Annotated in this window: 40 protein-coding genes; 22 read left to right on the plus strand and 18 right to left on the minus strand. The window is 63.6% G+C overall.

Going from position 1 to position 47859, the window contains the following annotated elements:
• Positions 1 to 259 precede the first annotated feature (259 nt).
• The 4 genes from B3M58_RS08320 to B3M58_RS08335 all read left to right on the plus strand — a co-directional run bounded on the left by B3M58_RS08320 (position 260) and on the right by B3M58_RS08335 (position 6255).
• Complete coding sequence (locus B3M58_RS08320; RefSeq protein WP_414704066.1) at positions 260 to 1741, plus strand: methyl-accepting chemotaxis protein; 1482 nt, start codon at positions 260 to 262, stop codon at positions 1739 to 1741.
• 192 nt (positions 1742 to 1933) lie between these two features.
• The gene (locus B3M58_RS08325; RefSeq protein WP_296218261.1) at positions 1934 to 3010 is read left to right on the plus strand and encodes a hypothetical protein; all 1077 of its coding nucleotides are present in this window, start codon (positions 1934 to 1936) and stop codon (positions 3008 to 3010) included.
• 368 nt (positions 3011 to 3378) lie between these two features.
• Positions 3379 to 4743: a glutamine synthetase family protein gene (locus B3M58_RS08330; protein ID WP_296218262.1), complete on the plus strand. Its 1365-nt coding sequence runs from the start codon at positions 3379 to 3381 to the stop codon at positions 4741 to 4743.
• Positions 4744 to 4953: 210 nt separating this feature from the next.
• Positions 4954 to 6255 carry an NAD(P)/FAD-dependent oxidoreductase gene (locus B3M58_RS08335; protein WP_296218320.1) on the plus strand — a complete coding sequence of 434 codons (1302 nt, stop codon included), beginning with the start codon at positions 4954 to 4956 and terminating at the stop codon, positions 6253 to 6255.
• Positions 6256 to 6394: 139 nt separating this feature from the next.
• Here the strand turns inward: B3M58_RS08335 and B3M58_RS08340 are convergent, their stop codons facing one another.
• Together B3M58_RS08340 and B3M58_RS08345 are read right to left on the minus strand one after the other, a co-directional pair.
• Entirely contained in the window at positions 6395 to 8389 is a 1995-nt protein-coding gene (locus B3M58_RS08340) for an alkaline phosphatase D family protein (RefSeq protein WP_296218263.1), read from the minus strand.
• 138 nt (positions 8390 to 8527) lie between these two features.
• Positions 8528 to 9211, minus strand: a complete 684-nt coding sequence (locus tag B3M58_RS08345; RefSeq protein WP_296218265.1) for a Crp/Fnr family transcriptional regulator — start codon at positions 9209 to 9211, stop codon at positions 8528 to 8530.
• Positions 9212 to 9302: 91 nt separating this feature from the next.
• On the opposite strand from B3M58_RS08345, the gene B3M58_RS08350 reads away from it, so the two are divergent.
• Positions 9303 to 9827, plus strand: a complete 525-nt coding sequence (locus B3M58_RS08350) for a DUF962 domain-containing protein (RefSeq protein WP_296218266.1) — start codon at positions 9303 to 9305, stop codon at positions 9825 to 9827.
• A gap of 96 nt (positions 9828 to 9923) precedes the next feature.
• Here the strand turns inward: B3M58_RS08350 and B3M58_RS08355 are convergent, their stop codons facing one another.
• The 6 genes from B3M58_RS08355 to oscA all read right to left on the minus strand — a co-directional run bounded on the left by B3M58_RS08355 (position 9924) and on the right by oscA (position 15114).
• On the minus strand, positions 9924 to 10667 hold the full coding sequence (locus tag B3M58_RS08355) for a hypothetical protein (RefSeq protein ID WP_296218268.1): 744 nt from the start codon (positions 10665 to 10667) through the stop codon (positions 9924 to 9926).
• A gap of 196 nt (positions 10668 to 10863) precedes the next feature.
• Positions 10864 to 11853 carry a sulfate/molybdate ABC transporter ATP-binding protein gene (locus B3M58_RS08360; protein ID WP_296218270.1) on the minus strand — a complete coding sequence of 330 codons (990 nt, stop codon included), beginning with the start codon at positions 11851 to 11853 and terminating at the stop codon, positions 10864 to 10866.
• Between the two features lie 3 nt (positions 11854 to 11856).
• Positions 11857 to 12729 carry a sulfate ABC transporter permease subunit CysW gene (gene cysW / locus B3M58_RS08365; protein ID WP_296218271.1) on the minus strand — a complete coding sequence of 291 codons (873 nt, stop codon included), beginning with the start codon at positions 12727 to 12729 and terminating at the stop codon, positions 11857 to 11859.
• 10 nt (positions 12730 to 12739) lie between these two features.
• Positions 12740 to 13558, minus strand: coding sequence for a sulfate ABC transporter permease subunit CysT (gene cysT / locus B3M58_RS08370; RefSeq protein ID WP_296218272.1), 819 nt, complete (start codon positions 13556 to 13558; stop codon positions 12740 to 12742).
• A 203-nt stretch (positions 13559 to 13761) separates the two neighbouring features.
• On the minus strand, positions 13762 to 14769 hold the full coding sequence (locus B3M58_RS08375; RefSeq protein WP_296218273.1) for a sulfate ABC transporter substrate-binding protein: 1008 nt from the start codon (positions 14767 to 14769) through the stop codon (positions 13762 to 13764).
• A gap of 168 nt (positions 14770 to 14937) precedes the next feature.
• Positions 14938 to 15114: a sulfur starvation response protein OscA gene (oscA, locus tag B3M58_RS08380; RefSeq protein WP_296218275.1), complete on the minus strand. Its 177-nt coding sequence runs from the start codon at positions 15112 to 15114 to the stop codon at positions 14938 to 14940.
• A gap of 260 nt (positions 15115 to 15374) precedes the next feature.
• Here oscA and B3M58_RS08385 point away from each other — a divergent pair, with 260 nt between their 5' ends.
• A complete protein-coding gene (locus B3M58_RS08385; protein ID WP_296218276.1) occupies positions 15375 to 15953 on the plus strand; it encodes an alpha/beta hydrolase in 579 nt (192 codons plus the stop codon).
• Positions 15954 to 16222: 269 nt separating this feature from the next.
• Positions 16223 to 17041, plus strand: a complete 819-nt coding sequence (locus B3M58_RS08390; protein WP_296218278.1) for a sigma 54-interacting transcriptional regulator — start codon at positions 16223 to 16225, stop codon at positions 17039 to 17041.
• Between the two features lie 108 nt (positions 17042 to 17149).
• On the opposite strand, the gene modC is transcribed toward B3M58_RS08390, so the two are convergent.
• From modC to B3M58_RS08410, 4 genes are all read right to left on the minus strand, one after another.
• Complete coding sequence (gene modC / locus B3M58_RS08395) at positions 17150 to 18283, minus strand: molybdenum ABC transporter ATP-binding protein (RefSeq protein ID WP_296218279.1); 1134 nt, start codon at positions 18281 to 18283, stop codon at positions 17150 to 17152.
• Positions 18280 to 18960, minus strand: a complete 681-nt coding sequence (gene modB, locus B3M58_RS08400) for a molybdate ABC transporter permease subunit (RefSeq protein ID WP_296218282.1) — start codon at positions 18958 to 18960, stop codon at positions 18280 to 18282. The genes modC and modB overlap by 4 nt, the downstream gene beginning before the upstream one ends.
• 9 nt (positions 18961 to 18969) lie before the next feature.
• Positions 18970 to 19722, minus strand: a complete 753-nt coding sequence (gene modA, locus B3M58_RS08405; protein ID WP_296218283.1) for a molybdate ABC transporter substrate-binding protein — start codon at positions 19720 to 19722, stop codon at positions 18970 to 18972.
• Positions 19723 to 19861: 139 nt separating this feature from the next.
• Positions 19862 to 20488 (minus strand): class I SAM-dependent methyltransferase, encoded by a 627-nt coding sequence (locus tag B3M58_RS08410; protein ID WP_296218285.1) that lies wholly within the window; start codon positions 20486 to 20488, stop codon positions 19862 to 19864.
• A 275-nt stretch (positions 20489 to 20763) separates the two neighbouring features.
• On the opposite strand from B3M58_RS08410, the gene chrA reads away from it, so the two are divergent.
• Both chrA and B3M58_RS08420 read left to right on the plus strand, forming a co-directional pair.
• Positions 20764 to 22113 (plus strand): chromate efflux transporter, encoded by a 1350-nt coding sequence (gene chrA, locus B3M58_RS08415; RefSeq protein WP_296218287.1) that lies wholly within the window; start codon positions 20764 to 20766, stop codon positions 22111 to 22113.
• A 10-nt stretch (positions 22114 to 22123) separates the two neighbouring features.
• Positions 22124 to 22453 (plus strand): rhodanese-like domain-containing protein, encoded by a 330-nt coding sequence (locus B3M58_RS08420; RefSeq protein ID WP_296218288.1) that lies wholly within the window; start codon positions 22124 to 22126, stop codon positions 22451 to 22453.
• Between the two features lie 73 nt (positions 22454 to 22526).
• Here the strand turns inward: B3M58_RS08420 and dibA are convergent, their stop codons facing one another.
• A complete protein-coding gene (dibA, locus tag B3M58_RS08425; RefSeq protein ID WP_296218290.1) occupies positions 22527 to 24806 on the minus strand; it encodes a phosphodiesterase DibA in 2280 nt (759 codons plus the stop codon).
• Positions 24807 to 24976: 170 nt separating this feature from the next.
• On the opposite strand from dibA, the gene desA reads away from it, so the two are divergent.
• The 3 genes from desA (at position 24977) to B3M58_RS08440 (ending at position 29059) form a co-directional block, all read left to right on the plus strand.
• Positions 24977 to 26164: a delta-9 fatty acid desaturase DesA gene (desA, locus tag B3M58_RS08430; RefSeq protein WP_296218292.1), complete on the plus strand. Its 1188-nt coding sequence runs from the start codon at positions 24977 to 24979 to the stop codon at positions 26162 to 26164.
• 165 nt (positions 26165 to 26329) lie between these two features.
• Positions 26330 to 27301, plus strand: a complete 972-nt coding sequence (locus tag B3M58_RS08435; RefSeq protein ID WP_296218293.1) for a GGDEF domain-containing protein — start codon at positions 26330 to 26332, stop codon at positions 27299 to 27301.
• Between the two features lie 489 nt (positions 27302 to 27790).
• Positions 27791 to 29059 (plus strand): OprD family porin, encoded by a 1269-nt coding sequence (locus B3M58_RS08440; protein WP_296218295.1) that lies wholly within the window; start codon positions 27791 to 27793, stop codon positions 29057 to 29059.
• 382 nt (positions 29060 to 29441) lie between these two features.
• Here the strand turns inward: B3M58_RS08440 and aguA are convergent, their stop codons facing one another.
• The 5 genes from aguA to B3M58_RS08465 all read right to left on the minus strand — a co-directional run bounded on the left by aguA (position 29442) and on the right by B3M58_RS08465 (position 35343).
• Entirely contained in the window at positions 29442 to 30548 is a 1107-nt protein-coding gene (gene aguA, locus B3M58_RS08445; RefSeq protein WP_296218296.1) for an agmatine deiminase, read from the minus strand.
• Positions 30549 to 30677: 129 nt separating this feature from the next.
• The gene (aguB, locus tag B3M58_RS08450) at positions 30678 to 31556 is read right to left on the minus strand and encodes an N-carbamoylputrescine amidase (protein WP_296218298.1); all 879 of its coding nucleotides are present in this window, start codon (positions 31554 to 31556) and stop codon (positions 30678 to 30680) included.
• Positions 31557 to 31877: 321 nt separating this feature from the next.
• Complete coding sequence (locus tag B3M58_RS08455; RefSeq protein WP_296218300.1) at positions 31878 to 32519, minus strand: TetR/AcrR family transcriptional regulator; 642 nt, start codon at positions 32517 to 32519, stop codon at positions 31878 to 31880.
• Between the two features lie 178 nt (positions 32520 to 32697).
• A complete protein-coding gene (locus tag B3M58_RS08460) occupies positions 32698 to 33765 on the minus strand; it encodes an extracellular solute-binding protein (RefSeq protein ID WP_296218302.1) in 1068 nt (355 codons plus the stop codon).
• A 201-nt stretch (positions 33766 to 33966) separates the two neighbouring features.
• The gene (locus tag B3M58_RS08465; protein WP_296218304.1) at positions 33967 to 35343 is read right to left on the minus strand and encodes a glutamine synthetase family protein; all 1377 of its coding nucleotides are present in this window, start codon (positions 35341 to 35343) and stop codon (positions 33967 to 33969) included.
• A gap of 276 nt (positions 35344 to 35619) precedes the next feature.
• Between B3M58_RS08465 and B3M58_RS08470 the strand changes: the two genes are divergently transcribed.
• The 10 genes from B3M58_RS08470 to B3M58_RS08515 form a co-directional block, all read left to right on the plus strand.
• Entirely contained in the window at positions 35620 to 36372 is a 753-nt protein-coding gene (locus tag B3M58_RS08470; protein WP_296218305.1) for a gamma-glutamyl-gamma-aminobutyrate hydrolase family protein, read from the plus strand.
• Between the two features lie 44 nt (positions 36373 to 36416).
• The gene (locus tag B3M58_RS08475) at positions 36417 to 37775 is read left to right on the plus strand and encodes a glutamine synthetase family protein (RefSeq protein WP_296218307.1); all 1359 of its coding nucleotides are present in this window, start codon (positions 36417 to 36419) and stop codon (positions 37773 to 37775) included.
• 64 nt (positions 37776 to 37839) lie between these two features.
• Entirely contained in the window at positions 37840 to 39213 is a 1374-nt protein-coding gene (locus B3M58_RS08480) for an aspartate aminotransferase family protein (RefSeq protein ID WP_296218308.1), read from the plus strand.
• A gap of 161 nt (positions 39214 to 39374) precedes the next feature.
• Positions 39375 to 40469, plus strand: a complete 1095-nt coding sequence (locus B3M58_RS08485; protein ID WP_296218310.1) for a polyamine ABC transporter substrate-binding protein — start codon at positions 39375 to 39377, stop codon at positions 40467 to 40469.
• A 264-nt stretch (positions 40470 to 40733) separates the two neighbouring features.
• The gene (locus B3M58_RS08490) at positions 40734 to 41828 is read left to right on the plus strand and encodes a polyamine ABC transporter substrate-binding protein (RefSeq protein WP_296218312.1); all 1095 of its coding nucleotides are present in this window, start codon (positions 40734 to 40736) and stop codon (positions 41826 to 41828) included.
• Positions 41829 to 41881: 53 nt separating this feature from the next.
• Positions 41882 to 43024 (plus strand): ABC transporter ATP-binding protein, encoded by a 1143-nt coding sequence (locus B3M58_RS08495; RefSeq protein WP_296218314.1) that lies wholly within the window; start codon positions 41882 to 41884, stop codon positions 43022 to 43024.
• A complete protein-coding gene (locus tag B3M58_RS08500; protein WP_296218315.1) occupies positions 43021 to 43932 on the plus strand; it encodes an ABC transporter permease subunit in 912 nt (303 codons plus the stop codon). Before B3M58_RS08495 ends, B3M58_RS08500 begins: the two co-directional genes overlap by 4 nt.
• Complete coding sequence (locus B3M58_RS08505; RefSeq protein WP_296218317.1) at positions 43929 to 44828, plus strand: ABC transporter permease subunit; 900 nt, start codon at positions 43929 to 43931, stop codon at positions 44826 to 44828. Before B3M58_RS08500 ends, B3M58_RS08505 begins: the two co-directional genes overlap by 4 nt.
• A 343-nt stretch (positions 44829 to 45171) precedes the next feature.
• Positions 45172 to 47109: a DNA topoisomerase III gene (locus B3M58_RS08510; RefSeq protein WP_296218321.1), complete on the plus strand. Its 1938-nt coding sequence runs from the start codon at positions 45172 to 45174 to the stop codon at positions 47107 to 47109.
• A 507-nt stretch (positions 47110 to 47616) separates the two neighbouring features.
• On the plus strand, positions 47617 to 47859 hold a 243-nt coding region (locus B3M58_RS08515; protein WP_296218318.1), incomplete at its 3' end, for a hypothetical protein.

A 47859-nucleotide genomic window follows, 5' to 3' on the forward strand; every position in this document is an offset into this window, starting at 1 on the left:
GCTCTGTACCCGTTAACTGTTGATGCAGACCGCCGTCACGTGGGAGCGGCTTTAGCCGCGAAAGATCTTCAGGTTTCAAAGATTTTCGCGGATAAATCCGCTCCCACAAAAGCGCGGTTTCTCCTGCAACACGTAACTGGGACATAGCCAAATAAAAACCATGAGGTTGGCCATGAGTTCTGCATTTATCCGCTACCCCAAGGCGTGCCTGCTGCATGCGCTGGGTCTGGCTGCCTTGATGGCGGTTTACCAACAGGTGATGCTGCCGTGGTATGTGAGTATTCCGTCCTTCCTGTTGCTGGCGCTGTGGCCCTGGCTCGGTCCCTGGCAGCGCCAACACGAGCCTGCAGTCGAGGCCGGCGCGGCGGCCGTGCAGTTCGCCGAGCTCAGCCGAAGTTTGTCCCAGCACACCTGCCATAACGCGCTGTCCGCGGCCCAGGTGGCGCATGCGGTGCAGCAGTTGGCCGGCAAGCTGCAATCGCAGCTGAGCGCGGTCGAGCAGATCAGCCAGGGCGCCGACGCCATTACCCATACCGAGCAGGACAACGCGCAGCGCGCGCAGCAGACCCTGGCCGCCGCGCAGACCGTGCGCCAGAGCAGCGCCAACGGTCAGCAGGAGTTGCAGCAGGCGATCGGCGCGATGCAGCAGCTCAGCGCGCAGACCGCCGCCAGTCGCGAATTGATCGACGGCCTGAGCACGCGCACCGAACAGATCGAACAGGTCACCCAGGTGATCCAGTCCATCGCCAGCCAGACCAACCTGCTGGCGCTCAACGCGGCCATCGAAGCCGCCCGTGCCGGCGAGCAGGGGCGCGGTTTCGCCGTGGTCGCCGACGAGGTGCGCAACCTCGCCGCACGCACCGCCAGCGCCACCGAGGAAGTCGGCCAGATGGTGGCCGATATTCGCCAACAGAGTGCCGCCGTGGTCGCGCACATCCAGCGCCAGGCCGATCAGCTGGACCAGGCGGCCAGCCAGATCGAGCACACCGGCGAGCAGTTGCAGGGCATCGCGGCCCTGGCGGTGGACGTGGAAGGCCAGGTGGCGCAGATCAGCTCCGGCACCGTGAATAACCACGAGCGCCTGGCCAATCTGTTCGTCGCCGTGGAACAGCTGCGCGGCGACGCGCTGGCCAGCGAAGGCCAGACCCGCCAACTGGGCCTCGCCGCCGAACAACTGGTCGGTCAGGCGGAAACGGTCAGCGAACAGCTCGCCGAAGTCGGCCTGGACGACTACCACCAGCGCATCTACGACCTCGCCCGCGAAGGCGCGGCGGCGATTGCCGCGCAGTTCGAGAGCGATATCCAGGCCGGGCGCATCGCCCTGGCCGACTTGTTCGACCGCCAGTACCAGGCGATCCAGGGGAGCTTCCCGGCCAAGTACAAGACCCGCTTCGACAGTTACGCCGACCGGGTTTTACCGACCGTGCAGGAACCCTTGCTGGCGCGCCACGAAGGCCTGGTATTCGCCATCGCCAGCACCCCGGAAGGTTACGTGCCGACCCACAACAACGCCTTCAACCACCCCGCCACCGGCGACCACGTGGCGGACACCGCGAAGAGCCGCAGCAAGCGCCTGTTCAACGACCGCACCGGTATCCGCTGCGGCAGCCACCAGCAGCCCCTGCTGCTGCAAACCTACATGCGCGACACCGGCGAGCTGATGCACGACCTGTCCGTGCCGATCCACGTGCAGGGCCGCCATTGGGGCGGTTTGCGCCTGGGCTACAAGCCCGAGCCTTGATGAGCGCCGGCACCGCCAGTGGCCCGACTGACGTTGCACACCCCGTCGTTTCCGGCACCTATACTCCATAGCACCCGGCGCGGCTGTGCCGGCCGCTCCGTTGCAGCTGGGGTTGGCAACGCTGTAGACGCGCGATAGGCCGCTTGTCGGCGCAAGACAGCGACCCAGCGCGGGCTGCGGGGCAGTACACCGATGAACAGTGCAAGAGGCGCGGCCGAAGCGCTGGCGCTGCATCACCGCCGGCGGCCGCCGCTGTCGACTGTGCGGGTCCTGGTCGTCGCCTGGCTGGTGGCGCTGACGGGGTGCGCCAGCGATCCGCCAGTACCGATTGCCGCGAGCACCTGGCGACAGATTGACAGTGACATCGCCGCCGCCTCGCGGGCGGCCTCGGCGCAAGCCAGAACACAGGCCTTGGCGGCCATGCAGCGCTGGATGGACCTGGTCTACCGGCAGACCGACGAGGAATTTATCCCGTGGTTTTCCAGCTACTGGACCCAGCAATGGCTGAGCATGAAGGTGTCCTGGTACACCCTGAGCGCCGAGGGCGAGAAGGACTCGACCGTCAACCGCTTGGCCCTCTACCTACAAGAACAGTATCAGGCGCTTGTGCTGGAACCGATCGCCGAGGAGACCGCTCCAGAGCAGATCATGCAGCACGCCACCGCGCTCTACGTGCGGCAGCTCGACCAGCGGCTGCAAGGCATTGGGCAGCGCCATGGCGTCCCGGCGGAACAGTTCGACCAGCGGCTTAGGGAGATTCCGGCGATCACCCTGGCCCCCGGTGCTTCGCTCTACCAACTGCTGCACGCCGACCCGCTCGACCGGTTGCCGGCCTATGCCGCCTTGATCGAGCGCATCGGCGCCACCCCCGCAGGCGCGGGCGACTGGTCGGCGAACCCCGGCATCGCCTCGGTGGCGAAACGCACCAGCGAAAGGCTGGTGGGCGAGCTCACCACCAGCGGCGCCGCCAGCGCGGTCTCGGCGATGGTCGGCCGAGTGGCCGGGATGACGATCTCCTTGGGCGTAGCCGTTTTCACCGCCATCGCCCGCGCCGACGAGCAGCCGGAAACCGAAACGCAGCTGCGCAACAACCTCAAGGCCGCGTTTGACGAGGAGTGGCTCGAGCTAATGCGCAGTCCCGAGCGCGGCGTGCTGGCCGGGGTGCATCACCTGTCCGGACAGATCGAAGGCGGCCTGCTCTGGTCGGCGCCGGTCAAGTTCGAGCCCATCCGCTCTGGGCAGCCGCCCTGGGACACCGGCGGCAAGTAAGGCCGTCACGCCGATTGTTTAGTTGTGACATAACTGAATATGTGAAGAGTCCTATTTAATCGCGGTTTCCGGCATGCGAGTCTCAGCCCATGAGTCCGTCCCTGCCGTTGTTTCCCGTCCCTGTGTGTGCTGCGCGTCTGCGTCAGCGGCGCTGTCTCGGTGCGGATCGGGCGAATTCGTTACTGCCGGAAATTCTCACCTTCTGGGCGTTGTGGCACTGCCGCCATGCGCGCCCACCGGATGCTCCTCTCGTGCTCAACTGAGTCCATCGGCTGCCGCTGCCGCAGCCTTTCTGTTGATTGTGTTCCACTGTGCCGCGCGTTTTGCGGGCCGGTGGACGTGCGCCGCGAGGCGCTAACGAGAGTCCCATGCACTTTGCTTCCGTAACGCAGGCCCAGGATTTTCTGGCGCAGAACCCCGATATCGAGTTGTTCGAGCTGTTTATTCTCGACGCCAACGGCGTGCCGCGCGGCAAGCTGTTGCACCGCGACGAACTGCTCGCCGTCTATCAGAGCGGCCGCCCGCTGCCGAGCACCATCCTCGGCCTGACCCTGGGGGGCGACGATGTGGAAAACAGCGGGCTGGTCTGGGAGGTCGGCGATATCGACTGCCGCGCCTTCCCGCTGGCGGGCAGTCTGACGCGCATGCCCTGGCGGCAGATTCCCACGGCGGCGGTGCAGGTCAGCATGCACCCCGAGTCCGGCATGCCGGCTGCCATCGCCGATCCGCGGCATGTGCTGATCCAGGTGATCGAGCAGCTCAAGGCCGAGGGCTACCACCCGGTGATGGCCTGCGAGCTGGAGTTCTACCTGCTCGATCAGAAACGCGATGCCGCCGGCCGCCCGCAACCGGCGCTGGACGCCGATGGCCAGCGGCCACGGCAGACCCAGGTGTATGGCCTGCGCGAGCTGGAGCAGATCGAACCGTTCCTCGCCGACCTTTATGCGGCCTGCAAGGCCCAAGGCATTCCGGCGCGCACGGCGATTTCCGAATACGCCCCGGGCCAGGTGGAAATCACCCTGGAGCACGGCGACGCCCTCGCAGCCATGGACCAGGCCGTGCGCTACAAGCGCCTGGTCAAGGGCGTGGCGCACCAGCACGGCATGCAGGCCTGCTTCATGGCCAAGCCGTTCGATCACCTGGCCGGCACTGGCATGCACATGCACGTCAGCCTGGCCGATGCGCAGGGCCACAACCTGTTCGCCTCAGAAGATCTGGCCGGCACGCCGCTGCTGCGTCTGGCCGTCGGCGGCATGTTGCAATCCCTGCTCGATTCGCTGCTGCTGTTCTGCCCCAACGCCAACTCCTACCGGCGCTTCCAGGCCAACAGCTACGCGCCGCTGGCTCCGACCTGGGGCGTGGATAACCGCACCGTGTCGCTGCGTGTGCCCGGTGGCCCGGCCTCCACCCGGCATATCGAGCACCGCATCTGTGGCGCCGACGCCAACCCCTACCTGGCGGCGGCGGCGATTCTCGCCGGCATCCACCGCGGCATCCGCGAGAACATCGATCCGGGCGAGCCGGTCGAGGGCAACGGTTATGCCCAGGCCAAGGAGCTGCTGCCGACCGACTGGCTGACCTCGCTGCAAGCCCTGGAGCGTTCCAGCTGGGCGCGCGACGCCCTCGGCAGCGCCTTCCTCGGGGTGTTCCTGGCGGTCAAGCGCGCCGAGTACCGTCAGTTCATGGCCGAGGTCGGCGAACAGGATTGGCGCTGGTACCTGACCCAGGCCTGAGAGGCGATGAAAAAACTCCCGCCTGCTGCGACCGCCGCCAAACGCCTTGCCGCGAACGCCAGGAGACGGTCATTAACCAAGCTTCGCGGCTAAAGCCCCTCCCACAGGAACACTAGGGCCCGTGGGAGGGGCTTCAGCCGCGAACAAGCCGATCAACAGCCGCCACCCAGAGGGTGGCGCAGAACAAAGGATTCGCCCATGACCGCCGCTATCAATGCCGCCATCCCCGCTGCCGAGCGCTGCCCGTCGTATTACAGCGCGACCCTTAATCAGGAAACCGACTACCCGACCCTGCGCGGCGAGCTCAACGTCGATGTGGTGATCATTGGCGGCGGCTTCACCGGCGTGGCGTCCGCCGTGGAGCTGGCCGAGCGCGGCCTCAAGGTGGCCATCGTCGAAGCGCACAAGATCGGCTGGGGCGCCACCGGGCGCAACGGCGGCCAGGTCACCGGCAGCCTGTCGGGCGATGCGGCAATGACCAAGCAGATGCGCAACACCCTCGGCGAGGAAGTCGACGACTTTATCTGGCACCTGCGCTGGCGCGGCCACCAGATCATCAAGCAGCGCGTGGAAAAATACGCCATCCAGTGCGATCTCAAGCACGGCCACCTGCACGCGGCGATGAAGCCGGCGCACATGGCCGAACTGGAAGCCGCCTATGCCGAAGCCGTGCGCCGTGGCATGGCCGCTGACGTGACCCTGCTCGATCGCGACGGCGTGCGCGGCCACCTGGCCAGCGACCTTTACAGCGGTGCGCTGAAGAACACCCGCAATATGCACCTGCACCCGCTGAACCTGTGCATCGGCGAAGCCAAGGCCGCGGCTAGCCTGGGCGCGCTGATCTTCGAACATTCGCCGGTTTTAGACATCACCCACGGCGCCAAGCCGGCGGTGGTCACCGCAGAAGGGCGGATCAACGCCCAGCAGGTGCTGCTGGCCGGCGACGTGTATCACAAGCTGGAAGCGAAAAAGCTCAAGGGCCTGATCTTCCCGGCCATGGGCGGCATCGTCACCACCGCGCCGCTGGGTGAGCTGGCCAAGCAGATCAACCCGCAGGACCTGGCGGTGTACGACTGCCGCTTCGTCCTCGACTACTACCGCCTGACCGCCGACGGCCGTTTGCTGTTCGGCGGCGGCTGCAACTACTCCGGGCGCGATTCGCGGGATATCGCCGCCGAGCTGCGCCCCGGCATCGAGCAGACCTTCCCGCAGCTCAAGGGCGTCGCCATTGATTTTCAGTGGAGCTGCGCCATGGGCATCGTGATCAACCGCATCCCGCAGCTGGGCAAGCTCTCGGACCACGTCTGGTACTGCCAGGGCTACTCCGGCCACGGCATCGCCACCAGCCATATCATGGGCGAGATCATGGCCAACGCCCTGACCGGCACCCTGGGCCACTACGACACCTTCGCCGCCTGCAAACAGATCAAGGTGCCGCTGGGCGACGTATTCGGCAACCCGATGCTGGCCGCCGGCATGTGGTACTACCAGATGCTCGAGAAGCTGCGTTAAGCCGGCGGTTGTGGTGGACAAGGCGGCGCCATGTCCACCCTATGGTGCGCGTGTGCTGCGCCTTCGTGGCTGCGCGCTGTTGGCGTACCAGGGGTTTGCTGGTGTAGGGCGGACATGCCGCAGGCTTGTCCGCCGTGGTTCAGCCGCGCAGCTGGTTGGCGGCGATTCGCCCCTTGGCCTGGGCGTCATCCGCGTCAGCGCGCTCATCGACAAAGGCCACCGGTGCCGAGCCATCGGCGTTGTGCTGGATGATTTCGCTGGGCTGGCCCTGTTCGTTGAAGAACACCTGGCCGATACCGGCGCCGTTCCACAGGCGTTCGCCGGCTTTGCTGCGCGCCGGGATGCGCGGCACCACCTGCATGCGCCGGCGCTTGGTCAGCCAGTTGAGCGGCGACCAGGGCGCGTACAGCCAGCGGTTGAGGCGGTCGAACCAGTCGAGCAGGCGCGGCGGGAATTCGTTTTTCAGGCCGCTGCTGGTGATCTGCCAGATTTTCGGCCCGCTTTTGCGTTGGCGGATCAGCACTTCGTAGACGAACGAGTAGTGCACGTCGCCGGAGAGAACCACATAGTTACCCGGGGTGCGCGAGTGGCGGAAGATGTTGAGGATGACCTTGGCCGCGCCGCGGTGGGCCATCCAGTTTTCCGCATCGACCATCAGCGGGTGGCCGGCCCAGCTGAAGACCTTCTGAATGGTCTCGATCAGTTTGACCCCGAAGATCGGCGCCGGCGAGACGATGATCGCCGACTGGTGGTCGATCAGCGCCTGTTGCAACTCGCACAGCGCTTCCCAATCCATCAGCCCGGACGGCCGCTTGAGGTTGCGCTCGCTGCGCCAGCGCCGCGTGCGGGTGTCGAGCACCACCAGCGCCGGGGTGCTCGGCAGCACGTATTGCCACTGGTGGAAGTGCAGCAGTTGCTCGATCAACGCGTCCTGGGTGGCGCTGTCCAGGTGATTCTTGGCGTCGCGCCCGGCGCTCATCGCCTGGATCGCTTGCAGCGGCTCGGCGAACACGTCCGGGTTGTTGCCCCAGCCCTGGCACAGTAAGTAGGCGATCAGCGCATTGCCGATGATGCGCTTGGAGAACGGGTGGCCGTAGGCGGTCTGCTCCCACTGCGCGGAGAGGTTCCAGTCATCGGTGATGTCATGGTCGTCGAAGATCATCAGCGTCGGCAGGTGGGCGAGGGCGCGGGCGACCTGGCCGAGGCCCCCGCGAAAGTCCTCGATACGCCCGCGCTCGGCCTGGTAGCGCTCGGCTTCTGCGGCGCTGAGCGCGGGCATTTCGGCGTCGAGCAGGGTCCAGGGCGTCGGCGACCAGACCAGCAGGTACATGGCCATGACCTCGGCGAAGGTCACCAGGTGGTTGTCGGCGCTGCTGCTGGTGAAGATCGGTTTTTCCACCCCGCCGAAGAATTTCTCGCGCAGGGTGTCGTTGCTTTCCAGCGCGGGCAGCAAGTCGGCGCGCTGGTAGTAGCTGGCCGGGTGCACATACAGCGCGTCGCTGTCGTCGACCACCGCGCCTTCCAGGCGTTCGCCGAACAGGCCCAGGGCCTCGATGACCTGATGAATGGCGCGCAGCAGCGGGCCGCTGACATCGTCGGCATACACCTGGTCGCCGCTCATCAGCAGCAATGCCGGGCGCTGCTCGGGGGCGTGCGCGGTGGCGAGCAGGCGGTCGACGCAGAGCAGGCCGTCCGTCGCGGCGTGGTGCGGTTTGCGGCAGGAGCCGTGGAGCAACTGGTCGATGCGCGCACGCAGGACGAAGTTCGCTCGTTGCGCGCCGGCGTACAGCAGGTGTGGCGCCCAGGCGGCGATGCCCTGGGCCGGCTGGTCGGCAGTGGCGAGCAACAGGTCGTAGTCGATCTGCACATCGTAGGGCAGCGGCGTGTCGAGGTGCAGGTCGATCAGGTGCAGGAAGGCCTGCTCGCCGATTTGCAAGACCTGACACTGTGCCTCGTCCAGCGGGTAATCCTCAGGGGCGCTGTCGCCCACCGCCAGTTGCAGAGTCAGCGGCAGCGCTTGCGAGCCGACCAGCCACAGCACCAGGCGCTGCGGTTGCAGGCGCCGCAGCAGCGGCCCAGCCAGGACCAGGGGCAGGTGGGCGGGCGGGGTGGACAGTGGCGTGGCGGCTGGCATCGGGACATCGTGCTCTGGCTGGCGGAAGACGGCGCGCTAGGCGCGGGGAGTAGACCCTGACGCCTGGCCATTAGTTCGCCAGCGCGCGGCGCAGACGCGATTATTGCCCTGTAGGGGGCCGGCTGAACAGCGTAGCGCTTACTGAGCGGCTGCGCGCAGGTGCGCCAGGTCGAGGATTTCGATCTCCCCGTAGGTCAGGCGCAGGATGCCCTGGGCCGCCAGCTCCTTGAGGATCTGGTTGGTGGTCTGCCGGGAAATCGCCAGCATCAAGGCCAGTTGCTCCTGGGCCAGGTGAATGACCCGGCGCGGCTCGCCTTCGCCGTAGTTTTCCGCGATCAGCAACAGGCGTCGCGCCAGACGCGGCGCGGCGGGCAGCAGGCTCATCTCTTCCAGGGCGATAAACGCCAGACGCAGTTTCTGGCTCATCAACAGGGCGAAGTCGCGCCAGTACTGCGGCTGGCGTTCGAGCAGGACGAGCAGGCTGGCCTGTGGCACCAGCAGCAGGGTGCTGGCGCAGTCGGCGAAGGCGTCGTGGGTGCGCGGCTGGCCGTCGAACAGGGAAATCTCACCGAACCAGTACGGTGGCTCGACCAGCGTCAGCAGCGCTTCCTTGCCGCTCTTGCTCACCGCGCCCACGCGCATGGCGCCGTCCACCACCGCATACAGCCCGCTGGGTGGGTCGCCCCGGCGAAACAGGCGCTGGCCGGCGTCGAGGTGTTGCACCTGGGCGGCGTCGAGCAGGGTTTCCTGCAAGGCGTTGGGCAGGGCGCTGAACCAGTGACCGCCCTGCAAACGGGCACGGTAGCGGCGGGGGTCGGGCATCGGGACTCCAGGGTTTGTCGGCTAGCTGACAGAGCGGCGCGGCGCAGCGGGTGCATTATCGTCGGGCCTGCCACGCACAAGGACAATAACCATGAAAACCCTGATCGATCACCTGGCCCAATATGCGGCTTACCATCGCGACCGCCGCAATATCGCCAGCCATTTCATCGGTATTCCGCTGATCGTCCTGGCGGTGGCCGTGCTGCTGTCGCGCCCTGGCGTCGAATTGGCCGGCCTGTGGTGGTCGCCCGCGAGCCTCACCGCCCTGGCCGCCGGGCTGTTCTACCTGCGCCTGGACCTGCGTTTCGGCCTGCTTATGGCGGTGCTGCTGGGCTTGTGCCTGTGGGCCGGCGCGGCCCTGGCCGGGCAAACCACCGCCGTCTGGCTGAGCAGCGGTCTGGCGCTGTTCGTGATCGGCTGGATCATCCAATTCGTCGGTCACCATTACGAAGGACGCAAGCCGGCCTTCGTCGACGATGTCATGGGATTGGTGATCGGCCCGCTGTTCGTCGCGGCGGAGGCGGCCTTTCTGCTCGGCCTGCGTCATGAGGTGGAGCAGGCGATCGTGCAGCGTGCAGGGCCAACCTGCATCCGCGAGAAAAAGGCGGCGGCTTGACCGCGCTCATCTCCGCGCGCTCATACGAGCGGCGCGAACGACAACTCTAGGGTCTGGTCAGTCACGGGCTTGCTCGCGATGTATCGCGGGCATGGCCTAGTACATCGCCATCCACTGCTTGGTCAGGGCGCGGCTGTGGCGGTCCACGGTGATCGGCGCGAACGGTCGGCCGGAGACGCTTTCCAGGGTATTGCTCTTGCTGTTCATGTCGCTCAGCGCGGCTTTCAGGTATTCCCAGCGCACTTTCAACTTGCCGATGCTCGGGTCGGCCTTGTTGTCCAGTGTCGCCAGCTCTTGGTCGATGGCCGGCACCAGCAGGCGTTCGTCCTGGCCGAGGTAGGTGTCCGGTTGTTCGCGGGCGATTTCGAAACTGCCCATGTAGGAACGGCTGAGGTATTGCACCGCGAGGTATTCGACCTTGGCCGACAACTCGCTGCTGCCCGCGCGCGGTTGTTGCCGGGCGGCGTGGAGAAAATCGCGCAGCGCCTTGCTCAGTTCCTGTGCGTAGCCCCAGGGCAGATCTTCTTCATTGGGGCCAAAGGAAACACCGCGGCGCAGTTGGGTAACAAGCTCAAGGTGTGTGCTGCGCAGCCCATCGCTGGGCTGCGGAAGGCTCTGCATCGCGGCTGCCAGGGTTTGGATGTCGCTGTCCAGGCGGGCCTGGTGGCTCTTCTGGAAACCCTCGCCGCGTAACAACATCAGGCTACTGGTGGCGCGGCTGGCGTAGACCTGAACCTGTTCCTGGGGGGTGACCGCTTCGGCGAAGGCCATCGGCGAGAGGCTCGCGAGGAGGCCGAGGGTTGAGATAAACAGATGACGAAACAACGACTTAAAACGCATTCCGGGGTGCTCCTTATTATTGTTGTGAGCAGTGCGGAGGGAGAATCAGCGCATGCATACGCCTGGTAATAGGTTACTGCGCACGCTTACGCAAGAAATTACTCGAAAGAGTGATTTCGTCGGAAATCGGCCCTTACTTGTGGCTGGCCCACCTCACCCGAGCAGGCCACTGCGCTGTATCGGCGTTCAGCCCAGCCTACGCCGGGTGGCGCGGCTGGCCGGCCTTGGGTTTGAAGTACAGGGTTTCACCGCGGCTTAGATTGGCCAGGCTGGCGTGATCCTTGGCCACTTCGGCCTCGATCGGTTCGGCCTGGCCTGGAACCTTGAGAGTCACCCGGGTGATTGCGCCGAGCGGCCGGATATCGCGCACTTCACCGGCCTGGTGGCCTGCTTCGGCCTGACGCGAGAGGTGAATCTCGTGCGGGCGGAACAGCACGTGGGTGTCGTTGCCAACGTACAGACGGTTGGCATCGCCGAGGAAGTGGTAAACGAAATCGCTGGCCGGTTGCTCATAGACCTCGCCCGGCGAGCCGATCTGTTCGATCACGCCCTTGTTCATCACCACGATGCGATCCGCCACTTCCATGGCTTCTTCCTGATCGTGAGTGACGAATACCGAGGTCAGGTGCACCTCCTCGTGCAGGCGTGCCAGCCAGCGGCGCAGTTCTTTGCGCACCTTGGCATCCAGCGCGCCGAAGGGCTCGTCGAGCAACAGCACTTTCGGCTCCACCGCCAGGGCGCGGGCCAGGGCAATGCGCTGACGCTGGCCGCCAGACAACTGCTCCGGGTAGCGGTCGGCCAGCCAGTCGAGCTGCACCAGGTCGAGCAAATCGTGAACCTTTTTCTTGATCACGTTCTCGTTCGGCCGCTCGCCCTTGGGCTTCATGCGCAGGCCGAAGGCGACGTTGTCGAACACTGTCATATGGCGGAACAGCGCGTAATGCTGAAAGACGAAACCGACGTTGCGGTCGCGCACGTCATGCCGCGACACGTCTTCACCATGGAACTGGATGCTGCCGCTGTCCGGGGTTTCCAGGCCGGCGATGATCCGCAGCAAGGTGGTCTTGCCGCAGCCCGATGGGCCGAGCAAGGCCACCAACTCGCCGCTCTGGATATTCAGGTTGATGTCGTTCAGCGCCTTGAACGCATTGAAGTTCTTGCTGACGTTGCTGATCTCGATACTCATGACTTATTCCTCGCCCGCACTGGCTTTCAGGCGGTTGATCCGTGATTCGCTCCACTGCTTGAGCAGCAGGATAAACAGCGCCAGCAACAGCAGCAGGCTGGCGACGCTGAAAGCGGCGACGTGGTTGTACTCGTTGTAGAGAATCTCGACGTGCAGCGGCAGCGTGTTGGTGTAGCCACGGATATGCCCGGACACCACCGACACCGCGCCGAATTCACCCATGGCCCGAGCCGTACACAGCACCACGCCGTAGATCAGGCCCCATTTGATGTTCGGCAGGGTCACGTGCCAGAACATCTGCCAGCCGTTGGCCCCAAGCAGACGCGCGGCCTCCTCTTCCTGGGTGCCCTGCTCCTGCATCAGCGGAATCAGCTCGCGGGCGACAAAGGGCACGGTGACAAACACCGTGGCCAGCACGATGCCCGGCAGGGCAAAGATGATCTGGATATCGCGGTCCTGTAGCCATTCGCCGAAGAAGCCTTGCGCGCCGAACAACAGCACGTAGACCAGGCCGGCGATCACCGGCGACACCGAAAACGGCAGGTCGATCAGGGTCACCAGGATGCTCTTGCCGCGGAACTCGTACTTGCTCACGCACCAAGCAGCCGCTACGCCAAACACCAGATTCAGCGGCACCGAAATGCCCACGGCGAGCAGCGTCAGCTTCAGCGCGGAGAGGGCGTCCGCTTCGAAGATCGCGCCGAAGAAGGTGCCGAAGCCGTGCTTCAGCGCCTCACTCAGCACCACCAGCAAGGGCAGCAGCAGAAACAGCACAAACACTAGCCAGGCGCTGCCGATCAGCAGCCGGCGACCCAGCACGTTGCCGCGCCGAGCGGCGTTGGCAGAGGCTGAAGCGGTCAGGGTTACAGAAGACATGGTGACCTCCTCAGGATTTGCCGATCTGCCGCTGCAGCAGATTGATCAGCAGCAGCAGAATGAAAGACACCACCAGCATCAGCACGCCAATCGCGGTGGCACCGGTGTAGTCGTACTGGTCGAGCTTGACCATGATCAGCAGCGGCAGGATCTCGGTCTTCATCGGCATATTGCCGGCAATAAAGATCACCGAGCCGTACTCGCCCACACCGCGGGCGAAAGCCAGGGAAAACCCGGTCAACCAGGCCGGCAGCAAGGCCGGCAGCAACACATAGCGGAACACCTGCAACGGCTTGGCACCCAGGCAGGCGGCCGCTTCTTCGACCTCGCGGGGGATATCGGCCAGCACCGGTTGCAGGGTGCGCACCACGAACGGCAGGGTGACGAAGGTCAGCGCCAGGGTGATACCGAGCGGCGTGTAGGCGATCTTGAAGCCCAGGTCGGTGGCGAACTGGCCGACCAATCCGCTGGGGGCATACAAGGCGGTCAGGGCAATACCGGCAACGGCAGTGGGCAGGGCGAAGGGCAGGTCGATCATCGCTTCGATGACCTTACGTCCTGGGAAGGTGTAACGCACCAATGCCCAGGCCAGCAATGTGCCGATAATGCCGTTGATGATGGCGGCGGCGAAGGCGGTGGCGAAGCTCAGTTTGAGCGCAGCCAGTACCCGCGGCGCGGAAATGATGGCCCAGAACTCACTCCAGGTGAGCTGAGCGGCGTGGACAAACATGGCACCCAGAGGAATCAGCACCAACAGACTGAGGTACACCAGGGTGTAGCCCAGCGTCAGCCCGAAGCCGGGTATGACGGGGGAAGTACGACGAGACATTGTCTGTCCTTTCTCTGCGTTGGAACGCGGTAAGCGCGTAGGGTGGACATGCCGCAGGCTTGTCCACCGGATTGGTTGGCTGAGGCGTAGGGTGGGTTGAAGAACCGTAGGATGGGTTGAGCCTGCGATACCCATCGCGGCGTATCGGTCGGAATCCGATGGGTATCGCTTCGCTCAACCCATCCTACGTTCGCTCTTCGAGCTCATTGCGCCTGGTAGATCTGGTCGAACACTCCGCCATCGTTGAAGAACTTCGGCTGTGCGGTTTTCCAGCCGTTGAAGTCCTTGTCGATGGTCACCAGCTTGAGCTCGGGGAACTGCTGGCTGAACTCGCTGGCCACTGCCTGGTTGCGTGGGCGGTAGAAGTGTTTGGCGGCAATGCGCTGGCCTTCATCGCTGTACAGGTAGTTGAGGTAGGCCTCGGCGACTTTACGCGTGCCTTTGCGCTCGACGTTCTTGTCGACCACCGCCACCGGCGGCTCGGCGAGGATCGACAGCGACGGCGCGACGATCTCGAAGTTCGCCCCCCCTTCTTCCTTCAGCGCCAGGAAGGCTTCGTTTTCCCAGGCCAGCAGCACGTCGCCGATGTTGTTGTTGACGAAGGTGATGGTCGAGCCGCGCGCGCCGGTGTCCAGGACCGGAACGTTCTTGTAGAGCTTCTCGACGAATTCCTGAGCCTTGGCTTCGCTGCCGTATTTCTGCTGGGCGAAAGCCCAGGCGGCGAGGAAGTTCCAGCGTGCGCCGCCGGAGGTTTTCGGGTTCGGGGTGATCACTTCCACGCCCGGCTTGACCAGGTCGTCCCAATCCTTGATGCCTTGCGGGTTGCCCTTGCGCACCAGGAACACGATGGTCGAGGTGTACGGCGTGCTCGATTCGGGCAGGCGGCTCTGCCAGTCCGCCGGGATCAGCTTGCCGAGCTTGTGCAGCTCGTCGATATCGCCGGCCAGGGCCAGGGTCACCACGTCGGCACGCAGGCCGTCGATCACCGCACGGGCCTGCTTGCCCGAACCGCCATGGGATTGCTGAATGGTCAGGGCTTCATGGCCCTGGGCTTGCCAGTGCTGGTTGAACGCGGCGTTGTACTCGCTGTACAGCTCGCGGGTCGGATCGTAAGAAACGTTGAGCAGGGTTTCGGCGGCTACCGGACCGGCGACCCCCGTAATAGCCAGTGCGCTGGCAAGGGCGGCGAAAGCAAAGCGGCGAATGGACATGGTGCAGCTCCTAAGCATTCAAACGTGTTGTGTGGGGGTAGCGGGCGTTGCATCGATCAGCGGCGCATTCGCGGGCGACAGCTGCAGTACCGGTGGTGTGCGTGCATGGCGATGGGTCTCTCATGGTCACGCCCTCCGGTTGTCCAGTCGGGCTTGCGGTGTGGCGGGTCAGGCGTGCTTGCTGGCAGGCGGTTGCCGGCGGAATTTTTCCTTGCGCTCGATCTGCACCACCTGGCCGTTGTGCACGGTGATTTCCACCGAGCCGAATTTCAGGCCATGCAGGGCACTCTGGATCTCGCGCAGGATGCTGGCGTCGTCCTGGCCGTCGAGGAGGGTTGCGGTCATTGCGTATGCTCCTTGGAATCCCCTGTTTGCAGCACTCATGTGCCGTCGTCGGCGGGTGTGGAGCGGATACTAGATGTGTCTAAATATTCTTAAAAATACTGTTTAAGAACATTTATATTCCTTGAGGATATATAGAGGCGGTCGATTCAGGCTATGTCGTGATGTGTGTTTATGGAATAAGCAAATAAATTCTTATTCTTTTTGTTGTTGATTCATCCTGCCTACACTGCCGACCAAGCACCGTTATGGAGACGTCGCAGATGCGCAATCAATCGATCCGTTACCTGATCGTGCCGGGCTGGCAAGGCTCGCCCGACGCGCATTGGCAAAGCCATTGGCAGCGCAGCCTGCCGAACAGCGCGCGGGTGCAGCAGGCCGACTGGCTGAGCCCGCGTCGCGAGGATTGGGTGGCCGAGTTGCAGCGCAGCATCGCCAGCGATCCGCGTCCGGTGATGCTGATTGCCCACAGCCTGGGCTGTATCACTGTGGCGCATTGGGCGGCGCAGGCACCCGCTGAGTTGCTGCGCCGGGTGCGCGGCGCCTTGCTGGTGGCGCCGGCGGATGTGCAGCGCGACAACTGCCCGCAAGCCTTGCGCAACTTTGCGCCGATCCCCGGTGATCTGCTGCCGTTTGCCAGCCAAGTGATCGGTTCGGACAACGATGCCGCCGCCAGTGCCGCGCGCGCCATTGAACTGGCCCGCGACTGGGGTAGCGACGTGACGATTCTCCGTGGCGCCGGGCATATCAACGTTAAGTCCGGGCATCGGCGCTGGGAGCAGGGCTTCGCCTACCTCTACCGCTTGCAGAGTCGGATCGAGCAGCCGCGCTTGCGCGCCTAATCAGCGCTATCGCCAGCCAGCTGGCGCCTAGAAAAGCACTGCATGGAGAGCCGGCGGCAGTGGCTAAATCAAGGCGCTGTACCCGTTAAATGTTGATGTAGACCGCCGCTCCCACAAAAGCGTGGCTTCTCCTGCAACACGTAACTTGGACATAGCCTAAATCAACGGCATTCGCCGATTCGCCGGCCTTTGCCGCGGGGGCTTGGTGCAGGCAGCCGCCCCGCAAGTAAGCCGCGTCCCTGTGGGGCGCGGTTCTGGAGTCGTAGGTCATGTCGTTTGCGCAGAACAGTCCACCACCCCTGACCTTCGCCGAGGCCGACAAGAGTCCGCTGAGCATCCGCGCCAAGGCGCTGGTGTTTATCGACCCGTTGTCGCGTCAGTTGCGCGAGCACGCCGAGGCCCTGGCGCCGGGCGTGCAGCCGCTGCTGATCCGTGGCGAAACCGGCACCGGCAAAGAGCTGCTGGCGCGGCATATCCACCGGCTAAGCGAGCGCGGTGGCCTGTTCGTCTCGCTCAGCTGCGCGGCCATCAGCCCACAGTGGGGCGAAGCCGAGCTGTTCGGCCATACGCCGGGTACGCAGCGTGGGGCGGTCAGCAGCCGCGCCGGCTGGTTCGGTTCGGCCAACGGCGGGACCCTGTACCTGGACGAGATCGCCGACCTGACCCCGGCCTTGCAGGTGAAACTGCTGGCGGCCCTGGAAACCCGCGAGGTCTACCGCGTCGGCGCGGCGCAGGCGATTCCCGTGGATGTGCGGCTGATGGCCGCGAGCAGCATCGATCTCAGCCGGGCGGTGGCGGCCGGCACCTTCAACGAGCGCCTGTACACCTACCTGGGCGACGGCCAGTTGCGCTTCCCGGCGTTGCGCGAGCGGGTCGGCGATATTTTGCCGTTGGCCGAGTATTTTCTCGGCAGCCATGCCCAGCGTTTGGGCATGGCCATTCCCGTCATCAGCCTGGAGGCGCAGCGGCTGCTGGAGACGCACAACTGGCCGGGTAACAGCCGCGAGCTGGAGAACGTTATCCATTTCGCCCTGCTGCTGGCCGGGAACGCGGAGATTGGTCCGGCGCATCTGGAGTTGCCGGGGTAGCGGGGTGCGGTATGACCTCAGGGGGCTGCGGTTGGCTGGTGGACAAGGCTTCGCCATGTCCACCCTACGGCGCTGGGATTGTCGACACGACGGGTGTAGGTCGGGGCGCTATGACCCTAGCAACGACACCGATTTGACCTGCGCCCACAGCCGTTGGCCGTTGTGGATCGCCAACTGGTCGAACGAGTAGCGGGTGATCCGCGCCAGCAGGCATTGCTCGCCCAGTCGAAGGGTCAGCAGCACCTGGGCGTCCAGCCGTTGCCAGGCGGCGACCTCCACCGGCAACAGGTTGAGCAGACTGCTGCCTTCGGCGCGGTGCAGGCTGAGGCTGATGTCGCGGGCCTTGATCTTCACCCGCACGGCATGCCCGCTGGGCAGTGCGGTATGCGGCAGGCGCAGCTGCGCCGGGCTGCCGGCCAGGCTCAGGTGCAGCAGTTGGTAGGCGGCATCGTGGCCGCAGACCTGGCCGTCGATCACCGCTTCGGCGTCGTCGTCGCCAGCGAACGGCAGGTCGGCGCGCAGCAGGGTTTCCTTCAGCGGCCCGCTGGCGCGCACCTGGCCGTTTTCCAGCAGCACCAGGTGATCGGCCAGGCGCGCCACTTCGTCCGGCGCATGGCTGACATACAGCACGGGAATCTCCAGCTCCTGGTGCAGGCGTTCCAGGTAGGGCAGCACCTCCTGCTTGCGCTTGAGGTCGAGCGAGGCCAGCGGCTCGTCCATCAGCAGTAGCCGCGGGCTGGTCAGCAGCGCGCGGGCGATGGCCACCCGCTGCCGCTCGCCGCCGGACAGGCTGGCCGGCATGCGCTGCAACAGGTGCTCGATGCCGAGCAGTTCCAGCGCCTGCTCCAGGGCCACTCGGCGACTGGCGGCGGCGATGCGTTGTTGGCCGAACGCCAGGTTGCGCCGCACGCTGAGGTGCGGGAACAGGTTGGCGTCCTGGAATACATAGCCGATCGGGCGCTGGTGCGGCGCGAGGAACTGGCCGCTGGCGCTGTCTTGCCACAGCTCGCCATTGACCCGCAGGTAGCCGTCGCGCGGCCGGTCAAGGCCGGCGAAGCAGCGCAGGCAACTGGTCTTGCCCGAGCCCGAGTGGCCGAACAGCGCGGTGACGCCACGTCCGGGCAGGTGTAGGTCGAGCGCCAGGGCAAAGCCGGGGTGCTCGATACGAAAGCGCGCCTGGATCAGGCCATCGCTCAGCGCAGTGGGCGGCGCGGCGCGGCGCCTGAACAGCTTGCCGATCATCGCCAGGCCTGCTGGCGGCTGCGCCCGGAATACAGGGCCAGCAGCACCACGAAGGAGAAGACCAGCATGCCGCCGGCTAGCCAATGGGCCTGGGCGTATTGCAGGCTTTCCACATGGTTGTAGATTTGCACCGAGGCGACCTGGGTCTTTCCGGGGATGTTGCCGCCGATCATCAGCACCACGCCGAATTCGCCGACGGTGTGGGCGAAGCCGAGTACCGTGGCGGTGAGAAAGCCCGGCCTGGCCAGCGGCAGAACCACCGTGAAAAACGTATCCCAAGGGCCGGCGCGCAGGGTCGCGGCGGCCTCCAGAGGCGCGCGGCCGATGGCCTCGAAAGCGTTCTGCAAGGGCTGCACGACAAACGGCAATGAATAGAACACCGAGCCGATCACCAGGCCGCTGAAGGTGAACGTCAGGGTGCCCAGGCCGAGGCGCTCGGTCAGTTGGCCGACCGCGCCGTGCGGGCCCATGCTTACCAGCAGGTAGAAGCCGATCACCGTCGGCGGCAACACCAGCGGCAGGGCGACGATGGCGGCCAGCGGCCGTTTCAGCCAGGACTCGGTGCGCGCCAGCCACCAGGCGATGGGCGTGCCGACCAGCAGCAACACCACGGTGGTCAGCGAGGCCAGCCTGAGGGTCAGCAGAATGGCGTCTATATCGGCTTGGGTGAGTGGCATCGCGGGGGGCTACCTGTCGAGGGTGTAACCGTAGGCGGTGATGATCGCCGCCGCTTGCGGGCCTTTCAGGTACTCGAGCAGGGCACGCGCCGCGGGATTGCCCATGCCTTTTTCGAGAAGCAGGGCGTCCTGGCGGATCGGCTCGTACAGGGCCTCTGGCACCACCCAGGCGGAGCCGCTGCTGATCTGGCCATCCTGGTACACCTGGGACAAGGCGACGAACCCCAATTCGGCATTGCCGGTGGAGACGAATTGCAGGGCCTGGGTGATGCTTTGCCCCTCGACCAGCTTGCCGGCCAGGGCCTGGCGCAAGCCGAGCTTGTCCAGGGTCTGCAGCGCCGCACGACCGTATGGCGCGGCTTGCGGGTTGGCCAGGGCCAGGTGCTTGAAGGGGTTGCGCTGGAGCACCTCGCCCTGGGCGTCGACATAGCCCGCTTGCGCCGACCACAACACCAGCTTGCCGATGGCATAGGTGAAGCGCGAGCCAGCCACGCCGTTGCCTGCCTGCTCCAGCGTGGCCGGCGTGCTGGCGTCGGCGGCGAGCAGCACTTCGAACGGCGCGCCGTTGCGAATTTGCGCATACAACTGGCCGGTGGCGCCGAACGCGGTGATCAGCGTATGCCCGCTGTCGCGCTTGAACGCGCGGGCAATCGCCTGCATCGGTGCGGTGAAGTTGGCGGCGACGGCCACCTGCACCTCCTCGGCCAGCGCGGAGGTGGCGGTGCAGGCGAGCAGCAGGGCGAGCAGTGAGTGGCGGCGCATGGGGTCTCCGAGGGTGCGTTATTTACTTTTCTATATAGCGCTTGGCCAAGGTTAGCGCATGGAGGCGTCCAGGTGCGATGCGGCCTGAGGAATGTCGGCATCTTGGTAATAGCTGACTGCTAAGTCAAGTGGCTTCGCTTCAGCCTTTGCGCCACACGCTGGCCAGCCACGGCTGCTGTTCGCGGGGTAAGCCGGCCGGGCGGTAGTAGTGTTCCAACTCGACGAAGCCGGCGGCCAGCAGCAGCGCTCGCCAATTGCTCAGGTCGTAGTAAGTGCCATAGCGTTCGCCGTGCCAGCCTTCCTGATTTTCGCCGCGCGGGTTGGAGCTGAACAGCACGCCGCCGGCTTGCAGGGTGGCGTGCAACTGACGCAGCACCCGTGGCAATTCCTGGCTGGGGATATGGAACAGCACGGCGTTGGCGAAGATGCCATCGAAGCGCGCCGGCGGCAGGTCGAGGGCGAGAAAGTCTTGCTGCCACACCTCGCAGCCGCTGTCTTCGCGGGCCATATCGACGAAGCGCGGACAGCCGTCGAGGCCGACGGCCGTGTGGCCGAGGGCGCTGAAGGTGCGCAAGTCGCGGCCTGGGCCACAGCCGAAATCGAGAATCTGCAACGGCGCCGCCTTGTCGAGGGCGCGCAGCAACGCGGCGATATTCTGGCTGACATCGTGGTCGCGGGTGCCTTCGCGAAAGTCCTCGGCGCAGCCCTGGTAATGGGCCAGGGTCAGGGCGCTGATCTGCGCGAGGTCGTCGGGGCTGAGCGTCATCTGGGCGGGCCTTGAGTGAAAGCAGGCGACTATTAAAACCCATCCGCACGTTCGTCGGCTCAATCCAGTTGCAAGCGCCGCGTTACGGTGCATCGAGCCATGCTGCATGGCTGTCCCAGTGTTTAATCAATACCGTTTCGTGGGCTGGGCTTCAGCCCAGCAGAAACTGGCATCGCCGTTTTGCGACAAGTACGCGCGAAGCGGCCTACCATCAGCGGTTAATCGGCGCGGGGTATAGTGCGCCGGCCCTTGCAACCCAACTGGATGCGCTTTCGATGCCTGCAACGCCAGCCGAGCACGACCTGCCCAAACCCGTCAGCCTGTTCGAGGCCTTTTGCTTCTGGCTCAAACTCGGCCTGATCAGCTTCGGCGGCCCGGCCGGGCAGATTGCGATCATGCACCAGGAGTTGGTGGAGAAGCGCCGCTGGCTGTCGGAGCGGCGCTTTCTGCATGCGCTGAACTACTGCATGTTGCTGCCGGGACCGGAGGCGCAGCAGTTGGCCACCTACATCGGCTGGCTGATGCACCGCACCTGGGGCGGGGTGATCGCCGGGGTGCTGTTCGTGTTGCCGTCGCTGTTCATCCTGATCGGCCTGTCCTGGGTGTATATCGCCTTTGGCGACGTGCCGCTGGTGGCGGGGATCTTCTACGGGATCAAGCCGGCGGTCACCGCCATTGTCGTCCAGGCGGCCTACCGGATTGGCTCGCGGGCACTGAAAAACAACTGGCTGTGGGGCATCGCGGCGGCATCCTTTGTAGCGATCTTCGCACTCAACGTGCCGTTCCCGCTGATCGTCCTCGCCGCCGCCGTGCTCGGTTACCTCGGCGGGCGCCTGCTGCCGCAGCATTTCACGCCCGGTGGCGGGCATGGCGCGACGGATAAAACCTTCGGCCCGGCGCTGATCGACGACCACACGCCAACGCCCGCGCACGCGCGTTTTAGTGGCTCGCGCCTGGCCCTGCTGCTGTTGGTCGGCGCCTGGCTGTGGCTGCTGCCGATGGGCTTGCTGATCTGGTTGTTCGGCTGGGACGGCACGTTGACGCAGATGAGCTGGTTCTTCACCAAAGCCGCATTGCTGACCTTCGGCGGCGCCTACGCGGTGCTGCCCTACGTGTACCAGGGCGCCATCGGCCACTACGGCTGGCTGACGCCGACACAGATGATCGACGGCCTGGCTCTTGGCGAAACCACGCCGGGGCCGCTGATCATGGTGGTGGCCTTCGTCGCCTTCGTCGGCGCCTACGTGCAGCAAGTGTTCGGCGCCGATCAGGCGTTTGTCGCCGGTGCGCTGGCCGCGGCCCTGGTCACTTGGTTCACCTTCCTGCCGTCGTTCCTGTTCATCCTCGCCGGCGGCCCGCTGGTGGAGTCGACCCACGGCGAGCTGAAATTCACCGCGCCGCTGACCGGCATCACCGCCGCGGTGGTCGGGGTGATCCTCAACCTGGCGCTGTTCTTCGGCTACCACGTGCTCTGGCCGCAAGGCTTCGCCGGCAGCTTCGACTGGCCCTCGGCATTGATCGCGTTGGCCGCCGCCGTGGCGCTGTTCAGGTTCAAGCGTGGGGTCATGGAGGTGATTGGCGCTTGCGCGGTGGCGGGGGTGCTGGTGCGTTTACTGCTCAACTGAGAGGTGTGCGATGAGCCGTATCTCGATCTGTGAATTGGCCGAGTGGCAGGCCGCGAGCCGGCAGTTCAGCTTGCTGGATGTGCGGCGGGCAGCTGTTCGGCAGGCGGATGCCGCCGCCATTCCTGGCGCCCAATGGCGCGACCCCGAGGGCCTTTTCACCTGGAAGGATCAGGTACCACGGGACAGGCCGGTCATTCTCTATTGCGCCCAAGGACATGAGATCAGCCAGGGCATCGCCGCCACGCTGATGGTCATGGGGCTCGATGCGCGCTACCTGATCGATGGCTTCACCGGTTGGCGAGCGGCCGGTCAGGCAACTGAACCGCTGGCGACTGGCTAACCCATAGGCTTGCGCCACGCTCGGGTCAGGCCGACTGGCTGTGGTGGGCTTGCAGCTCAACCTAGGCAAACCGCTAGCGCTTATGCGTGCACGGCCCCAGGTTGAGCAGTTCCGCCGGTTGCGGGCGGCCGAAGTGGTAGCCCTGTGCGTAGTCGCAGCCGAGTTGACGGAGAAAGTCGACTTGCTCCGGCTGTTCGATGCCTTCGGCGAGGATTTTCAGTTCCAGGCTGTGGCCGAGGGCAATGACCGCGCGGGTGATCGCCACGTCGTCCTTGTCATGCGGCAGACCGCAGACGAAGCTCTGGTCGAGTTTCAGCTTGTGCACCGGCAGGCGTTTGAGGCGCGCCAGGGAACTGTAGCCGGTGCCAAAGTCGTCGATGGCCAGGCGGATGCCCAGGTCGCGCAGGCGTTCGAGCAAGGCTTGCGCGGCGTCGGGGTCGTCCATCACCGCGCTCTCGGTGACTTCCAGCTCCAGGCAGGCCGGGTCGAGGCCGGTGTCGGCCAGTACCTGGGCCACGCGCTTGTCCAGTTCGCCACGGCTGAACAGCCGGCTGGAGACGTTCACCGCGACGAACAGCAGGGCATAGCCGGCGGTTTTCCAGGCCACCATCTGCTGGCAGGCCTGCGCCAACACCCAGGCATCGATGGCGCCGATCAGCCCGCTGTCTTCGGCGATCGGGATGAATTCGCCAGGCGGCACCAGGCCGCGTTGCGGGTGTTGCCAGCGCACCAACGCTTCGACGCCAATCAGCCGGCCGCTGCTCAGGCAATGCAGTGGCTGGTAATGCACGCGCAGTTCGTTGCCTTCCAGGGCATGGCGCAGGGCGCTGACCAATTCGACCCGCTGGCGCGCGTACTCGGTGAGTTCCAGGGCATAAAAGGCGAAGCCTTCGCGGCCACTGCTCTTGGCCTTGAACAGCGCGGAGTCGACATTGCGCAGCACTTGCTCGACGTTCTGCGCATCGCCGGGAAACAGGCTGATGCCGATGCTGGCGGCGATAAACAGCTCCTGGCCGATCAGTTGGAACGGCGTGCTCAGGCAGTCGAGCAACTGTTGGGCGAGGTCGGCGGCCTGCTCGGCGTTGCTGCAGTCTTCGCAGAGCAGGCCGAATTCGTCGCCGCCCAGGCGCGCCAGGGTCATGCCTTTACCGAGGTGCTCCTTGAGCCGCTCGCCGACGGCTTTGAGCAGCAGGTCGCCGACGTTGTGGCCCAGGCTTTCGTTGATGTGCTTGAAGTGATCCAGGTCGATCAGCAGCACGGCGCCGTGGTGCTGCTCGCGTTGCGCGCGCTCCAGGGCGTGTTCGACTCGCTCGGTGAACAGCAGGCGGTTGGGCAGGTTGCTCAGCGGGTCGTGGTGCGCCAGGTAATCCAACTCGCGTTGCGAGCGTTTCAGCGCGCTGATATCGGAGAACACCGCGACGTAATGACTGATCGCGCCCTTCTCGTCGTGGATCACCCGGATGCATTGCCACTGCGGGTAGATCTCGCCGTTCTTGCGCCGGTTCCAGATTTCCCCGCTCCAGGCGCCGCGGCTTTGCAGGGCGTGCCACATCGTTCGGTAGAAGGTGTCGTCATGCCGACCGGACTTCAGCAGGTTGGGTTGCTGGCCGAGAATCTCCGTTGCGCTGTAGCCGGTGATGCGGCTGAAGGCTGGGTTGATATGCACGATCCGTTGCGCGGCATCGCTGACCAGCACGCCTTCCTGGGTGGCATCGAACACCGCCGCGGCCTGGCGCAGGCTGTCTTCGTCGGCGCGGCGCTGGGTGATGTCGCTGGCGGTGCCGATAAAGCGCTCGGGGCGGCCCTTGGCATCGAGCAGCAGGCGGCCGCGCGACTGAATCCAACGGTAGTTACCATCGCGGTGGCGCAGCCGGTAGGTGTTTTCGTAAGGCTCCTGGCTGGCGCTGCGCAACAACTCGGCAATGGTTTGTCGGTAGTGGGCGTGGTCGTCGGGGTGCAGGTGCTGCAACCAGGCCTCGCGCGTGCCGCCCAGTTCTTCGGGTTGCAGGCCGAGCAGGGCGCTGTAGCGGGGCGAGAAAAATAACTCGCGGGTGCGCAGGTCCCAATCCCACAGGCCGTCTTCGGCGGCGTCCAGCGCCAGGCTCAGGCGCTCCTCACTGGCGCCCAGGGCACGGCGGATACGGCGTTGCAAACGCCAGTGGGAATGCAGAATCCCATACAGCAATACGCTGGTGAGCAGGACGAAGCACAAGCCCTTGAGCAGCTGCGCGCGTTCCATCTGCTGCGCGGACAGGCCGAGGGCCACCAGCAGTCCGTCGCTGAAGAAAATCCACACGCCAGCAGCCAGCATGTACATGAGGGTCAGGCGCAGGGCGTCGTGGCGTATGCTCATAAGGTGAGGGTCAGCTCTTTTCGTGTACGGCGCAGTATAGAGGTCGGCGGGGTCGTAACATTCTTATCCAAAAGACCAACTGGTTTTCTGATCCGGGTTGGCGATAATGCAATGCGGCTCGATTCTGTCGGACTGGGTCGCGTCTTCCTTTTCAAGAGGCACTCGACCCCATGTGGTACAACGGTTCTCTCGACTTGTCGATCTGGCAACTGATCGCAGTCACTCTGGTGATGACGCACGTGACGATTGTCGGTGTCACGGTATACCTGCACCGTTACTCTGCGCACCGCGCATTGGAGCTGCACCCCGCGCTCAAGCACTTCTTCCGCTTCTGGCTGTGGTTGACCACGGCGCAGAACACCCGCGAATGGACCGCCATTCACCGCAAGCACCATGCCAAATGCGAAACCGTCGATGACCCGCACAGCCCGGTGATCAAAGGCCTGGGTACGGTACTGCGCAAAGGCGCCGAACTGTATGCCGAAGAAGCGAAAAACCAGGACACCCTGCGCATCTACGGTAAGAACTGCCCGGACGATTGGGTCGAGCGTAACGTCTATTCGCGCTTTCCAATTGGCGGCGTGACCCTGATGGCAATCATCGACCTGGCGCTGTTCGGCGCCGCCGGTATCACCATTTGGGCGGTGCAGATGATGTGGATTCCGGTGTGGGCGGCCGGGGTGATCAACGGCCTGGGCCATGCGGTTGGCTATCGCAACTTCGAGTGCCGCGATGCGGCGACCAACCTGGTGCCGTGGGGCATTCTGGTCGGCGGCGAAGAGCTGCACAACAACCACCACACCTATCCCAACTCGGCCAAGCTGTCGGTGCGCAAGTGGGAGTTCGACATGGGCTGGGCGTGGATTCAGCTGTTCAGCTTCTTCGGTCTGGCCAAGGTGCAGCGCGTCGCGCCCATCGCCCATCGCGTCGAAGGCAAGCGCCAGTTGGACATGGACACCGCCATGGCGATCCTCAACAACCGCTTCCAGATCATGGCGCAATACCGCAAGTTGGTGATTGGCCCGCTGGTCAAGCAGGAGCTGGCCAAGGCCGATGCCTCGGTACGCCACCAGTTCCACCGGGCCAAGCGTCTGCTGGCCCGCGAACCGAGCCTGTTGCACGATCAGCAGCAACTGCGCATCGATGCCATGTTGGCGCAGAGCCACTCGCTCAAGGTGATTTACGAGAAACGCCTGGCGTTGCAGCAGATTTGGGCCAAGACCAGCTCCAATGGCCACGAAATGCTCGACGCCATCAAGCAGTGGGTGCACGAGGCCGAGGCCAGCGGCATCCAGTCGCTGCGCGATTTCGCCGAGCAACTGAAAACCTATTCGCTACGCCCCGCCGGGGCCGCATAAGAAAACCGCTGCTGCCGACGGATGGTTGAACCCATCGGCAGCAGACAGGTCTTTAAGTCTGCGATTGCACGTAAAAGCCCGCCGTTCGGCGGGCTTTTTGTTTTCCGTAACTACGACGCACTATGCTGCGTTTATCGCCCATGTATTCAGCAGGATGGCGGTTTTATGGACGAATTCACGCGTCTCCCTCTCGAACTGGAAGAGCTGACCCTGGCGTTGCTGCACAGCCGCGCAGAAGTCACTCGGTTGCGTGAGCGCGAGCAACTGATCAGCACGCTGCTGGGCAGTGTCAACGCGGTGCTGTGGGCGTTCGACTGGCAGACCCAGCAGGTGATTTACGTCAGCCCGGCCTACGAGCGAATCTTCGGTCGCTCCGCCGCCTTGCTGCTGGCCGATTACGGCGAGTGGCGTAACAGCATCTACCCGGATGACATGGAATACGCCGCCGAGAGCCTCGCCAAGGTGCTGGAAACCGGCGCCGTAGAGGCCCGCGAGTACCGCATCATTCGCAGTGACGGGCAACTGCGCTGGCTCAGCGACAAGTGTTTTATCAGCCGCCAGAATGAAGCGGGACAGGCGCAGATCGTCGTTGGCATCGCCGAGGACATCACCGAGAAGAAGCAGCTGGAAGGCGAACTGCATCGCCTGGCCACCATCGATGTGCTGACCCAGAGCAGCAACCGCCGCTACTTCTTCGAGTGCGCCCAGCGCGAATTCGAGCATGCCCGACAGTTCGGCAGCCCGCTGGCCTTTCTCCTGCTCGACCTCGACGACTTCAAGCAGATCAACGACAAGTACGGTCACCAGATGGGCGACCAGGTGTTGCAGCGCCTGGCCTACAGTGGCGCCTCGGTGCTGCGTCGCGGCGACCTGTTCGGGCGTATCGGCGGCGAAGAGTTCGCGGCGGTGTTTCCCGGTTGCGAGCCGGCCTTGGCCGAGCAGATTGCCGAGCGCTTGCAGCGCGAGGTGCAGCGCCTGAGCTTCAGCTACGAAAGCCAGCAATTCGGCATCACCGCCAGCCAGGGTCTGACCAGCCTGCGCGGCGACGATCAGAGCCTGGATGCGCTGTTTGCCCGTGCCGACAGCGCGATGTATCAAGCCAAGCGTCAAGGCAAGAACCAGATCGTCCTCGGTTGAGGGCAGCGCTATTAGGCGGTGGCTTGGCGATAACCCGCCGTTCAGGCGCGTATCCTCGGCAAAAATCCGCTTATTAATGTTCGATGTGGGGGCGCTGATACCTGCGCTTGCCCGGTAAATCCTTGAGCTAGAGCGGCTGGCCGACAAAGCGCGGCGGCTGGCACAGTATCTGCGTAGGGCTGTGCAGACCCAAGATCAGCCGCATAGGGCTGACAGACAATAAAAATGAAGAGACCTGCGCCGATGACCCTCACCTGCTTCCCGCCGAAAATCCCTGTGTCCCTGTTGCCGAGCGTCGGCCACCACGCCGCTGTGCAGCGCTAATTCCTGTTCGCCTATTCGTGATTCGCCGGTCTTGGCGCCCATGCGGCTGCCTGTTGCGCGAGTGCGTTGGGCGTGCGAACGAATTCGGCCTGCGCCTGCCTCTTCGTCACTGAAGCCAGAGCCCGTGCCGATGTGTCACCCATAAAAACACTGGAGAGCATCACCATGACAAAGACCTCCCTGGCGCTGGCCGTAGCTGCCAGCACCCTGGGCCTGTCCCTGAGCCAAGTCGCCAACGCGGCTTTTATTGAAGACAGCAAAGCCAGCGTTGAAGCGCGTAACTTCTACTTCAACCGTGACTTCCGTCAGGAAGGCGGGAACTCGTCAAATGGTCAGTCCAAGGCCGAAGAATGGGCGCAGGGCTTCATTCTGCGCGCCGAGTCGGGGTACACCGAAGGCACCGTGGGCTTCGGTCTGGATGCCATCGGCATGTTGGGTTTCAAGCTGGACTCCGGTGACGGCACCGCCGGCACCGGCCTGCTGACCCCGGATCGCTCAGGTGGCTCGCAGGACTATTCCTCTGACCTGGCCGTAGCTGCCAAGGCAAAAATTTCCAAGAGTGTGCTGAAAGTCGGCAGCATGCAGTACAAAAACATGGCCATTGCTTCCAGCGACAGCCGCCTGACCCCGCAGGTATTTTCAGGTGGGCAACTGGTCTCCCAAGAGATTGAAGGTCTGACTCTGGATGCCGCGCGTATTCGCGAGGTCAACAACCGCGATTCCGGCGACTACGAGGACATCAGCATCGCCAGCGGCGGTCGTCGTGGCATCACCACCCCCGGCGGTGCAACCACCGACAAGTTCAGCTATCTGGGTGGTACCTACAAGGTCACCAAGGACCTGACTGCGGCTTACTACTATTCCGAGTTGGAAGAGCTGTACAAGCAAAACTCCTTCAACCTGGTGCATGTGCTGCCGCTGGCCGACAAGCAGACCCTGAAGACCGACGTGCGTTACGCGCGCTCCACCGACGACGGACGTAGCAACGTCGACAACAAGGCCTTCGGTGCCATGGTTACCTACGGCCTCTCCGGTCATGCCTTCGGCCTGGGCTACCAGAAGATGAGCGGTGATACCGGCGCTGCCTACATCAACGGTACCGATCCATTCCTGGTCAACTATGTACAGATCGGTGATTTCGCCAACAAGGACGAAACCTCCTGGCAGGCGCGTTACGACTTCAACTTCGCCTCCATCGGCATTCCGGGTCTGACCTTCATGACCCGTTACCTGACCGGTGACAATGTGGATCGTGGTGCTGCTGCCTCTGACGGTCAGGAGTGGGAGCGCAACACCGAGCTGATGTATGTCTTCCAGGACGGGGCGCTGAAGAACCTCGGCGTGCGCTGGCGTAATGCGTCGGTGCGTTCCAACTTCGCGAACGATATCGACGAAAACCGTCTGATCGTCAGCTACACCCTGCCGCTGTTCTGATCGCCGCCCCGTCCTTGACGGGGTGTCTGTCGCGCCTGGGTAGTTGCATCCTGCCCAGGCGCGTTGCCGCATGAAAAAGCCCCGCCTGTGCGGGGCTTTTTCATGGCTCTGTACCCGTTAACGGTTGATGCAGACCGCCGTCACGCGGGAGCGGCTTTAGCCGCGAGAGATCTTCAGCGTTCAAAGATTTTCGCGGATAAATCCACTCCCACAACAGCGCGGCTTCTCCTGCAACACGTAACGGGGACATAGCCTTTTTCATGCGGCAACCGTTAACTGAACGCCGCGTAGGAGGGGCCTTGGCCGCGAGCTCTTTGGCCTGTCTTGAAGACATTGCCGGAACTGCTCGCGGTCGAGATTGCCCGCACAACAGCCTGGTGCCTTAGCGCCGTTGTGGCGCCGGTTGCTGCTGGGTGATGCAGTGGATATTGCCGCCGCCGAGGAGGATCTCGCGGCCTGGCACCATGACCACGCGGTGCTCGGGGAACACGCGCTGGAGAATGGCGCGGGCTGCCTCGTCCAGCGGGTCGTCGAAGCTCGGCGCGACGATGCCGCCGTTGACGATCAGGAAGTTGACGTAGGAGCCGGCCAGGCGCACCTCGGGGCTGCGCTCCTGGGTGCCGGCGACCAGATCGACGCCGGCGCACTCTTCCTCGCTGGCATAAAGCGGGCCGGGAATCGGCATCTTGTGCACGACCAGCTGGCGACCCCGGGCATCGCGCGCGTTTTCCAGCACGCGCATGGCGGCCTGGCAGCGCGGGTAGTTGGGGTTCTGCGCATCGTCGGTCCAGGCCAGCAGCACTTCGCCAGGACGCACGTAGCAACAGAAGTTGTCGACGTGGCCGTCGGTCTCGTCGTTGAACAGGCCGTCCGGCAGCCAGATCACCGTGTCGATGGCCAGGTGCTCGGCCAGCAGCGTTTCGATTGCCTCGCGGTTCAGGTGCGGGTTGCGGTTACGGTTGAGCAGGCACTCCTCGGTGGTGATCAGCGTGCCTTCGCCGTCGACATGGATCGAGCCGCCTTCCAGCACGAAGCCCTCGGTGCGGTAGCGCTGGCAGCGCTCGATTTCGAGGATCTTGCTGGCCACCTGATCGTCGCGTTGCCACGGGAAGTACAGGCCGCCGTCGAAGCCGCCCCAGGCATTGAAGCCCCAGTCGACGCCGCGCACTTCGCCGCTGGCGTTGCTGACAAAGGTTGGCCCGGTGTCGCGCACCCAGGCATCGTCGGTGCTGATCTCGACCACGCGGATGTTGCGATGATCGAGGCGCGCGCGGGCGTTTTCGTATTGCCCGGCCGAGACGCACACGGTCACCGGCTCGAACTCGGCGATGGCCTTGGCCACGGCAGTGAAAGCGGCTTGCGCCGGCTTGCCGCCCAGGCGCCAGTTGTCCGGGCGCTCGGGCCAGACCATCCAGGTCTGGCTATGGGCTTCCCACTCGGCCGGCATGCGGAAGCCATCGGCGCGGGGTGTGCTGGTCAGGGTGGTCATAACGGTCACCAAAACGAAGAGCTGGCTAGGATGGGTCGGGCCGCGCAGGTTGAGCGTAGCGATACCCATCGTGGGGGCGATGGGTATCGGCGCTTCGCGCCTCAACCCATCCTACAGATCACACGAAGCTCAGGACTCCAATGCGCCGTCCAGGGTCTTGAGCGGCCCATACAGGTTCGGCCGGCGGTCACGGAAACTGCCCCAGGCGCTGCGGATGTGTTCCAGCTGGTCAAGGTCGAAGCTGTGGACCAGCACGCCTTCTTCGGTTTCGTTGAGCTCTTCGACTTTCTCGCCGAACTGGTTGGCGATGAACGAGGAGCCGTAGAAGGTGATGTCGTAGCCGTCCTGGGCTTCGTTACCGATGCGGTTGGAGGCGATCAGCGGCATCAGGTTGGCGCCCGCGTGGCCTTGCTGCACGCGCTGCCAGTGGTCGCGCGAACTGATGGTCTTGTCGTGCGGTTCACTGCCGATGGCGGTCGGGTAGAAGAGAATTTCCGCACCGAGCAGCGCCATGCTGCGCGCGCACTCGGGGAACCACTGATCCCAGCAGATGCCCACGCCGATCTTGGCGTAACGGGTGTTCCACACCTTGAAGCCGGTGTCGCCCGGGTTGAAGTAATACTTCTCGTGGTAGCCGGGGCCGTCCGGGATGTGGCTTTTCCGATAAATCCCGAGGTTCGAACCGTCGGCGTCGATGATCACTATGCTGTTGAAGCGTGCGCGCCCAGCCAGCTCGAAGAAGCTGATCGGCAGCACCACTTGCAGTTCCTTGGCGATTTTTTGGAAGTGCGCGATGGCTTCGTTGGCCTCGACCGAGGTAGCCAGTTGCAGGTAGTCCGGGTTGGGCTTCTGGCAGAAGTACGGGGTCTCGAACAGTTCCTGGATCAGGATGATCTGCGCGCCTTGGGCGGCCGCTTGGCGCACCAGCTTCTCGGCGTTGGCGATATTGGCGGCGCGATCCCAGGAACAAGCCATCTGGGTAGCGGCGACGGTGACGATGCGGGACATGGAACACCTCTTAGGAACAGTCAGCGGTGACGGTAAAACTAGCAGACGAGCGATGACGACGGCGTGTCGGCGGATCTGGATCTGCCAGGGGGTTGTATGACTTTTATAGTCGATAAAAATCTGCTTTAGAAGCATAAATTTTCTATCGGGAAGTTTTAATCGATTAAAAGACGGATAAGTATCGATAAATTTATCTGCGGATTGTGCAATCAAACGACCATCGGCTGGCGTGGGGGTTCCGTCGGAGTGCTTGTCGTCCCGCTCGTCAGCGGTGGACAAGGCTTCGCCATGTCCACCCTACGCGGCCCGGCCCGGCCCAGCCTACGGCAGTGGCGCGGCGCGCTTGGGCAGATGAGGCGGCAGGTACAGGCCCAGGTAGGCATCGAACACGCGCATGCCTTCTTCGGCCAGGCGCGGGGTGATGTGGTCGTGCAGTTGCACCGAGCGGGCGTAGACGCGGTCGCCGAGTTCCATGGCCAGGGCGAACACGTCGATCTCGTCCGGCAGGGGCGGCAGGGGGAAATGCCGCTCGAACAGCGCCTGCATCAGCCGGCCCAGTTCGATGTCGTGCTGGCGGTCGGCCTGGGTCACTTCGGCGAGGCCGTGCTGGGCGAGGATCAGCTGGCGCGCGGCGGCATCGGCACTGTAGATCGCCAGCATGCGTAACTCGACGATGCGCGACAGGTCGCGCCAGGTGTGCAGGTCGGCGTGGACGACGGGCGCTTGCAGGCAGTCGCGGAAGGCGCGGTGGATGTCGGCGGTCAGCGCTTCGAGCAAGGCCGGTACGCTGGCGAAGAAGTGATAGACCGAGGAGGGCGGAATGGCCGCACGCTCGGCCACGCTGTAGATCGACAGGCTGGCCACGCCCTGTTCGGCGAGCAGTTCGCGGGCGGCGGCCAGGATCACGGCAATGCGCGCCTGGCTGCTGGCGCGGGGTTTGCGAACGGTGGCAGGGCGCGGCATGGCGATCATCTCGGCGAAGGACGCGCTATTGGACGCCAGCCGGTGCGCTGGAGGCAAGTCGGCTGGCGGCGGGCCGCGTCACGCGCAGCGATGGGCGTGTGCGGGGCGTAGGGCGCCGCGTCGCTGCTTGCTGGCGGACAAGCTGCGCATGTCCACCCTACGTCTTGATCGCCTGAGTTCAGCTGCCGTCGCGGAAGCGCGCCCATACGCTGTCGCGGGTTTGTAGGTGTTTTTCCGGCAGCGCTTCCAGGGCATACAGGCGGCGTTTGGTGTCGCGGTCCGGGTAGAGGCCGGGTTGCGCGCGCAGCGCCTCGTCGAGGAACACCTTGGAATCGGCGTTGCCATTGGGGTAGAGGGTTTCCGTGGTGATCAGCGCGGCGACCTTGGGCTGCATCAGGTAGTCGATGAAGCGATGGGCGAGATCGGCGCGGCGCGCGCTGCTGGGAATCACCAGGTTGTCGATGAACAGCACCGAGCCTTCTGCCGGCACCAGGAAGCGCACCGGCTGCCCGGCGTCGGCGGCGGCCAGCGCATCGCCGACCCAGGCCATGGCCACGCACAGGCGGCCGTTGTTGAGGTCGTCGATGTAGCGTTCGCTGTCGACGTAGCGCAGGTTCGCGCGCAGGCCATCGAGCACCTTGCCGGCGCGCTCGATGCGGCTCGGCGCGCTGCGGGTCAGGCTGCGGCCCTGGTAGTTGAGCAACAGCGACAGGGTTTCGTCCGGCGCATCGAGCACGCTGATGCCGCAGCTGGCCAGGCGTGCGCTTTGCTCGGCGTCGAACAACAGGCTCCAGCTGTCGGGCAGTGGCCCGCCGAATGCCGCTTCGGCTTGCGGCGTGTTGATCGCCAGGCCGACCGCGCCCCACAGGTAAGGCACGGCGTGGCGGTTGCTCGGGTCGACGGCGGCGAGCTTGCTCAGCAGCTGTTTGTCCAGGTGTTTGCGGTTGGGCAGGCGGCTGAAGTCCAGCGGTTGCAGGCCGCCGGCCTTGATCAGTGCCGGCAGGGCGTCGTGCGAGGGCACGGCGATGTCGATGGATTCGCCGCTGGCCAAGGCGTTGCTCAGCTCTTCGGCGGTACTGAAGGTGCGGTATTCGACGTGGATACCGGTCTCGGCCTCGAAGTCCTTGAGCACTTGCGGGGCGATGTAGTCGTTCCAGTTGTAGACGCGGATGCTGTCCGTGGCCTGTTCGGCGCTGGCCAGCAGCGGTGTGAGTACGAGCAGCAGCAAAGCGAACAAACGCGGCATGGGGCTCTCCCTGATAGCATCGTGAGTCGTTTATCCACGCCACCCGGCGCGGCCTAGGTTCGGGTGCAGCAGGTGCTGGCCGGCTGAATGCGGCGCAGCACTGTCCCGCCGCAGGTGTGAGCGCGCGGCCAGGGTAGTGACTGATTCGGCAGGTCCCGCTGGATAAAACGACGCCGGCTCAAGGCCGGCGTCGGGTGTTACTTACACGGTGTGTAGATACCAGTTGTACTCGAGGTCGGAGATCGAGTTCTCGAACTCGGCCAGCTCGCTTTCCTTACAGGCGACGAAGATGTCGATGTATTTAGGATCGATATAGCGCGCCAGAATCTCGCTGTCGTCCAACTCGCGCAGGGCATCGCGCAGGTTGTTCGGCAGGCTCTGCTCGTTCTGTTCGTACGAGTTGCCTTCCACCGGCGCATTCGGCTCGACCTTGTTGGTCAGGCCGTGGTGCACCCCTGCCAAGACGGCAGACAGCAGCAGGTAAGGGTTGGCGTCGGCACCGGCCACACGGTGTTCGATGCGTACGGCATCGGCACTGTCGTTCGGCACGCGCAGGGCAACGGTACGGTTGTCGATACCCCAGCACGGCGAGTTCGGTACGTAATACTGCGCACCGAAACGGCGGTAGGAGTTGACGTTCGGGCAGAGGAAAGCCATCGAGGCCGGCATGGTTTCCAGCACGCCGCCAATCGCATGGCGCAGCGCATCGTTCTGTTCCGGGTCTTCGCAGGCAAAGATGTTGTTGCCCTGCTTGTCCAGAATCGAAATATGCACATGCAGACCATTACCCGCTTGGTTCGGGTACGGCTTGGCCATGAAGGTGGTATCCATCTCATGGTCGTAGGCGATGTTCTTCACCAGACGCTTGAGCAGCAAGGCGTAGTCGCAGGCCTTGATCGGGTCCGCCACGTGGTGCAGGTTGACCTCGAATTGCGCCGGGGCGCTTTCCTTGACGATGGCGTCGGCCGGGATGCCTTGTTCTTTGGCGCCTTCCAGAATGTCTTGCAGGCATTCGGCGTATTCGTCCAGGTCGTCGATCAGGTAAACCTGGGTCGAATGTGGACGTTTGCCCGACAGCGGCGACAGCGGCGGCTGCGGTCGGCCGTTCACGTTGGCCTGGTCGATCAGGTAAAACTCAAGTTCGAAAGCGGCACAAATGGTAAGGCCCAGTTCGTCGAACTTCGCGACCACTTGGCGCAACACCTCCCGTGGATCGGCAAAAAACGGCTCGCCTTCCAGTTCGTGCATGGTCATCAACAGTTGCGCGGTGGGGCGCTTCTGCCAAGGCTCGTAGCACAGGGTGTTGGGGATGGGGTAGCAGATACGGTCGGCATCGCCGATATCCAGACCCAGGCCAGTGCTTTCCACTGTCGAGCCGTTGATATCGAGGGCGAATAGAGAAGCCGGGAGATTGATGCCGCGTTCGTAGACCTTATGCAGGCTCGCACGCTCGATGCGCTTGCCGCGCACCACTCCATTCATATCTGCAATGAGAAGGTCGACGAACAGGACCTCAGGATGTTCCTTAAGGAACGCGTTCGCTTCATTAAGCTGAACGGCACGCGGGGGTACCGACATGATGCAACACCTTTTTTGTTAAAAATATCAATCATGCAATTGCACAGGTATGAGTCAATCTTAAACACCTGAGCCTGTCAAGCGAGGCGTATTTTGCCCTAAAAAAGAGCCTTGTGGCCAATTTTAGGGCGTTTCAGGGCATTGCTAGCTGTGGCGCGGCCTGTGCCACTGCGGTGCTCAGTGGGGTGTGTTCAATTTTTTACATGACTATTGTGTAAAAAAATGAACAAGGCTAAGCTCGCCTGAAACCCATAACAGCAATAAAACGGGTGTCCCATGTCGCGCCTGCCGTTAATCGGCGTTACCGCCTGCACCAAGCAGATCGGTCTGCATCCCTACCATATAACCGGCGATAAATACGTTCGCGCGGTGGCTGTCGGAGCCGGTGGCCTGCCACTGATCATTCCGTCGCTGGGCGAACTGATCGATCAACCGACCCTGCTCGATAACCTCGACGGCCTGCTGTTCACCGGCTCGCCCTCCAATGTCGAGCCGCACCATTACCACGGCCCGGCCAGTGCGCCGGGTACCCAGCATGACCCCGCCCGTGACCAGACCACCTTGCCGTTGATCCGCCGCGCGCTCGCCGCCGGCATTCCCGTGCTCGGTATTTGCCGCGGCTTTCAGGAAATGAACGTGGCGTTCGGTGGCAGCCTGCATCAGAAGGTGCACGAGGTCGACGGCATGATGGACCACCGCGAGCCGGACAGTGAGTCGCTCGAGGTGCAATACGCCCCCAGTCATCCGCTGCTGGTGCAGCCGGGTGGCGTTCTCGCCGGCCTCGGCTTGCCGAGCGAGATTGTTGTTAATTCTATTCATGGCCAGGGCGTTCAGCGTCTGGCGCCGGGCCTTCGAGTTGAAGCGCTGGCGCCTGACGGGTTGATCGAAGCCTTCTCCGTCGAAGGTGCGCAAAGCTTCGCGCTGGGGGTGCAATGGCACCCCGAGTGGCAGGTACGATCCAACCCGAATTATCTCGCCATCTTCCAGGCCTTTGGTGAGGCTTGCAGGAAGAGGGCGGGGCAACGCTGAGCCGACTATAAAGAAGTCGGTTTCTCTAAAACCCTGAGGTCTCTATGAGTACCAAACTAGACCAGCTTTCGAGCTGGCTGAAAGAACGCAAAATCACCGAAGTTGAATGCCTGGTCAGCGATCTTACCGGCATTGCCCGCGGCAAGATTTCACCGACCAACAAGTTCCTCGACGAGAAGGGCATGCGCCTTCCCGAGAGTGTGCTGCTGCAAACCGTCACCGGCGACTACGTCGAGGATGACATCTATTACGAGCTGCTCGACCCGGCCGATATCGACATGATCTGCCGCCCGGACGAAAACGCCGTGTTCCTGGTGCCGTGGGCCATCGAGCCGACCGCGCAGGTGATCCACGACACCTATGACAAGCAAGGCAATCCGATCGAGTTGTCGCCGCGCAACCTGCTGAAAAAGGTTTTGAAACTCTATGCCGACAAAGGCTGGCAGCCGATTGTCGCGCCGGAAATGGAGTTCTACCTGACCAAGCGTTGCGAAGACCCGGATTTCCCGCTGCAAGCGCCGATGGGCCGCTCCGGCCGCCCGGAAACCGGTCGCCAGTCGTTCTCCATCGACGCGGCCAACGAATTCGACCCGCTGTTCGAAGACATGTACGACTGGTGCGAAATCCAGGGCCTGGACCTCGATACGCTGATCCACGAAGAAGGTCCGGCGCAGATGGAAATCAACTTCCGTCACGGCGACCCGCTGTCGCTGGCCGATCAGGTGCTGGTGTTCAAGCGCACCATGCGCGAAGCCGCGCTCAAGCACGATGTCGCCGCCACCTTTATGGCCAAGCCGATCACCGATCAGCCGGGCAGCGCGATGCACCTGCACCAGAGCATCATCGACAAGCACACCGGCAAGAACATCTTCTCCAATGACGACGGCTCGATGAGCGAGCTGTTCCTCCACCACATCGGCGGTTTGCAGAAGTTCATCCCCGAAATCCTGCCGCTGTTCGCGCCGAACGTGAACTCGTTCCGCCGCTTCCTGCCGGACACCTCGGCGCCGGTGAACGTCGAGTGGGGCGAGGAAAACCGCACGGTCGGCCTGCGCGTACCGGATGCCACGCCGCAGAACCGGCGGGTGGAAAACCGCCTGGCCGGTGCCGATGCCAACCCCTACCTGGCCCTGGCCGCCAGCCTGCTGTGCGGTTACATCGGCATGGTCGAGGGCATCGCGCCCAGCGCGCCGGTGGTTGGCCGTGGTTACGAGCGACGCAACCTGCGTCTGCCGCTGACCCTGGAAGCCGCGCTGGAACGCATGGAAACCTGCGCCACCGTGGAGCAGTACCTGGGCCGCAAGTTCGTCAGCGGCTATGTCGCGGTGAAGCGTGCCGAGCATGAAAACTACAAGCGAGTGATCAGCTCCTGGGAACGCGAGTTCCTGCTGTTGTCGGTCTGATCGACTGGGTGCCGGCGCGCGATCCGCCCGGCACCCAGCCATTGCGTACATTGTTGAGGTGGATATGACTAACCCAGTGACCAACCCGAAAACCCGCGAATGGCAGGCCATGAGCCGTGCGCATCACCTGGCGCCGTTCAGCGATTACAAACAGCTGGCGCAAGTGGGTCCGCGGATCATCACCAAGGCCGATGGCGTGTACCTGTGGGACAGCGAGGGCAACAAGATCCTCGATGGCATGGCCGGCCTGTGGTGCATGGCCGTGGGCTATGGCCGCGAGGAGTTGGTCGAGGCGGCGAGCAAGCAGATGCGCGAGCTGCCGTTTTACAACACCTTCTTTATGACCGCCCACCCGCCGGTGCTGGAGCTGGCCAAAGCCATCGCCGACATCGCCCCCGCGGGCATGAACCACGTGTTCTTCACCGGCTCCGGCTCGGAAGGCAACGACACCATGCTGCGCATGGTGCGCCACTACTGGGCGATCAAGGGGCAGCCGAACAAGAAAGTCATCATCAGCCGGCACAACGGCTACCACGGCTCCACCGTCGCCGGCGCCAGCCTGGGCGGCATGACCTACATGCACGAACAGGGCGACCTGCCGATTCCGGGCATCGTGCACATTGCTCAGCCTTACTGGTTCGGCGAGGGCGGCGAGATGAGCCCGGACGAATTCGGCATCTGGGCCGCCGACCAGCTGGAGCAGAAGATTCTCGAAGTCGGCGAAGACAACGTCGCCGCCTTTATTGCCGAGCCGATCCAGGGCGCGGGCGGGGTGATCATTCCGCCGGAGAGCTACTGGCCGCGCATCCGCGAAATCCTCGACAAATACGACATTTTGTTTGTGGCCGACGAAGTGATCTGCGGCTTTGGCCGCACCGGCGAATGGTTCGGCAGCGACTATTTCGGCAACGCGCCGGACCTGATGACCATCGCCAAGGGCCTGACCTCCGGTTACATCCCCATGGGCGGCCTGATCGTGCGCGACGAGATCGTCGAGGTGCTCAACCAGGGCGGCGACTTCAACCACGGCTTCACCTACTCCGGGCACCCGGTGGCGGCGGCGGTGGCGCTGGAAAACATCCGCATCCTGCGCGACGAAAAGATCGTCGAGCGGGTCAAGGCAGAAACGGCACCGTATTTGCAGAAACGTCTACGCGAGCTGGCCGACCATCCGTTGGTGGGCGAAGTGCGTGGCGTGGGCCTGCTCGGCGCGATCGAGCTGGTGAAGAACAAGGCCACCCGTGCGCGTTACCCGAGCGAGGTGGGCGTCGGCATGATTTGTCGCGGTCACTGCTTTAATAACGGTCTGATCATGCGCGCGGTGGGCGACACCATGATCATTTCGCCACCGTTGGTGATCAGCAAGGCCGAGATCGACGAGCTGGTCGACAAGGCGCGGCGCTGCCTCGACCTCACCGCCCAGGCGGTACTGGGGTAAAGCCGAGGCTTTACAGGGTTTCGGGCGGTTACGTCTGAAAGTTGTAAAGAGTGCCGCGACCTTGCCAGACTGCGCCAGTGCGTTGGCCAGGCTCACCGGAAGGTGTTGCAGATAGGCTGCGCACCTTCTGGAAAACTTTTACAACAACAGGAGCTGTACGCATGAAAACATTCGGCAAAACCCTTCTCGCGTTGTCCCTGGCGGGCGCCATCGTAGGCGTCGCACAGGCCGAGGATAAAGTGCTGCACGTGTACAACTGGTCGGACTACATCGCTGAAGACACCATTGCCAACTTCGAGAAAGAAACCGGCATCAAAGTGGTCTACGACGTCTTCGACAGCAACGAAACCCTGGAAGCCAAGCTGCTATCCGGCGGCTCGGGCTACGACATCGTGGTGCCGTCCAACCAGTTCCTTGCCAAACAGATCAAGGCCGGCGTGTTCCAGAAACTCGACATGAGCAAGCTGCCGAACTGGAAGAACCTCAACCCGGACCTGATGAAAGCCCTGGAGACCGCCGATCCGGGTAACCAGTACGCCTTCCCCTACCTGTGGGGCACCACCGGCATCGGTTACAACCCGGAGAAGGTCAAGGCCGCACTGGGCGTCGACACCATCGACTCCTGGGACGTGATCTTCAAGCCGGAAAACATGGAGAAGCTGAAAGCCTGTGGCGTTTCCATGCTCGATGCCCCGGATGAAGTGTACGCCGCCGCGCTGCACTACCAGGGCCTGAACCCGAATCCGACCAGCGTCGACGACGTGAAGAAGGCCGAAGAGCTGCTGATGCAGGTGCGTCCGTACGTCACCTACTTCCACTCGTCCAAATACATCTCCGACCTGGCCAACGGCAACATCTGCGTGGCGCTGGGCTGGTCCGGCGACATCTTCCAGGCGCAAGCGCGTGCCGAAGAAGCGAAGAACAACGTACCGGTCGCCTACACCATTCCGAAAGAAGGCGCCGCCTCGTTCTTCGACATGATGGCCATTCCGGCCGATTCCAAGAACGTCGAAGCCGCGCATATCTTCCTCAACTACATCCTCACCCCGGAAGTGATCGCGCCGATCTCCGACTACGTCGCCTACCCGAACGGCAACAGCGCCGCGACGCCGTTGGTGGCCGAGGAAATCCGCAACAACCCGGGTATCTACCCGACCGAAGCCGCCTCGAAGAAGCTCTACACCTTCGCCGAGCTGAGCCCAGCGGTGCAGCGCGCCGTTACCCGCAGCTGGACCAAGGTGAAATCGGGCCGCTAAGTCACACGAAGCCACCCCAGTTTCTGGCGGGTCAGCCCGCCAGAAACCCTAACAATAAAAAGGAAGCTTGCATGCGTTGTTCAACTCTTCTGGCCGGCCACGTGGCCGTGCCATTCGCTGTCCCGTGGTCGACCGTCAGCTCGCGCGGCGTAGGGCGCTGCCCTGGCGTCGCCGTTGACGGGCGCTAAGCCACTGAACAACAAAGGTCTTTTCCGATAAAGTGCCGGCCCTTTTGCGGGCGGCCCGATAAAAGAGGACACACGTGTGCGAATTTCCTTCGGCAAAACCCTGAGCGCCAGTGCGTTGGCGTTTGGCCTGGCGGCTACGGCCCAGGCAGCAGGGACCGTGCATATTTACAACTGGAGCGACTACATCGGCGAAACCACCCTCGCCGAGTTCCAGAAAACCACCGGCATCAAGCCGATCTATGACGTCTTCGATTCCAACGAAACCCTGGAAGGCAAACTGCTCGCGGGCCGCAGCGGTTACGACGTGGTGGTGCCGTCCAACCATTTCCTCGGCAAGCAGATCAAGGCGGGCGCGTTTCAGAAGCTCGACCGCAGTCAGCTGTCGAACTGGCAGAACCTTGACCCGGTATTGCTCAAGCAACTGGAAGTCAACGATCCCGGTAACCAGTATGCGGTGCCGTACCTGTGGGGCACCAACGGCATCGGCTACAACGTCGAAAAGGTCAAAGAAGTGTTGGGTGTCGATAAAATCGACTCCTGGGCGGTGCTGTTCGAGCCGGAAAACATGCAGAAGCTCGCCAGCTGTGGCGTCAGCTTCCTCGATTCGGCCGACGAGATGATTCCCGCGGTACTCCAGTACCTGGGCCTCGATCCGAACAGCAGCAATCCCGAGGATTACGCCAAGGCCGAAGCCAAGTTGCAGGCCGTGCGTCCTTACGTCACCTACTTCCATTCCTCCAAGTACATCGGCGATCTGGCCAACGGCAACATCTGCGTGGCCGCCGGTTTTTCCGGCGACATCCTGCAAGCGGCCGACCGTGCCGAGGAAGCCGGCAAGGGCGTGGACATCGCTTATGCGATCCCGCAAGAAGGCGCCAACTTGTGGTTCGACATGCTCGCCATTCCGGCGGATGCGCAGAACGCCAAAGAGGCCCATGCCTTTATCAATTATCTGCTTGAGCCTGCGGTCATCGCCGGGGTCAGCGATTACGTTGGCTACGCTAATCCTATTCCCACAGCGGGCGAGCTGATGGATCAGGACGTGCGCAACGATGCGGCGGTGTACCCGCCGCAAGCGGTTTTGGACAAGTTGTTTATCTCGGCGGAGCTGCCGATCAAGGTGCAAAGGCTGATGACTCGTAGCTGGACCAGGGTCAAGTCAGGCCAGTAATTTCAAACGTCCGGCCGCCGGGGCTGGACGCTACTTTTGCGGGAGTTTTGGTAATGGCAGTTGCTTCCAGTGCCTATAAAAAGGTTCTTGAGGGTGATCAGCAACCGAAAGAGGTGTTGGTCAAGATCGAACGTGTGACCAAGAAATTCGATGAAACGGTCGCCGTCGACGATGTCTCTCTAACCATCAACAAAGGCGAGATCTTCGCCCTGCTGGGCGGCTCGGGGTCGGGTAAATCGACCCTGCTGCGCATGCTCGCGGGTTTCGAGCGACCGACCGAGGGGCGCATCTTCCTCGACGGTGAAGACATCACCGACCTGCCGCCCTACGAGCGGCCGATCAACATGATGTTCCAGTCCTACGCGCTGTTCCCGCACATGACCGTGGCCGAGAACATCGCCTTCGGCCTCAAGCAGGACAAAATGTCCAAGGCCGATATCGATGCCCGCGTGGCCGAGATGCTCAAGCTGGTGCAGATGAGCCAGTACGCCAGACGCAAGCCGCACCAACTGTCCGGTGGCCAGCGTCAGCGCGTGGCCCTGGCCCGTTCGCTGGCCAAGAGCCCGAAGCTGCTGCTGCTCGACGAGCCGATGGGCGCGCTGGACAAGAAACTGCGTTCGCAGATGCAGCTTGAGCTGGTCGAGATCATCGAGCGCGTCGGCGTGACCTGCGTCATGGTGACCCACGACCAGGAAGAGGCCATGACCATGGCCCAGCGCATCGCCATCATGCACCTGGGCTGGATTGCCCAGATCGGTAGCCCGATCGACATCTACGAAACCCCGACCAGCCGCCTGGTCTGCGAATTTATCGGCAACGTCAACCTGTTCGACGGCCAAGTGGTGGACGACGCCGAAGGCCACGCGCTGATCGACAGCCCGGACCTGGAGCGCAACATCTTCGTCGGCCACGGCGTCAGCACCTCGGTGCAGGACAAGAGCATCACCTACGCGATTCGCCCGGAGAAGCTGCTGGTCACCACCGAGCAGCCAAGCTGCGAATACAACTGGTCGCGTGGCACCGTGCACGACATCGCCTACCTGGGTGGTCACTCGGTGTTCTACGTCGAACTGCCGAGCGGCAAGATCGTCCAGTCCTTCGTCGCCAACGCCGAACGGCGTGGCGCGCGGCCGACCTGGGACGATCAAGTGTTCGTCTGGTGGGAGGACGATAGCGGGGTGGCATTGCGCTCATGAACATTTCCCGAAGCCTCCGTCGCCTGACTCCGTCTGGCCGGCACGTCGTCATCGGTGTGCCATTCATCTGGTTGTTCCTGTTCTTCCTGCTGCCCTTCATCATCGTCCTGAAGATCAGCTTTGCCGAAGCCGATGTGGCCATCCCGCCGTACACCGACGTGTACAGCTGGGCGGAAAACAAGCTGTCGGTGGTGCTCAACCTGGGCAACTACATCTTCCTCAGCGAAGACGACCTGTACCTGGCCGCCTACCTCGGCTCGTTGAAGATGGCCTTCTTCAGCACCCTCATCTGTTTGCTGCTCGGCTACCCGATGGCCTACGCCATTGCCCGCGCCGACAAGGAAATGCAGACGGTGCTGCTGCTGCTGATCATGATGCCGACCTGGACGGCGATCCTGATCCGCGTGTACGCCTGGATGGGCATCCTCAGCAACAACGGCCTGCTCAACGGCTTTCTGCAGAGCATTGGCCTGATCGACGAACCGTTGCAGATCCTCAACACCAACATCGCGGTCTATATAGGGGTTGTGTACTCGTATTTGCCGTTTATGATCCTGCCGCTCTACGCGAACCTGGTGAAGCACGACCAGAGCCTGCTGGAGGCCGCAGCCGATCTGGGCTCCAGCACCTTCAACAGCTTCTGGAAAATCACCGTGCCGCTGTCGAAGAACGGCATCATCGCCGGCTGCATGCTGGTGTTCATCCCGGTGGTCGGCGAGTTCGTCATCCCTGAGCTGCTCGGTGGCCCGGAGACGCTGATGATCGGCAAGGTGCTCTGGCAAGAGTTCTTCAACAACCGCGACTGGCCGGTGGCGTCTGCCCTGGCGGTGGTCATGCTGGCGATTCTGATCATTCCGATCATTCTGTTTAACCGTAACCAAGCCAAAGAGATGGAGGGCCGCGCATGAGACGTTTCCGTTTCTCCAGCATCATGCTGTGGGTCGGTCTGCTGTTCATCTACCTGCCGATGCTGATCCTGGTGATCTACTCGTTCAACGCCTCGCGGCTGGTCACGGTGTGGGGTGGCTGGTCGGTGAAGTGGTACGTCGGCCTGCTCGACAACACGCAACTGATGAACTCAGTGATGCGCTCACTGGAAATCGCCTGCTACACCGCGATTGCCGCCGTGGCGCTGGGCACCCTGGCCGCCTTCGTGCTGACCCGGGTGACCCGCTTCAAGGGCCGCACGCTGTTCGGTGGCCTGGTCACCGCGCCGCTGGTGATGCCCGAAGTGATCACCGGTCTGTCGTTGCTGCTGCTGTTCGTGGCCATGGCCCAACTGATCGGCTGGCCGGCCGAGCGCGGCATCCTGACCATCTGGATCGCCCACACCACGTTCTGCTCCGCCTACGTGGCGGTGGTGGTGTCGGCGCGCCTGCGTGAGCTGGACCTGTCCATCGAGGAGGCGGCCATGGACCTGGGCGCCAAGCCGTGGAAGGTGTTCTTCCTGATCACCATCCCGATGATCGCGCCGTCGCTCGCGGCTGGCGGCATGATGTCCTTCGCCCTGTCGCTGGACGACCTGGTGCTGGCCAGCTTCGTCTCCGGTCCTGGCTCCACAACCCTGCCGATGGAGGTGTTCTCCGCCGTGCGCCTGGGCGTGAAGCCGGAGATCAACGCGATCGCCAGCTTGATCCTGCTGTCGGTCTCGCTGATGACCTTCATCATCTGGTTCTTCGCCCACCGCGCCGAAGAAAAGCGCAAGAAGGCGATTCAGCAGGCCATGGACGAAACCACTGGCGCCAGCCAGCAGACCGGCCAGGACAGCCGCCGCGACCCGTCGCAGGTCCACGCAACCGCGTAGGCCGTTGTATGAGTAGACAGAAAAGGGTCACTGCGGTGGCCCTTTTTTGTGGCTCTGGCCCCGTTATGTGGTGCCGGGGCGGGTAACCTGAGGCGCAGCGCGACGACGCCCGACGAGCCTGATGTACCGCGGTATGCGCCAGAGCATCGGACGGCCGCCGCGCCAAGTCGCCCGACCTATCGACCTGCAACCGCTAACGCGTAGATCGCCGTTGCCCGCGCACGCAGCATTGGCTCGGATTCGTTGCGTAAAAAACTGTATATCCATACAGATTAAGATTGCCTGATCGAGCGCTACTGCGCATGCTGTGCGGCATCGCGACCAGGAATCAGTGATGACGGCCATGCGGCTCTTCCTCTGTGAAAAACCTTCCCAGGCCAAAGACATCGCCCAGGTGCTCGGCGCCACCCGGCGTGGCGACGGCTGCTGGCTGGGCGCGAACCTGACGGTAACCTGGTGCATCGGTCACCTGCTGGAAACCGCCCCGCCGGACGCCTACGACGCCCGCTACAAGCGCTGGGTGCTGAGTGACCTGCCGATCATCCCCGAGCGCTGGAAGATGCTGGTCAAGCCCAAGACCGCCGGCCAGTTCAAGGCGGTCAAACGCCTGCTCGGCGAAGCCGACGAACTGGTCATCGCCACCGACGCCGACCGCGAGGGCGAAATGATCGCCCGCGAGCTGGTCGAGCATTGCCGCTATCGCGGGCCGATCCAGCGCCTCTGGCTGTCGGCCCTGGACGATGCCTCGATCCGCAAGGCCCTGGCCGCGCTCAAGCCCGGCAGCGACACCTTCAGCCTCTACCATTCGGCGCTGGGCCGCTCGCGCGCCGACTGGCTGATTGGCATGAACATGAGCCGGCTGTTCACCCTGCTCGGCCAGCAGTCCGGTTACCAGGGCGTGCTGCCGGTGGGCCGGGTGCAGACGCCGACCCTGCGCCTGGTGGTGGATCGCGATCGCAGCATCGCCGCGTTCGTGCCGCTGCCGTACTGGGCCATCGACGTGCCGCTGCTGGCCGACGGCACCGCGTTCAGCGCCCAGTGGCGCGCCGCGCCGCAGGTCTGCGACGAGCAGGGTCGTTGCCTCAATCAGGCCCTGGCCGAGGCGGCGGCGACGGCCATGCGCAACGCCGCCAGCGCGCAGGTGGTAAAGCTGCGCACCGAGCGCATGCGCGAGGCACCGCCGCTGCCGTTCGATCTCGGCACCTTGCAGGAAGTTTGTTCCAAGAAGCTCGGCCTCGGCGCGCAAGAAACCCTGGATATTGCCCAGGCGCTCTACGAAAGCCACAAGCTCATCACCTACCCGCGCAGCGATTGCGGCTACCTGCCGCTCAGCCAGCACACCGAGGCAGCGGCCATCCTCGCCGCCCTCGGCCGCGCCGATCCTGCGCTGGCCGGCCTGCTCCCGCATCTCGACGCGCAGCGCCGCTCGCGCGCCTGGAACGACGGCAAGGTCAGCGCCCACCACGGCATCATCCCCACCGCCGCCGCGCAGAACCTGGAGCGCCTGGTCGGCAAGCAGCGGGCGGTCTACAGCCTGATCCGTGCGCGCTACCTGGCGCAGTTCCTGCCCAGCCATGAATACGACCGCACCCAGGCCGATTTCGCCTGCGCCGGCCAAGCCCTGCGCGCAGTGGGCAAGGTGATCGTCGAACCGGGCTGGCGGCGTGCCCTGCCCGAAGCCCTGACACCCGCCAACGGCCGAGAAGCGGCCCCCGCGCAAGCCCTGCCGGCCCTGCGCGAAGGGCAGGATTGCAGAGTGATGGGCGTGACCCTCAAGGATCTCTGGACCCAACCGCCGAAACCCTTCACCGAAGGCGACCTGATCAAAGCGATGAAGAACGTCGCCAAACTGGTCGACGATCCGCGCCTCAAACAGAAACTCAAGGACACCACCGGCATCGGCACCGAAGCAACCCGCGCCGGCATCATCCAGGGCCTGCTCGACCGCGGCTATCTGCTCAAACAAGGCAAGGCCCTGAGCGCCACCCCCGCCGCGTGCAGCCTGATCGACGCCGTCCCCCGCGCCATCGCCGACCCCGGCACCACGGCGATCTGGGAACAGGCACTGGACATGGTGCAGAGCGGCGAGATGAGCCTGGATGAATTCGTCGCCAAACAATCGGCCTGGATGAGCAAACAAGTGCAACGCTGCGCCAGCCTACGGCTGACCATCAACGGCCCGGCGAGCCCGGCCGCCGCACCCTGGAAAGGCAAACGCAAAAGCACTAAACGCAAGGCGGCGGGTGGGCGCAAGCGGGTTGGCAAACCGCCCGGCCAGTAAGGGCCGGTCAGGCACGGCAAGTAGCCACCTGCCAGAAGCGGCTAAGGAAAATTCCAACACGGTAGGCTGGGTTAAGCGCAGCGATACCTATCATCGGTCAATAGACAGAACAAACATGCTGCCAATAACACATGGATGTTTTGTTTTAGGGGCGCAACAGGATCACGGTGAATAGCCGCCATCCAATGTGGCTAGCATGATCGAAAGCATGATGGGTAGCGCTATGCTCAACCCATCCTACGAGCTCACAACGGCGCCATGCGCAGCCTCCCAAAAATACCAAGCGCGGAGTAACTGCCAGTTGCTATCACCCACAGCCCTTGGTGTATAACACTCTTATCCCGCCACCAACGCGCTGTAATCCCCGAGCCAGATAGGGGTAGCCGAAGGACAAGGAATGTTATCCACCACGCCCGTAAACGCGTTATCACACCATTTGGTGTCTAATTATAGTTAGGCGGCAAAGCAAAGCAGGTGGAATATGGAAGTTCTGCAACCAAATAACATATGGCGCATTCAACCTGGTACTTCGCGGCGGCCGCACAAATCCGTACCGAAATACGCGCATTCGTTAACCACATTATTCACATCACCACCTGCCAAAGCGGCACGTGGCTGTCGCATCTTCAAGCTCTTTTTCCTGACAATCCGCACGCGTATGCTTCAAGCCAAATGTCCAACAACGTCGAGCACTCAGGTTCAGTGCTCGTCACAAATCCGCGGCGCGGCCTAACAAGTGGTATATGGACT

The organism is Pseudomonas sp. UBA2684, from assembly GCA_002354655.1.
Classification (GTDB): domain Bacteria; phylum Pseudomonadota; class Gammaproteobacteria; order Pseudomonadales; family Pseudomonadaceae; genus Aquipseudomonas.

Coding starts and splice junctions, on each gene's coding strand:
- B3M58_RS08455 (WP_296218300.1), bottom strand. CDS start 32,519: ATGCCGCGCCCTGCCACCGTTCGCAAACCCCGCGCCAGCAGCCAGGCG.
- B3M58_RS08485 (WP_296218310.1), top strand. CDS start 39,375: ATGAAAACATTCGGCAAAACCCTTCTCGCGTTGTCCCTGGCGGGCGCC.
- B3M58_RS08480 (WP_296218308.1), top strand. CDS start 37,840: ATGACTAACCCAGTGACCAACCCGAAAACCCGCGAATGGCAGGCCATG.
- B3M58_RS08330 (WP_296218262.1), top strand. CDS start 3,379: ATGCACTTTGCTTCCGTAACGCAGGCCCAGGATTTTCTGGCGCAGAAC.
- modC (WP_296218279.1), bottom strand. CDS start 18,283: ATGATCGGCAAGCTGTTCAGGCGCCGCGCCGCGCCGCCCACTGCGCTG.
- cysT (WP_296218272.1), bottom strand. CDS start 13,558: ATGTCTCGTCGTACTTCCCCCGTCATACCCGGCTTCGGGCTGACGCTG.
- B3M58_RS08475 (WP_296218307.1), top strand. CDS start 36,417: ATGAGTACCAAACTAGACCAGCTTTCGAGCTGGCTGAAAGAACGCAAA.
- B3M58_RS08390 (WP_296218278.1), top strand. CDS start 16,223: ATGTCGTTTGCGCAGAACAGTCCACCACCCCTGACCTTCGCCGAGGCC.
- desA (WP_296218292.1), top strand. CDS start 24,977: ATGTGGTACAACGGTTCTCTCGACTTGTCGATCTGGCAACTGATCGCA.
- B3M58_RS08420 (WP_296218288.1), top strand. CDS start 22,124: ATGAGCCGTATCTCGATCTGTGAATTGGCCGAGTGGCAGGCCGCGAGC.
- B3M58_RS08435 (WP_296218293.1), top strand. CDS start 26,330: ATGGACGAATTCACGCGTCTCCCTCTCGAACTGGAAGAGCTGACCCTG.
- B3M58_RS08410 (WP_296218285.1), bottom strand. CDS start 20,488: ATGACGCTCAGCCCCGACGACCTCGCGCAGATCAGCGCCCTGACCCTG.
- B3M58_RS08350 (WP_296218266.1), top strand. CDS start 9,303: ATGAAAACCCTGATCGATCACCTGGCCCAATATGCGGCTTACCATCGC.
- B3M58_RS08375 (WP_296218273.1), bottom strand. CDS start 14,769: ATGTCCATTCGCCGCTTTGCTTTCGCCGCCCTTGCCAGCGCACTGGCT.
- B3M58_RS08385 (WP_296218276.1), top strand. CDS start 15,375: ATGCGCAATCAATCGATCCGTTACCTGATCGTGCCGGGCTGGCAAGGC.
- B3M58_RS08440 (WP_296218295.1), top strand. CDS start 27,791: ATGACAAAGACCTCCCTGGCGCTGGCCGTAGCTGCCAGCACCCTGGGC.
- B3M58_RS08320 (WP_414704066.1), top strand. CDS start 260: ATGCTGCCGTGGTATGTGAGTATTCCGTCCTTCCTGTTGCTGGCGCTG.
- aguA (WP_296218296.1), bottom strand. CDS start 30,548: ATGACCACCCTGACCAGCACACCCCGCGCCGATGGCTTCCGCATGCCG.
- B3M58_RS08345 (WP_296218265.1), bottom strand. CDS start 9,211: ATGCCCGACCCCCGCCGCTACCGTGCCCGTTTGCAGGGCGGTCACTGG.
- B3M58_RS08360 (WP_296218270.1), bottom strand. CDS start 11,853: ATGAGTATCGAGATCAGCAACGTCAGCAAGAACTTCAATGCGTTCAAG.
- chrA (WP_296218287.1), top strand. CDS start 20,764: ATGCCTGCAACGCCAGCCGAGCACGACCTGCCCAAACCCGTCAGCCTG.
- modA (WP_296218283.1), bottom strand. CDS start 19,722: ATGCGCCGCCACTCACTGCTCGCCCTGCTGCTCGCCTGCACCGCCACC.
- B3M58_RS08495 (WP_296218314.1), top strand. CDS start 41,882: ATGGCAGTTGCTTCCAGTGCCTATAAAAAGGTTCTTGAGGGTGATCAG.
- oscA (WP_296218275.1), bottom strand. CDS start 15,114: ATGACCGCAACCCTCCTCGACGGCCAGGACGACGCCAGCATCCTGCGC.
- aguB (WP_296218298.1), bottom strand. CDS start 31,556: ATGTCCCGCATCGTCACCGTCGCCGCTACCCAGATGGCTTGTTCCTGG.
- B3M58_RS08505 (WP_296218317.1), top strand. CDS start 43,929: ATGAGACGTTTCCGTTTCTCCAGCATCATGCTGTGGGTCGGTCTGCTG.
- modB (WP_296218282.1), bottom strand. CDS start 18,960: ATGCCACTCACCCAAGCCGATATAGACGCCATTCTGCTGACCCTCAGG.
- dibA (WP_296218290.1), bottom strand. CDS start 24,806: ATGAGCATACGCCACGACGCCCTGCGCCTGACCCTCATGTACATGCTG.
- B3M58_RS08465 (WP_296218304.1), bottom strand. CDS start 35,343: ATGTCGGTACCCCCGCGTGCCGTTCAGCTTAATGAAGCGAACGCGTTC.
- B3M58_RS08325 (WP_296218261.1), top strand. CDS start 1,934: ATGAACAGTGCAAGAGGCGCGGCCGAAGCGCTGGCGCTGCATCACCGC.
- B3M58_RS08340 (WP_296218263.1), bottom strand. CDS start 8,389: ATGCCAGCCGCCACGCCACTGTCCACCCCGCCCGCCCACCTGCCCCTG.
- B3M58_RS08355 (WP_296218268.1), bottom strand. CDS start 10,667: ATGCGTTTTAAGTCGTTGTTTCGTCATCTGTTTATCTCAACCCTCGGC.
- B3M58_RS08460 (WP_296218302.1), bottom strand. CDS start 33,765: ATGCCGCGTTTGTTCGCTTTGCTGCTGCTCGTACTCACACCGCTGCTG.
- B3M58_RS08510 (WP_296218321.1), top strand. CDS start 45,172: ATGCGGCTCTTCCTCTGTGAAAAACCTTCCCAGGCCAAAGACATCGCC.
- cysW (WP_296218271.1), bottom strand. CDS start 12,729: ATGTCTTCTGTAACCCTGACCGCTTCAGCCTCTGCCAACGCCGCTCGG.
- B3M58_RS08500 (WP_296218315.1), top strand. CDS start 43,021: ATGAACATTTCCCGAAGCCTCCGTCGCCTGACTCCGTCTGGCCGGCAC.
- B3M58_RS08470 (WP_296218305.1), top strand. CDS start 35,620: ATGTCGCGCCTGCCGTTAATCGGCGTTACCGCCTGCACCAAGCAGATC.